A 56,927-nucleotide genomic window follows, 5' to 3' on the forward strand; every position below is an offset into this window, starting at 1 on the left:
GCATCACGCAACAATTGCACATCGGCCACCTTCCACGGCGACCGCAATCCAAGAATCTGGGCGTACAGGTCTATGTCTCTCATGGTTCAACAGGCTAAGCTACCCACTCGATCCGGGGAAGAGCCACTAAAATAATGTGACCGGGCGGGCGCGGCGCACGGCGTTGCAGTGCAGGTGCGCCCATGCGTTTGCAGACAAAATTGCTGACGGTATTTGCGGGAGTATTCCTCAGCCTGTATCTGGCGGTGGAGTACCATCAGTATCGCGAAAATCGTGCAGCTATTGTGGCGCAACTGCTGGCGGAGGCCGAGGTCATTGCCGGTACCCTGCAGGCGGTGCGGCGCGTCTATCAGCATCAATTCATCACTGCCGGCCTGCCGGTCAACGACGAGACCATCGGTTTTCTCCCGGCCCATGCGATGCCACGTATCTCCACGGAGTTTCTTCACTTCGTGCGCACCGGACTGTCGTTCAACAATGTATCGGATCAGGCGCGTAATCCGCAAAACGCAGCGGATGCCGTTGAGCTGGAGGCGATCAACTATTTTCGTGCTGACACCGAAGCAAGTTATCGCATGGTGTCCTTCAATACGCCGGACGGAAGGCACTTCTATCATTATGCCAAGCCACTGCGCATCGAACAGTACTGCCTGAAATGTCACGGCCGCGAGGTGGAGGCGCCTCCTACCATTCGCGCGCAATATGATATCGGCTTTGATTATAAGTTGGGCGATGTGCGCGGCATCCTCAGCATAAAGCTGCCAGCGGATGAACTGGAGCAGCGTGTCTTCGCGCGCCAGACCCGAGAAATGGGTACTCGCCTGGCGGCCTTCGCTGCTGCCTTCATGCTGTTGTTTCTGTTGCTACAAAAAGTGGTGGTGCGGCGCCTGGCACAGTTCAAGGCGCCCATGCAGCGGTTGCGTGACGGGGACTATGCGGCGCGTGTAACGCTTACCGGTGGCGATGAATTGGGTGAAGTGGCGGCATTATTCAACGCCATGGCCGATGCGGTTGCCGTGAGCAATGCGCAGATCGAACACGAGCGCGTGTTTTTGCAAACCGTCATTGACGGCGCCCTGGACCCCATCATGGTAATCGCGTCGGACTATCAGGTATTGATGATGAATCGTGCTGCCCGCCGCTATCTGGACCAAGGTCAGCAGCTCCCCATGCGTTGCCATCAGGTGTCGCATAAGCAGGAACAACCCTGTGGCGGCAACGGCCATCCCTGTCCGCTGGATGAGGTGCGGCGCACCCTGCAGCCTGTAACGATGGTGCATGAGCATGTGTTGGCTGATGGCACGCGCCGGCTTTTCGAACTGGAGGCCACACCGCTGCTGGACAGACAGGGGAGCTTCACCGGTATCATCGAAACATCGCGTGACATTACCGACCGGGTGCGGGCGGAAGAGGGACTGCGGAAGCTGTCACAGGCGGTAGAGCAGAGTCCGGTATCGGTGATCATCACCGATCTCAGTGGCGCCATCGAGTATGTCAACCCGAAGTTTGAGGAGGTCACTGGATATCGCCTCGACGAGGTCCGCGGCAGCAATCCGCGCTTGCTCAAGAGTGGTCATACGCCTCAGGCCGACTACCGGCAGCTCTGGAAGACGATCAAGCACGGTGATATCTGGCGTGGAGAGTTTCTCAACCGGCGCAAGAATGGTGAATTGTTCTGGGAATATGCCTCTATCTCGCCGATACGAAATGCGCGGGGTGAGATTGATCACTTTCTAGCTGTTAAGGAGGACATAACGGTACGTAAGGAATACGAGCAACGTCTACTGCACCAGGAAAGTTACGATGCTCTGACCGAGCTACCCAACCGCGTGTTGGCGGCCGACCGCGTCGCTCAGGCGGTGGTGCGCGCGCGCCGTGAGGGGCGCAGCGTCGGTGTGGTATCGCTGGATGTGGACAATTTCAAGAATATCAATGACAGCCTCGGTCATGGCAGCGGCGATGCGCTGCTGCTGCAATTGGCGCGTCGCCTGGTGGCGGCCATGCGCGAAGGAGATACCGTGGCACGTCTGGGTGGCGACGAGTTCCTGATTGTGCTTGCCGATCTGGCTACGGTGGACGACGTGGAACGCGTGTTGGATAAAGTGCGCAGCATCTTCGAACGCCCATTCAACGTGGAGGACAAGAATATATATATCACCCCCAGCATCGGCGTGACGGTCGCTCCCGAGGATAGCGAGGACGTACATATCCTGCTGCGTAATGCTGATGCGGCCATGCACCGTGCCAAGGAGCTGGGGCGTAATATGACGCAATTCTTTATGCCTGAGATGAACGAGCGGGCTGTCAAACGTCTGGAGCTGGAATCGCAGCTGCGCCATGCGCTGGAACGGGGTGAATTGTCGCTGCATTATCAGCCGCAGGTGATCAGTGCCAGTGGTCGGGTCGTCGGCGCCGAGGCTCTGCTGCGCTGGCAGAGCCCCGCATACGGCATGGTCAGCCCGGAGCGGTTTATCCCACTCGCCGAGGAGACGGGCCTGATCGTGCCCATCGGGCGTTGGGTGCTGGAGTCAGCTTGCCGCGAGGCCGTTGCCTGGCCGCAGCCGCTGCGGGTGAGCGTCAACGTTTCCTCGCGTCAATTTCGCGATGGTATGCTGGTGGAAACCGTTGCCGCGGTGCTGGAGGCGACGGGGCTTGCGGCGGGGCGGTTGGAGCTGGAGGTGACGGAAAGTCTGCTGCTGGAGGATATGGATGGCACGTCGCGTATTCTGGAACGGCTGCAACGGTTAGGAGTGCGCATTGCCCTTGATGATTTCGGTACCGGTTATTCCTCTCTCAGTTATCTCAAGCGTTTTCCCTTCGGCGTGCTGAAGATCGACCGTAGCTTCGTCAACGGCATCATCGATGACCCGGATGATGCGGCCCTGTGTGAGGCCATCATCCAGATGGCCCATGTCCTTAATCTCAAGGTCATTGCCGAAGGCGTGGAAACGGCCGAGCAGCTGGAATATCTGGCGGCACGCGGCGTGGATCTGGTGCAGGGATACTATTACAGCCGGCCGTTACCGACAGAAGAGTTTCTGACCTATCTGGCCAATGGCGCAAAGTGACCACGGGAGCCCCAAGGTCTTGCTGGCCTGCGTCATACCGAACATGCCTTGAAACTTTTTCCCGCCCGGCGTAGCCTGCAATGCAATCGATGAATCGCATTGTAGTGCCATGGGAAAATCACACGACATCCGCAAGCAGGAGATCGTCGAGGCTACCCTGGAGCTGGCGGCTGAACAGGGGCTCAAGAATCTCACCACCCAGGCTATTGCCGAACGGGTAGGGATCGCCCAGCCCACCATTTTCCGTCATTTCAGGAGCCGTGATGCCATCTTCGGTGCGGTAGTCAGCTGGGTGGCGGATCACCTGCTCCAAATCCTGCAACAATTGGAGCAACAGCACGCACCACCGGATGAGCGGTTGCGCTGCCTGTTGCAACGTCAGCTGGCCTTCGTTGGCAAACGGCGCGGGATACCGCGTGTGGTATTTTCCGATCGTCTGCACGTAGAGTCGCCGGCGCTCAAGGCGGCCGTGCGGGACATCTCTCAACACTTGTTGGCACGTATTGCCCGTCTGCTGGAGGAGGGCCGGGACTGTGGCTGTTTCCGCGCCGACCTCGATGCGGAGCAGGGCGCACGTTATATTGGCGCGCTGTTACAGGGCACCATCATGCGTTGGTCGATTCAGGACTTCTCCTATCCGCTGGAGGATGAGGCTGAGAGCCTGTGGGGATTCATCAAGCCGGCGCTGGAACGGCGCTGAACTAGGGAAGGTCTGAATAAGTCCATCCTGGATTTCTCAGCCCACGCGAATCGAAAAGTGTGATTTTCGATTCGCTTCATGTTCCAACGACTTATCGTCGTCGGAAAATGGCGGCACATCCCTGTGCCGCGGAAGCTCTGAACTTATTCAGAGCTTCCCTAGGCGCAGGCCATGCCGGTGGCTAACGTACGGGAGTAAGTATGAAGATCAGTTTTCACGGTGCAGCTGGCGAGGTGACAGGTTCCTGTTATCTGGTGGAAACCGAGCATGTCAAATTCCTGGTGGACTGCGGCATGTTTCAGGGGGCGCCGGAGACCGAGGCGCACAATCGCCGCCCCTTCCCCTTCGACCCGCGTCGTATCGACTTCGTCCTCCTCACCCATGCCCATATCGATCACAGCGGCCTGCTGCCCAAGCTGGTTTTAGCCGGCTTCAAGGGACCCATCTATACCACCAGCGCCACGGCCGATTTGCTCGCCGTGATGCTGCCGGACAGCGGCCATATCCAGGAGATGGAGGCAGAGCGGGCGCAACGGTACATCAAGCGCGGCGGCAAGCCACGCTACCAATCGGCCGCGCCGCTGTATACCGTGCGCGATGCTCAGTACAGCCTCAAGCAGATCGACCCGCAGGCCTATGACCGCGATGTCGAACCGCATGGTTCGGTGCGCTGCCGTTTCCGTGATGCCGGTCATATCCTCGGCTCCGCCATCATTGAGGTATGGGTGAAGGAGGGCTACCGTCGCACCAAGCTGGTTTTTTCCGGCGATCTGGGGCAGCCGCATCGGCCGATACTGTGTGATCCCACGCTCATCGAGCAGGCCGATATACTGCTGGTAGAGTCGACCTATGGCGATCGCCTGCATAAGGACATGGCAAGCACCCTGGATGAGTTTGTCAATGCGGTGAACGACACGCTGCTGCGCAAACAGGGGAATGTCATCATTCCGGCTTTTGCGGTCGGGAGAACCCAGGAATTGCTCTATCAGTTTCACGATCTGACCCGGCAGGGGCGTTTCAAGAATCTGAATATCTTCGTCGACTCGCCCATGGCCACCGAGGTCACGCGCATCACCATGCAGCATATGCAGCTGTTCGATGCGGAGGCCCGTGACTTGGCCGCATGGCGCGCTGCCGGCCGGGGGTTGCCGGTGCTGAAGTTCACCGGTTCGGTGGAGGAGTCGATGGCGCTCAACAATATTCATGGCGGCATCGTGATCATCTCCGCCAGCGGGATGTGCGACGGCGGCCGCATCAAGCATCACCTGCGCCATAATTTGGCGCGGCGAGAGAATAGCATTCTGATTACTGGGTTCCAGGCCGAGGGTACACTGGGACGGCGTCTGGTGGATAAGGCAGAGTCGGTGCGTATCTTCGGGCAGGACGTGCCGGTCCGTGCGGATATCTATACTTTGGGTGGTTTTTCCGCCCACGCCGATCAGGCGGCCCTGTTGCGCTGGTTGCGCGCCTTCCGCAACCCGCCGCACCAGACCTTCGTGGTGCATGGCGAGGCGGCAGCGGCGGCTAGCTTTGCCGATACCATCGGACAAACGCTGGGCTGGCAGGTGCGTGTACCTGCGCGGGGGGAGCATGTAACGGTCTAGCACCGGTTGGCCGGTGGCGACAGTGGGAGAACAAGAATGAATAAACAGGCGATTGCCGTGCGCCATGTGGGGTTCGAGGATGCAGGCAGCTTTGCTGCCGTATTGGCGCAGCACGGTTATACGCTGCGCTATCTGGAGGCCGGCTACGATGACCTGGCCCCTACCGAGGCCGAGGCGCCGGAATTACTGCTGATCCTTGGCGGCCCCATCGGCGCCTATGGGGACGATACCTATCCTTTTCTGCATGATGAACTACGCCTCATTGAGCGGCGCCTGGCGGCGCAACGGCCGGTTGTGGGGATCTGTCTCGGTGCCCAGCTGATGGCGCGGGCGCTGGGTGCGCGGGTATATCCCGGTGCCCAGGGCAAGGAGATTGGTTGGGCGCCGTTGCAACTGACGGCCGCCGGACAGGTTTCCCCGCTACGCCATCTGGCCCCGGAACTGACCCCGGTCCTGCATTGGCACGGGGACACCTTCGATATTCCTGCCGGTGCCGAACGGCTGGCCGGCACGGCACGTTATCCCAATCAGGCCTTTGCCCTTGGTAACTACGCCCTGGCCCTGCAATTCCATCCGGAGGTTACCGCTGCCGGCATGGAAAGATGGTTCATTGGCCACGCCTGCGAGATTGGCGCCAGCACGGGTATTACGGTGCCCCAACTGCGTGCCGACACATCCCGTTATGCCGACGCATTGCAGCAGCAGGGGACGGCCATGCTGGCGGAATGGTTGGAGCGGTTAGCGCGGTAGCGGCGGTCTGCGCCACCCAGAGCTCTGGAGATAGTTGTGTACCTATTCCGGATGCGCCATCTGTTGTTTACCCTGCTGGGGTTAATCACGCTCCTATCCCTGCTGGCGATGGGGTGGGGCGGCAGGTTGGCGTGGCGTGAGTTGAATGAAGCACGCCATCTGTTGCTGGTCAATGATGTTGCTGAACTTACCCTGCGGCTCAACACCAATTCCGCCATGGAGCGTGGTGTCACCACGGCGATGCTGGCGCAACCAGCCAAGATGAGCGACGCCATGCGCGTGGAAATGCTGCGGCTGCGACGGGAGAATGAGGCGCAGGTAATCGAACTGCTCGCGGTTATAGAGGCTTCGCTGGAGCATGACCCGGCCCCGCAGCAGCATCATGCGCTGGAAGTTCTCCGGCGTGAGCGGCAGAGTGTGCTGCGGGCCCGGGGTATTGCTGATGTCATGCTGCAGCGTGGTGAGCACGGTGGTGAGGCCGATTTCTTGGCCGCCATCAATGCATATATCGAAGCTGTCGCCAGGGTACGCAGCATGTCTCTGACCCGTGCCAGCCGTGACAATCTGACCTGGCGCGATCACCTCCCCTTCAAGGAGGCACTCTACATCGCTAGTGAGTATGCCGGTCGTGAGCGGGCCATGCTGGGAGTGGCCATTGCTCAGGCCAGGACACTGAGCACCAGTGAGCGAGATGCCCTGGTGGGCATGCGTCACACCACCCAGGTAGCCCTGGGGCAATTGGAGCTGACACTGAATACCTATGCCGACATACCCGATGTTGTTGCTGCTCATGACGCAATGAATGCAGAGTTTCGTCAGCGCTACCTGTTGTTGCGCGACCGCGTCACTGCCGCGGCAGAGCGCGATGCACGCTATCCGGTGGACGTTGAAACCTGGTATCGGGAGGCAACCCGAGGCATCAACTCTATCATCGACCTCGGTACAGCGGTAAATGCTATCGTGAGCCAGCGGGCGACGCTACGGGTTCGTCAAGAGCGGGATGCGGTGGCCGTGTTTGTGCTGGCCGCCGCCGTGATGTTGACCCTTTCTCTGGTGGCGGCACTGATTATCCGTTCCCGCATCATCCTGCCTCTACGGCAGCTCGAGGTGGCGGCAGCAGCGATAGGGCGTGGTGATTATGCTCAATCGCTGCAATTGCGCCGCGGTGACGAACTTGGTGAGCTTGGCACTGCGCTCGACACGATGCGCACAAATCTACTTGAGCAGTTGCGGGAGCGCGATCGCATAGAAGCGCTGCTGCGCGGCAGTGCCCAACGCTTTCGTAATTTGGTGGAAAGCACCAATGACTGGCTGTGGGAGTTGGATAGTGCGGGCCGATATTCCTATGTCAGTCCCCAGGTAAAGAATATCCTCGGCTATGAGCCGGAAGAGGTGTTGGGACGATCGCCGTTCGACTTCATGCCTGAGGACGAGGCGGCTCGGCTAGAGTCGGTGTTTGCTGGGATGGTGGCGCAGCGCGCTCCGATTCGTGGGATGGAGAATATAAATCGTCACAAGACCGGTCGCCTTGTTGTACTGGAGACCAACGGCGTACCAGTTTTGGGTGAGCATGGTGAGTTCAAGGGTTATCGTGGCATAGATCGCGATATCACCGAGCGGCGAGAGGCTGAACAGGCGCAGCACGAATCTGAACGCCGTTTCCGCGACCTGCTGGAGAATATGCAGCTAATGTCCGTCATGCTCGATGACGCTGGCAACATAATGTTTATCAATGACTTTCTCCTGCGCAGCACAGGGCGGACACGCGATGAGGTGTTGGGGCGCAGCTGGTTTGATATGTTCATTCCGGAAGATATACGCTCCGCTCTACGCGCCGCCCATCTGCGCGCCATGGCCGGTGGGATTCCGGCGTCACATCACGAGCATGAGATCATTGCTGCGAACGGTGATAGGCGCCGCATCGTATGGAATACCATCCTGATTTACGGTCCCGATGGTCGGGCGACAGGCAGTGCCAGTGTCGGTGCCGACGTTACAGAGCAACGCCGCAGTGAGGCCGAGATGCACAAGCTTCTTCGCGTTGTCGAGCAGACGGACGATGCTGTGATGATCACCGACCCGAATGGCGTGATCGAATATGTCAACACGGCATTTGAGCGGGTGACTGGGTATGGTCGCGAGGAAGTGATCGGGACGGATTCGCGACTGCTGTATTCCGAATATCAGGATGAAGAGTTCTACCGGCGCATGTGGGGTACCATCGCATCCGGTCGCCCATTTCAGGCGCTGATGACCAATCGCCGCAAGAGTGGTGAGTTGCTACATGAAGAGAAGACCATTACGCCATTGCGTGACACAGATGGGGTCATTACTCATTATGTTGCGACGTCGAAGGACGTGACGGAACGCCGGCGCATGGACGAGCAGCTGCAACAATCGGAAAAATTGGCCTCCATCGGCCAATTGGCTGCTGGGGTGGCTCATGAGATTAATAACCCGGTCGGATATATCAGCTCGAATATTGCGACTTTGGCGCGATATATCGACGATATGTTTCGCCTGCTGGACGCCTATGAGCAGGCGGAGGGAGAGCTTCCCGCCGGGCAAGTGAGAGATCAGCTGCAAGTCTTGAAGACTGAGGTCGACTTGGCATACGTGCGTAGCGATATCCGGGCATTGCTCGATGAGTCCGGCGAGGGCGTGGCGCGGGTGAAAAAGATTGTGCAGGACCTGAAGGATTTTTCCCGACAGGAGGATGCCGAGTGGCAGCTGGTCGATTTGCATAAGGGTCTGGAAAGCACTCTTAATATAGTTCACAACGAGATTAAGTATAAAGCGGAGGTCGTCAGACAATACGGCGATCTTCCGTTGTTGGAGTGCATGCCATCGCAGCTTAATCAGGTGTTTATGAACCTGTTGGTCAATGCTGCACATGCGATCGATGAGCATGGTGTTATTCACGTGCGCACCGGGGTAGAGAAGGATTGGGTGTGGGCGGAAGTTGAGGATGATGGTAAAGGAATTTCCGCCGAGCACTTGAATAGAATATTCGAACCCTTCTTTACCACCAAGCCGGTAGGCAAGGGAACAGGGTTGGGGTTGTCAATTTCCTACGGCATTGTGCAAAAGCACGGTGGACGTATCGATGTAGAAAGCCAGTTGGGCAAGGGTAGCCGTTTTCGTGTCTGGCTTCCTGTGCGTCAGCCGGTAGGAGCGAGAGCAGCTCAGGGAGAGCAAGTATGACGCAACGGGTCCTGCTGATTGTGGATGATGAAGAGAATATCCTGCGCTCGTTGGGACGGTTGTTGCGGCGGGACGGATATGCCCTGCTGACGGCCGCGAACGGACCGGAGGCGCTGGAGCTTCTCGCCCGGCACCCAGTCGGCGTGATTGTCTCGGATCAACGTATGCCAGGTATGACCGGAAGTGAGTTTCTGGAACGCGCGAAGGATATAAGACCCGATTCGGTACGTATCATGTTGTCAGGCTATACCGATCTTCAGTCCGTGACGGATGCGATTAATCGAGGCGCGATCTATCGATTTCTTACCAAGCCATGGGATGATGAGCTGTTGCGGGAAAATATCCGTCAGGCCTTCGAGCAATATGAGCTGCGCGCGGAACGTGATCGTCTGGCTACGGAGTTGCAGGCGCTGAACGCGAATTTGGCCGAGTCCAACCAGGGGCTGGAACGACGTGTTGCGTACCAGGGGCGGGAGCTTGATCAACATCAACATCTACTGGAATTGTCGCGTGAGGTGCTGGAGCATCTGCCCGTCGGGGTTTTTGGGGTTGACGGAGAGGGGCGCATTGCCATTGCCAATGCCATGGGTAGTCGGCTGGTTGACGCAGTGTCTGGTGAGGTACTGGGAAAATTGGCTGTGCAGGCATTGCCCGTGACGCTGCGTGAAATTTTGGCGGTGGTTGGTCAGGATAGGGCGGTCGAGAGGCATCACGTACGTGTCTCTGATACGAGTCTACCGCTCACGGTACATGCCAAATGTATTGGGACTCAACCTGGGTGTCGAGGTGTCGTCCTGGTACTGCTCCCAGAACAGAACGGGCAGCCATTGAGGTCGCCAGGGGATGCAAATGATTGAGGCAACGGGAGCGGATCCATCCGCAGCAGGTACGCTGCTATTGGTGGACGATGAGGTAAATATCCTGTCCTCCCTGCGCCGGCTGTTTCGGCAGCAGGGTTATACCATACATACCGCCGAGAGCGGCGCGGCAGGCCTGGCCATTCTGGAGGACGAATCCATAGACCTGGTGATCTCCGATATGCGCATGCCGCAGATGAATGGCGCAGAGTTTCTTTCCCAGGTCGCCCAGCGCTGGCCGCAAGTGATCCGCATCCTGCTTACCGGCCATGCCGATCTGGCATCCACTGTCGATGCGATCAATCGGGGCCACATCTATGGCTATTTCAGCAAACCCTGGGAAGACAACGAAATTCGTCTGGCCGTGCAGCATGCCATCGAGCAGAAGCGATTGCGTGAGGAGCGTGACGGCCTGCTTGAGTTGACGCGCCGGCAAAACGAGGAACTCAGGGACCTGAACGCCAGCCTTGAAATAAAGGTTCAGGCGCGCACCGAGGAGTTGCGTCAGACCAACCTGTTTCTTGAGCTGGCTTATCAGCAGTTGCAGGAAAGTTATTATGCAGCCATTCCCGTTTTTGCCAGCATGATTCAGCTGCGCGAGGGGCCTGGCGCCGGACACGGCATGCGTGTGGCCGAGTTGGCGCGTGGTGTCGCCAACCATATGGGGCTGGGCGAGGACGATGTGCGTCATGTCTATTTTGCCGGGCTGTTACATGATATCGGCAAACTGGCGTGGTCAGACGAACTGTTGCACACACCTTATGCTGGCTTGAGTACCGCGCAGCGGAAGGTGGTGGAAAAGCATCCCATTACCGGTCAGGCCATTCTGATGGGATTGGAGCCTCTGCATAAGACAGCCAACTTCATCCGCCACCACCACGAGCATTACGACGGCAAAGGCTTTCCTGATCGTCTGTTCGGTGAACGGATCCCGATGGGCGCCCGCATACTTGCCGTGGTCAATGACTATGACGGCCTGCGTAGCGGCATCTTGCTTGGGGAGGATTTGTCTTCCCCTGATGCCCGTGCCTTCATTCAGAAGCGGAGCGGAACACGCTACGACAGTGATGTGGTCAATGCCTTTGTTGCCGTGCTCGACGCCAAGGAAAAGGGCGAAGGCCTGGTGCGTGAATTGCGCCTGGAGCCACGCCAGCTGGTCCCAGATATGGTGCTGTCACGGGATCTGGTCAGTGCCGATGGGGTGCTGTTGCTGACCAAAGGGTATCGTCTGAACGACGTTTTGGTGCGCAAGCTCAACGCATTTGTGGAAGAAGACAAAAGTATGCTGATGGTGCATATCGTAGATGGGGCGGATGTGAGAGTGGGCCCCGCCGATTGAACTACTATAAGGGTGCTTGTGTTCCGCAGGCAGCTCCATTAGCCTGCGTCGGTTGGGCGACGGGCCCGGGAGGAGAAGGAAAACATGTCGAGTGTGGAAGCTTTGAACAAGCAGTTTGGCATTGATGGCAAGGTGCGGTTCGTTGAACGCGCCAACGGGTTTGTGATGATTGAAGTGCGTACCGCGCAGGGGCAGGCGGACATCGCCCTGCAGGGCGCGCATGTCACTACCTGGCAGCCGGCTGGGCAGTCGGCCGTGGTGTGGGTGAGTGAACAGGCCAAGTATGCCGCAGGGAAATCCATTCGCGGCGGTGTTCCGGTGTGCTGGCCCTGGTTTGGCCCCCATGCCAGCAACCCCAAGCTGCCGGGCCATGGGTATGCCCGTACCGTTGACTGGCGCGTCGTGCAGGTGACCCCGCTGGCTGAAGGCCGCGTTCAGCTCGCCTTCGAATTGGTGGACACGCCGGCCACCCGCGCCCAGGAGCCGCACCCGCTGCGCGTGCGCAACATCGTCACTCTCGGTGCCACCCTGCAGGTGGAACTGCTGACCACCAATTTGGGCACTACGCCCTACGTGCTGGGTGATGCGCTGCATACCTATTTTCATGTGGGCGACGTACGCCGCGCCACGGTGCACGGCCTGGAGGGCTGTGCCTACATCGACAAGGTGGATGGCGGTGCGCGCAAGCAGCAGGGTGGCCCGGTGACCATCGCCGGTGAGGTGGATCGCATCTATCTCGGCACCGGCAACTGCTGCGAGATCCGCGATCCGGTACTGAATCGTCGCATCATCATCCGCAGCCGCAACAGCGCCTCCACCATCGTGTGGAATCCGGGCGTGGAGAAGGCGGAGAAGATGGGTGATTTCGGTACCGATGGCTATCTGCGCATGCTGTGCGTGGAGACGGCCAACGCGGCGGAGGATGTGGTGACGCTGGCGCCGGGGGCGCAGCATTCACTGGTGGCCGAATATTCCTGCGCCGGCATCTAGCGGCCGCCTTGGAGGTGTTGTACCTGTTGGCTGTTACCACGGCGGCTCTGGCAGTATGGAAAATCGGACGGTCTGCGGCGCGTCGGCGCCGCAGCGCCTTCATCGACGGCTATGCCTTCCATCCGGCGGTGCTGAACAAGTTTCGCGAGGTGCGGCCCGGATTTTCGGCGGCACAGGAAGAACGGGTGCTGGAGGCACTGCGAGACTACCTCCATCTGTGCAACGCGGCCGGGCGGCGCATGGTGGCGATGCCGTCGCAGGTGGTGGACGATGCCTGGCATACCTTCATCCTGTTTACCCGCGCCTATGAACAGTTCTGTCGCCAGGCCTTTGGCCGTTTTCTGCATCACACCCCGGCGGAGGCGATGAGCTCGCCCACCCTGGCGCAGGCGGGGATCAGGCGTGCCTGACGTCTGGCCTGCGACCGTGATCGCATCGATCCGCAGACCCCGGCACGGTTGCCGCTGCTATTTTCCATCGACAGCGACCTCAACATACCCAACAGCTTTCGTTACACGCTTATCTGCGCGATGAATGCGGGGACGCAGAATGCCGGCAGCTATTGCACCTCGCACGTCGGTTGCGGCGGCGGGGGCGGCAGTGATGCCAGTGGATGCGGCGGTGACAGCGGTGGCGGAGGGTGTGGTGGGGACCGACGCGGCGGCACTCAGCGCTGTCAGCGCGTGCGGAAAAATCCGGTCAGGCTCATGCGTTCCCGCGTCGCCGGCAACACTTCGTGCCAGCGGCCCTCGGTGATGAAGACGGCAAGGGTGCCGGCGCGGGGCAGCACATCGACAAACGGGCCGTTGCCGGCCTCGTCCAGATACAGGCGCAGTTGGCCGCCTTCCTCTTCCTTCCAGTCCTCGTTCAGGTAGAACACGGCGGTGAAGCTGCGCTCCTCACTGCCGCGGAAGCGGTCCAGGTGCTTCTGGTAGAACTTGCCCGGCGGGTAGACGGCGAAGAAGGCCTCGAACTCGAACAGGCCCAGGTACAGCGTGCGGTTGATGGCCTGGCGCAGGCCTTCCATCACGGCGAAATAGCGTTGCTGTTGCGGCGTGTCGGGTAGGGTGGGATCGAGCCACCGCACATGGTCGCTGCGCACCTCGGGACGGACCTTGAGCTCTGCGCCGCGGCCGACGCCGGCAGGATGGAATTCACCGCCGCGCCAGTGGTGTTCGCACTCGGCGCGCAGTAGCGCAGTGTCTTCCGGGCTGAGGAAATCCTGCTGCACCGCCCAGCCCTGGCGCACCACATCGTCGAGCAGGCACGCGTAGTGCGCGTCATACGCCGTATCGGCTGGCAGGGCGTCGCCGGACATGATCAGGCGGCGGCCGTTTCGCGGCCGTAACGCTGCGGCAGCAGTGAACCGAGCAGCATGCCGGCAAGGGAGAACAGCAGCCCCACCAGCTGTGGCGGCCACATGCTGTCGCCTTCGGGCAGGAAGATCTCCATCAGCAGCCAGGAACCGATGCCGAGCACGATGGCGTAGAGGGCGCCCTGGGTGGTGGCGCGCTTCCAGTAGATACCTGCCACCAGCGGGATGAAGGCCGACACCAGGGTGACCTTGTAGGCGTTCTCCACCATGTGGTGAATGGTGGCGGCCGTGCTGAGGGCGTAGACGGTGACCAGCACGGCGAAGCACACCACCACGATGCGCGTCATGCGGAGGAAGTGGCGGTCGTCCATGGACGGCAGCAGGTTCTTCATCACGTTCTCGGCGATGGTGGCCGAGGGCGCCAGCAGGGTACCGGAGGCGGTACTCATGATCACCGACAGCAGGGCGCCGTAGAAGATTACCTGGGCGTACAGCGGCAGGTGTTGGTAGATCAGGCTGGGCAGGATTTGTTCCGGGTCTTCCTCGATCAGGCTCTCCACCATCTGCGGGTCGATGAGGGTGGCGGAGTAGGCCAGGAACAGCGGTACGGCGGCGAACAGCAGGTAGGCCACGCCGCCGAAGATGGTGCCGTTGGCGGCGGCGTTTTCGGTGCGTGCCGAGTTGACGCGCTGGAACACGTCCTGCTGCGGAATGGAGCCGAAGCCCATGGTGATCCAGGCGGCGACGAAGGCGAGCAGTTCCGGTGCGCTGAAGCTGGGCCAGAAATCAAATTTGTCGTTGGCGGCGGCGTGCTCCACCACGGTGACCACGCCGCCGGCCTGATCGGCCACCATCCAGGTGATGACGAGCAGGCCCACTACGATGATCACCATCTGCACTGCGGTGGTGATGGCCACCGACCACATGCCGCCGAACAGGGTGTAGGCCAGCACCACCGAGGCGCCGATGATCATGCCGGCCTCGCGCGACACATAGCCTTCGGTGAGCACGTTGAATACCACGCCGAGGGCGGTGATCTGTGCCGCCACCCAGCCCAGGTAAGACAGCGCGATGCAGATGGAGGTGACCATTTCCACCGGCCGGTTGTAGCGGCGGCGGTAGAAGTCGCCAATGGTGAGCAGACCCATGCGGTACAGCGGACGGGCGAAAAACAGACCGAACAGGATCAGGCACAGGGCGGCGCCGAATGGGTCGGAAACCAGACCGCCGAGGCCGTCAGTGAGGAAGGTGGCCGAGATGCCGAGTACGGTTTCGGCGCCGAACCAGGTGGCGAACACCATGGCGAATACGATGAAGATGGGCAGATGACGGCCGGCGACGAAGTAGTCGCGCGAGTTGTGCACCTTCATCGCGGCCAGCAGGCCGATACCGATGGAAATCACCAGATAGGCAATCACGAACCAGAGCAGCATGGGCACCTCGTGTCCAGGTTGTTGTTATGTCCATGGATGGACGGTATTGGGCGAGTAGCGGGACGCCGGCAGCCAATATGGCTGGGTCCGAAAGTGCGAAAAATAGCGCGCGCGGGCACTGTCAGGCAACAGGAAAAAACGGCGCAACACGCACCATTTCAGGGCGTTACCAGCCGCCGCCGCCACCCCCGCCGCCGCCGCCGCCGGATGAGCCGCCGCCGCCACCACCGGAGCTGGAACCGGGGGCGGTGGAAGAGGATGAAATGGCGCTGCTCATGGCGCTGCCGAGGCTGCCGGCAAAGCTGCCCAGGTTGCTGAACTGGTTGCCGCGGTACCAGCGCGGGCTGTAGTCCTGCCGCTCGGCGCTGAGGCGGGCGAACACGGCGGCAAAGCGCTCGGCCCAGCGCTGCTCCACATCCAGCGCCATGGCATAGGGCAACAGGCGCTCGAACAGCTGCGGCGTCTTCTCCGGCGGGTGTTTGAGCTGCAGTTCGTCCTTCTCCGCCACATCAAGGTACAGACGCAGACCCTCGACTCTGTCCAGCAGTTTGCGGCCAGCCAGGGTGGGCGCCTTGAGCAGGTGGTAGAAGATGAGATTGAGGGCAATGATGCCCAGCAGTACGGCCACCATGTTCAGGGAGGTGAAGTGGAGCAGCGCCCAGATACCGAACAGTTCGCCGGCGACAAAGGGGAAGGAGAAGGCGGTAAGGCCCAGGGCGGCGAGAAAGCTGCCGCCGGCAAATGCATTGCGCCAGGCGCGCCAGACGCCCAGCAGCAACGCCACCACGCCGATGCTCCAACCGCTCAGCCACACCAGCATGAACACGCCGGCAAAGGCCTCTTCACCCGCCGGCAGCTGCATGGCCGCCAGCACCAGTGTGGCGACGGACAGCAGGATGCCGGGGATCAGCCAGGCGCTGTTGGTGACGAAATACATGCGCTCGTAGTTGCGCTTCAGCGCCTCCTTGTGCGCATCGATGACGCTCTTGATGCGTTGATGGTTGTCCTGTTTGAAGGTGAGGCTGTCGGAGGAGGCGAACATGTGCTTGAGGATCGCCTGCTCCCCCGGTGCCAGATTTGTGGCTGGGGCGCTTTCGCGGTGGGCGCTGTAATGGCCGTTCGCATAATCGATGCGCAGCAATCCTTTTACGGCGAGGCCGACCAAAGCGGCGGCGAAGGCCTTGTGATCGTAGCCCATGCGGCGGATGAAGCGCAGTGAGGCGGGGGAGAACTGCGCCGGCGGTTCGTATTGCGGAATGATCACGCCGGCGGTCGGGTCGCGGCCGATGTTGTGCCATACCAACAGGTAGTACAGGGTGAGCAACAGCAAGCCGCCGCCGGCCACCAGCAGTTCACGGTTGTCGTTGAGCAGATAGCCGATCTGCTCCTGTTGCGTTGGTTCCTGCACATGGCCCTTGGGCCAGCCCACCACGATGGTCAGCCCTTCCTGCGGGGCGAGCGTCCGGGTGGTTTCGAACCAGGCCTGGGCCTCGGTGGTTTGCGCGACGCGGTAGTCGCGCCCTGTACTGCCGGCCGGTCCGGTGTAGGCCTCGGCATCGAGCGCCGCGCTGCCCAGGCTGGGCGGCAGATGCACTGTGGCCGTGGCATGGTCGATGGGGAAGGCCCAGCCGTTACCGGTGACGTTCCAGTACAGTTCGTCGTGTTCGGCGAAGAAGCCGAGCTGGCGGTCGGTGCGATAGCTCAGGCTGTAGGTGTATTCGCCGGGGCGCAGCAGGCGATCGGCGTGACCGACATAGACGCGCACGCCGTTGCCGTGGCGCTCCGTATGGTAGTCCTCGCGGCGGCCGTCGCGCAGCACCTCGACGACGTCGAAGGCGACGCGATAGCGGTTGCCCCGGCTGTCGCGGTAATCAGTGGGGAAGTCGCGGTAGATGCCGCGTTTGATTTGATTGCCCTCGGCACGCACGCGGAGGGTCTCGGTCACGCGCATGCTGCCGTCGCTGTAAACGGCGATATCGCTGTGGTAGTCGAGGATGCGCTCGTCGGCGTGAGCACCGGCGGCAACGAGCAGCAACAGCAAGACCCAGTGACGCATCAGCGCAGCTCCGGGGTGTGGCGCTCCGCCTCCGCGTCGAGCGCGAAATAGTCGTGATGGGTGAAGCCGAACAGGCGCGCCAATAGCAAATCGGGGAAGGAGTCGATACGGGTGTTGAGATTGCGCACCGCGCCGTTGTAGTAGCGGCGGGCGTATTGCAGGTGCTCCTCCACTGCGGTGATGTCACGCTGCAGGGCGAGGAAACTCTGGTTGGCCTTCAGTTCGGGATAGGCCTCCGCCAGCAGCAGCAGCTTGTGCATTCCCGCAGTGAGCGCTGTTTCCAGCCGTCCCTTCTCGGCGATGGCCGCCGTTTGTTCGCTGCGGCTGCGCAGCTCGGTGACGGCATTGAGGGTGGCCTGCTCATAGGCGGCATATTGCTTGACCGCCTCGACCAGCTTGGGCAGCAGGTCGTGACGGCGCTTGAGCTGGACGGCGATGTCGGACCAGGCGGCGAGCACGCGGTTGCGGTCGCGCACCAGGGCGTTGTAGATGAACACGCCCCAGACGAACAGGGCGGCGAGCAGGAGACCAGCGAGTTCCATATCGGCGGGCTTTTGGTGTTGTGATGCCGCCGATAATGCCCAAGCTGCCTTATTGGTGCAGCTTGTCGGCGGCGTCGAGGGTGTTCTGCAGCAGCAGGGCGCGGGTCATGGGACCGACGCCGCCCGGCACCGGGGTGATCCAGCCGGCTACCTGGCTGACGCCCGCGTAATCCACATCGCCCACCAGCTTGCCGTCGGCGGTGCGGTTGATGCCGACGTCGATGACGATGGCGCCGGGTTTGATCCAGTCGGCCTTGACCAGGCCGGGCTTGCCCACCGCCACCACCACGATGTCCGCCTGGCGTGCCAGGGCTGCGCTGTCGCGGGTGAAGCGGTGGCAGGTGCTGACGGTGCAGCCGGCCAGCAGCAGTTCCAGGCCCATGGGGCGACCGACGATGTTGGAGGCGCCGACCACCACCGCGTGCATGCCCTTGAGGGATACGCCCAGGCTCTCCAGCAGCACCATCACACCGCGCGGCGTGCACGGGCGCAGTACCGGCATGCGCAGGGCCAGGCGGCCGATATTGTAGGGATGGAAACCGTCCACGTCCTTGTCCGGGTGGATGCGCTCGATGACCTCTTCGGCGTCGATGTGCGCCGGCAGCGGTAGTTGCACCAGAATGCCGTCGACGCTGGCGTCGTCGTTCAGCTCGTCGATGAGGGCGAGCAGTTTTTCCTGGCTGGTATCGGCGGGGAGGTCGTAGGCGCGGGAGTCGAAGCCGACCTCCTGGCAGTCCTTGCGCTTGTGCGCCACGTAGACTTCAGAGGCCGGGTCGTTGCCCACTAGGATCACGGCCAGGCCGGGGGCGCGCAGGCCACGGGCGACGCGCTCGTCGACGCGTTGATTGACCTGTTGGCGGAGTCGGGATGCGATGGCCTTGCCGTCGATGATCTGCGCGCTCATAACCTTGCCGTGGCTGGGGAGGAAAGCGGCATATGTTCGCACGCCGGGTGCGCTTTCGCCAAGGTTGGTGGGGGAATGACTTGGGGTTTTCCGCTATACTGCCCGCGCTGTACGGGCGGTTCGTCAGGGGACCGGCCGTTGACTCGCCGGCGGGCGGCGCGTATTATCGCGCGCTTCGTGCGTATCGGTCAGTACACCGGCCGCCGGCTCCTGAATTCGGGGTATAGCGCAGTCCGGTAGCGCGCCTGCTTTGGGAGCAGGATGTCGGGGGTTCAAATCCCTCTACCCCGACCAACTCGATTAAGGGACCGTTTTTCGATAGGATACGCGGACTCGGCCATCCGGCGCCCGTAGCTCATCCGGATAGAGCATCGGCCTTCTAAGCCGAGGGTAGCAGGTTCGAGTCCTGCCGGGCGCGCCAATCCCGGCGGCCTTCAGTGGCCACAGTTTCAATGGTGGACGTAGCTCAGTTGGTAGAGTCCCGGATTGTGATTCCGGCCGTCGTGGGTTCGAGTCCCATCGTCCACCCCATCTAAACAGAAAAGCCCGCGTCAGCGGGCTTTTTCGTTTCCGGCGTGCGCACCATCAAGCGAACAGATTCACCCCGCCGACCGCGATGAGCAGCAGGGCGCTGAGGCGTTGCACGCCGTGGCGCCAGTGGCGCAACTGTTCGCGCAGGCGGGCGCCGATATAGGCCACGCCGACGCCGAAGATCAGGGCGGGCAGGGCGATGGCGCCGAGGCCGAAGGACAGGCCAAGGGCCAGTCCGTGGACGGCGCTGGCGCTGAGGGCGGCGGAGAACAGCACCGTGCCGAGGGGGGCGCAGGGGGTGAGCGCCATGCTGACCCCGAGCAGAAACAGGCCGCCGGGCATCAGGGCGCGCGGTGCCGCGGGATCGCGCCGTTGCAGCGGCTGCTCCCCGGCCGCCGCTGCGCTGCATGCGGCAGGCGGTGCGCGGCGCAGCAGCAGGGCCAGGCCGACCATGACGGCGGCGCAGCCCAGTACCCAGCGCACGTTGCCGAGCCCGGCGTCGTCACCGAGATATTGCCCGACGTACCCCGCCACCAGGCCGAGTCCGGCGTAGCTGCTGAGGCGGCCGAGGGAGAAGGGCAACACCGTGCGCCAGGACTGGCGGATACCGCCGTCGCTGGCGAGGAACACCGGGCCGAGGTAGGGCAGGCAACTGATGGTGCAGGCGCTGAAGCCGAATACCAGGCCGAGGGCCAGGGCCAGCGGCAGGGTGACGATGCTCTGTTCGATGGGTTCCATCACGCCTCGGCCAGATACTGACTGCGCGCCAGCATGGCGGCGCCGAAGGCGGTAGTGGTCTGTGGCTCCGCGGGAATGACCAGTTCACGACCCAGTTCGTCCTGCAACGCCGCCACCAGGCCCTTGTTGAGGGCGGGGCCGCCGTCGAAGTAGACGCGGTCCTCGATGCCGACGCGCTTGGCCAGGCGCACGGTGCGGCGGGCGATGGAGTAGTGGATGCCGGCAACGATCTCCTCCTTGCCGTGGCCCTTGGCCAGCAGGCCGATGATCTCCGATTCGGCGAACACCGCACAGGTGCTGTTGATGGTGAGCGGCGTGCCGTGGCCGCCGAAGTGGTAGTCGCCCAGCTCCTCCAGATCGATCTCCAGGTTGCGTGCCGCCACGTCGAGAAAACGCCCGGTGCCGGCGGCGCACTTGTCATTCATGGCGAAGTTGCTGACATTGCCATGGATGTCGATCTGGATCGCCTTGGAGTCCTGGCCACCGATGTTGATGATGGTGCGCACGCCGCCGTAGGCCTTGCCCGCCTCGAAGGCGCCGACGGCGTTGGCGGTGATCTCGCTGATGGAATCGTCCGCCTCCTTGAACAGCTTGCGGCCGTAACCGGTGGCGGTGATGAACTTCACTGCCTCGCGGCCGATGCCGTGCCGGGCCAGCAGTGCCTCGAAGGTCTCCATGGCGTTTTTGTGAAAGGAACTTCCGGTGGGGGCGATGTGCGTACCGATCAGCGCGCCCTCCGCATCGACCACCGCGGCCTTGATGGCGGTGGAGCCGATGTCGATCCCGGCGAAATAACTCATTGCTTGCTCCTCTTGCGGGTCTTGATGGACTCCAGAAAGGCCTCGATGCGGGTGGACAACTGGCCCATGTCGTCGGGGCTGTAGTCGGTCTCCACATACAGCATGGGAATGCCTTGCGCAGCGAGCACATCGGCGATGCTGCGGTATTCCATTTCGTACACCTGGCAGCCGGCAAAGGCCTGGTACACCACGCCGTCCACGTCGAAGTCCGTCGCCAATTGCAGCAGGCGGCGCTGGCGATCATCGTTACGGGTGAAGATGGGGCAGGTGCAGGGCTTGAGATAGCGATCGGCCAGGCCGTCCACCATGTCGTTGAGCAGCCACTCGTCTACCGCCGTCATATCGTACAGCATGCGGTTGGCGGAGCAGGTTTCATCCGCCACTACCACGCCGCCTGCCTCTTCGATGAGCAGGGGCAGCTTTAGATTGGGAAAGATGGGTGGCGAGCCGGTGAACAGGATGCGCGGCGCGCGCTTCTGTGCCGCCTGGAAACCGGCCTCCTTACGTTGCAGCAGTTCGGTATTGAGCTTTTCCACCGCCGCGGTCCAGCGGTCGAGGTCATCAAAAAAATAGGCATTGGTGACCAGGAAGGCGTCCTTGCCGAGGAACAGCGCCGGTGCGGACTTGCGCAACTGGTGCAGGGTGCGGAAGGCGGTCTGGGCGCGGGCGGTGCGGGCCATGGCCTGACGGAGATTGTTGCGCGTCAGTTTGCGTCCGGTCAGCTCGCGCAGGCGCACGGCGAGGCGGCGTACCGAGCGCTGCCAGTAGAGCCGGGCCTCTTCGCTTTCCTTGGCCGGCGGCAGTTCCAGATCATGCACCTTGTAGCCCATGGCCTCGATCATCGCGCTGGCCTTGGTCTTCTGATCGCAGGTGGTGGGGTTGACGATCAACTCCAACGCCTGGGTGTTGGGCACAGCAGCCTTGGCGTGCAGCGACCCCAGAGTGGCCTTGACCAGCGGGCAGGATTTGGCCGGCATGAAGTCGGCGCCGATCTGGTCGTAATGATAGGAGCCGTTGCACAGCCGCACCGGTGTGGCGCCGAAGGCATAGATCAGTTCCTCCGGGGCGTGAATACAGGTGGTGCCCACCAGCGTACCCTCATGCTTTACCGGCTCGCCGTGGCAATAGACGTTGCGGAACAGATCATAGAAATAGCGCATTGCCTGCGGGTTGTCGGGAAAGTCGTCCTGGATGCGGTCGAGCAGGGTCTCCGCCTCCCGGGCCTGGCGCGAGCGGTTGTAGGCGGGGGCCTCACTTTGCGTCGTGTTCATGCTTTTGTCCCTTGGTCATGCGCTTGATGAAGCCGTGTTCGGTGGATTCAAAAATGGGTATGCCGGCGAAGGTGGCCTTGAGGGCGCCCTGCTCGGGGCAGTGGGCCACGCACTTGAGGCACATGATGCAATCGTCCTGCATGATGCGCGGGTCCTTCACCTCGTCGGCGATCTCACGGATTTCCATATCGCACACCCGGTAGCAGTCGCCGCAGCGGGTGCACTTGGCACCATCCTTCTTCAGCTTGAGCAGGGCCGGCTTGGACAACAGGTAGTGCAGGGCGCTCATGGGGCAGAAGAAGCAGAAAAAGCGTTTCTTGAAAAAGGCGCCTGCCAGGAACAGGCCGGTGACCAGCATGCCGAGGGCGGTCATCACCATGGCAGTCTTGGTGGAGAAGTCCACGGTGAACTGGGAGAAATCGCCGGTGAACATGGGGATGATCATGCGGCCGGGGCAGATGTCACAGAACGGGGTGCCCATGTCGTGAGGCAGCAGGGCGCCGCCGATGCCGAGAGGGATCAGGATCATCAGGGCCAGCAGCAGGTACTTGATCAGGCTGAGGCGGCGGAACTGGCCTTCCGTATAACGCGAATAGCGGATACCCAGGCGCGTACGCAGGCTGGTAATCCAGTCCTGGAGGGTGCCCAGCGGGCAGACATAGCCGCACCAGCCCTTGTTGAGCACGAAGAACCACAGGGCGAAGAACAGAAAGCCCTGCAATACCATCAGGCCGGCCCAACTGAACAGCATGCCCCAGGACATGGCAAGCTGATGCTGCAAGGGCAGCAGGTAGCAGATACCGCCGCGCCCCTCCTGATTGAAGCCGCAGGCGAAGGTGGGCAGGTACTGGCCGAGGTTGACCGCCAGATAACCGCCATACACCAACAAGGCAAAGAAAAACAGCTGCAACCAGAAGCGAAAGCGCCGCAGGTCGACGCCGTTGACGGCGTCTCTAATTCTTTTCATCGAAACGGACCTCGTGGAAGCGGCGCTGACGGCGGCGGCGATAGAGATATACAGCGACGCCGGTGAAGGTAAGGGCGAAGGTAGCCAGCAGCAGGCCGTAGGCGTAGGAGCGGTAATCGCGTGCGGAGGGGTAGTAGCTGCCGTTGTACGTTGCTGTATACCGGGTCGGTGTCCCTTCCTCCACAGCGCTGTAGCTGGCGCTGATCATATAGTCCTGGCGGTGGCGGCGATCGAATTCCGCCCACTCCGGGTAATAGTCGCGGACCAGCATGAATCGGGCCCGGCCCGTATCGTCGGTGCGCACCGTCTTGTGCCAGCCCTGTGCAGTGTGAAAAGTGACCTCGGCGCCGGCTAGCGGTTGCCCCAAGCGACGTATCTGGAAGGTGGCGGTATCGCCGTAGCCCAACAGAGAGTGGAAGTTCTCCGATGGCTGGCGCTCACGCACGATCTCCAGTGGCAGGCTATCAAGCGTGCGCGGCGCCATCAGCGGTTTGACGTGGTCGTGGCCTTCGCGGCAACTGTGTTTGAGCACCTCGGATTTTGCAATGCCGACATGGCGCACGCCGTTGGAGATGGATTCGCTGATCAGGTACAGGTTGTAGAAGCCCTCGTCGGGCATGGCGAAGTTGACGCCGTAGGAACCATGCACATTGCCTGCGGCGTACTCCTTTACCTCTCCCTTGACGTCCATCAGTAATACTGTCCCCGCCACTGCCCGATCCAGGTAGGCGGAGTCTGCCGGCCCCTCACCGGAGCGTAACCACAGGTTCTTGTGGTAAACGCCGCGCCGGATCTCCACCGGGCCGCCGTGGGAGTGGCGCGAAGTGCCATGTTCGGCGTGAGGCATGGTCTCCGACCACCAGAGCGGGTCCGCAATGGATGTTCCAGGGACGGTGCAGGCAAGCGAGAGGGGAAGTAGTAGGGCTCTTATTGTTTTCATGCACAGATTCCAGGCAGTCCGGCTCAGGTTTGGGACGGTGTGGCGGCGGGTAAGTTATGCCGCCTATAGCGCTGACATGGTACTCACCCCTGTTATTGACAGCACGTTGCATGCCAACGGCATAAACCATTGATGTGGCGAGCCATGGGCGCAGGTGTGGGGTTCGTGGGGTGCGGCAAATGACGCAACAGCGGGCGATATGGCTCAGCTTGCTCCGATGTTGGCACCTCGCATGAGGCAGTGGGGCGGCAGCATGATTTACGTCATATGCCACAGTGTTGCGGCAATTCGCGTATGGGTGACGGTGCGCGCAATCCTATCTCAGTGATGAAACAGGTACTTAGTGATGGGCATGGATCATGCAATCAAGTGCGTCTGGATGGGTGGGTGGTTTCGTGTTGATTAATATCAAAACATTGACAGACCAAACATGCAACATCCGACACGTTTAAAGCGTGGCAGGACCATAAGACAAAAACAACATTGTACGGGGTGAAGTAATGAAAAACTTTCGCGGCTCGCGTCTTCTGAAAGGTGTGCTATGCGGTCTGTTGGCGGCGTCTCCAGCCATCGCAGCCGATAGTCTGGGTGTCATCTACGTGGAATCGACCACCATCGACGATCGTTTTGAACAGAAACGCGACGAGCCTTCCAATACGCGGACCATATCCGGAGAGAAGGTGGATGAGTCTCATGTGGAGAATCTGCAACAAGTCTTGCAATCCATTCCGGGTATTACCTCGGAATTCACCAGCGGCGGCAACCTGAAGATCCATATCCGTGGCGTGGAGAATCAGCGCTACATGGGTGAGAAGCCCGGCGTCGCCGTGGTCATTGATGGCGTCCCGGTATTCGAGCGCACCGGCGCAGTGAATATCGACTTGGACAATATCGAATCCATCAAGGTCGTCAAGGGTGGGGCGTCTTACCTGTTCGGTGATGACGCCCTGGCCGGTGCCGTGATCATCACTACCAAACGTGGCGCCAAACTGGCTGGCTACCGCCTGGAGGCGGAGCGCGGCAGCTTCAATTTTCAGAAATACCTGGTGCGCGCCGGTTACGCCGGAGATCATATGAATGCCCATATCCAGGTATCGCGGCGTGAAAGCGACGGTTACTGGTTTGACTCGGAATATCGGGCTGACTACGTGGATGGTAAGTTGCAGTGGTACGTCGACGACAGCAGCGACCTCACCTTCGGTTTTGAAGCATCCAACCGGAAGAAGGACAGCCATGGTTCCGTGGAGGGGGTGACGCAGGCACGTCTGGATCCGCAAAGTTACGAGGGGCGTGACTATGCCCGCATGTACGATGTCGATCTGGGAAAGTATTACCTCACCTATGCCAAGGATCTGTCTGGTGGCAGCAATCTGCTGTTGAACGCCTATCAATATAATGATCATACCCGCTTCTCCTCGGCGCCACAGAATTACACGGCGGACACGCCACCACAGTTGGTGACGGACGTTGATGCCTATACCACCGGCAACGACTACAAGCAGGTGCAGCGAGGGATCAAGAGCGAGTATCGCAGTGCCGGTCAAGGCCTGGCCTGGATGGCGGCCCTGGACCTGCGTGATAATACCTATCGCAACTACACCAAGTATCTTGTGGACTTCAAGTCCAGCCCAAGTCTGTCGCCGCTCAATCCCATCCGTTATGCCGGTACTGTCGTCGGCGATGACTTCACGCGCGAACAGGTGCAGGCAGCCTACGGCGAGATCAAATTCCAGCCGGCGCAGAGGCTCACCTTCACCATCAACGGCCGTTACGACCACATTGCGCTGGATTATGAGGACTATCTCGCGGCACTCAAGCTGGACAAGAGTTTTGATGTCACCTCCTGGCGCCTGGGCGGAAACTATGCCCTGGCGGAGTCAGCCGACATCTATGGCAACGTGTCGACCGGCTTCCGCGCCCCCTCCATCAGTCAGTTGTTCGCCGGAACCATCGCGCCGACCGGCAAGACCGCCAGCAACCCGGGGCTGCATCCCGAGCAGTCGCTCAATATGGAGATAGGATTGCGTGGCAGGACGAACTGGGGCGAGGTGGACTGGGAGTTCGATGCGGCCATCTTCCAGCTGGAACGCGATGACTACATTATGTCGACGGCGGGACAGTACAGTCTGCCAGTGGGCGGTGAGCTGGAGCAGTACCAGAATATCGGCGGCATGCGCTCGCGCGGCTTCGAGCTGGCGCTGAATAGCGATCCGGCGCGCACGGTTGCGCTGAATGTCGCCTACACCTATCTGCTCTCGGAGTTTACCCGCTACGACAATTTCAATCTGTTGCTGGGCAACCGCTATGGCACCTATGTGGCAGATTGTACCGGACTCAATCCGGCGACACAGTACTGTCTGCAGGCCATGAACCTTACCGGAAATGTGATTCCGCGTACGCCGGAACATCATCTGAATATGTCTGTGGATTACCGACCGGCAAGAGGCTGGATGTTCACCGGTGAAATGGATGCCTATTCGAGCTATTATGCCGATGAACCGAATACCATCAAAATCGGCGCGCGCACGGTGTTCAATGCGCTAGTGCGTTATGACACCCGGTTCGGCACATCCAATAAGGCATCCTTCTTCCTGCGTGTTGATAATGTCTTTGAAGAGAAGTATTTCAATACGGCCCGCGGCAGCAGCGATGGCAACAAGGACGGGGTGTTCAACGCCGAGGATATATCCATCGTCGTCAATCCGGGTCGGGTCTGGACGGCCGGACTGTCCGTGCAGTTCTAACAGCATAACGGCTGTCATTCAGCCAAGCGCCATAAATTGGAACAACGATGACCATTGAAGAGATTTTGGCCAAGGGCGGCGTGGTGGTTTGGGTCCTGTTGGCCTACTCCATCATCGCGGTGGCGTTTCTCGTCGAGCGTTTCCTCAGCTTCGCCCTGCTGGGACGGCCACCGCGGGACTTTGAAGGCCGTCTGTTGCAGGCGTTGCGCCGCAACGAGGCGATGGCCTTGTTGCAGCCCTTGCGCGGCCCTGAAGCGACTATCGTCCGCGGCATGCTGGAGGCCGCTGCCGCGGGGGTGAAGGACCTGGGGCGGGTGGCCTCGCGCATCGGTTCCGAGGAGTTGCAGCGTATGGAGCGCGGCTTCCGTACCCTCGGCGTGCTCGGCAACACCGCCCCGCTGCTGGGGCTGTTCGGTACCATCATCGGCATGATCAAGGCCTTCATGGTGATCGAGCAGGCGGGGGGCCGCGTGGACGCCCAGGCACTGGCCGGTGGTATCTGGGAGGCCATGCTGACCACCGGCGTCGGCCTGGCCGTCGCGATCCCGATTCTGCTGATGCTGCATGTACTGGAAGGCATGGCGGATCGCCGTGCCCAGGCCATGCGTAGTTGCGCCTCGGTGGTGCTGGAACAGATGCCCGGCTGCGATATCGTAGAGACTTCCGAGCCGGTGCATCACCGCGAGGGTGTCGTCCATGCAGTTTGAAGGCCGGCGCCGGCTGAGTCACGTTCCCAATCTGACACCGCTCATCGACATCGTCTTTCTGCTGTTGGTGTTCTTTATGCTTACCTCGCACTTTGTGCGCGAGGAGAACATCAAGGTGGACCTGCCGGTGGCGCAGACGGGCGTGCCCGATGACAACGAATATGTGCAGGTGACTCTGGATGCGCAGGGGCGCATCCTGATACGTGATCACTTTATCGATCTGGCCGAACTCGATGTCCGGTTGCAGGATGAGTTGGCCGGCCGTTCTGAAAAGGTGGTGCGTATACGCGGTGATCGTACCGCCACGTTGGGATTGGCCGTAGGTGTGCTGGATGCCGCGCGCAAGGCGGGAGCCGAAGGCGTGGATATCGTGACTGTGGAACAATGACCTTGCGCGAAGGCATAGTCTGGTCCGGTGCCGTCTTGGTTTCGCTGGGTCTGCATCTGGCGCTGTTTTGGCCGGGGGCGTTCGTTCTGAGTGCGGAAGATGGCAAGGCGCGGCAGCAGGCCGGAGTGACGCGGCTCAGTTTCCGCGTTGCAGCCACCCCGCAGCCACCGGCGCCGGTGCCTGAAGTGAAGCCACAGCCAAAGCCGCCCGAACCCCCCAAGCCACGGCCGCCGGAACCCAAACCTGTAGAACCCAAGGTGGTGAAAAAGGCTGTCCCGGAGGAGGTGGTCCGCCCCAGCGAACCGGAGCCTGTCCTGGATTCTGCCCCTGCGCCGGTGGAGGTGGCCGGTGATCCGCGGCAGCAGGAGCAGGCGCGGGGGCATTATCTGGGACAGTTGCTGGCCCATATCGAAGAGCACAAATTCTATCCCCACGCAGCACGTCGGCGCGGGTTGCAGGGCGTGATTCAGGTATCATTCGTGCTGCACGACAACGGCCAGATCAGCGATGTTCTGGTGGCGGATGGTCAGGAGGTCTTGCGCAAGGCGGCAGAGGACGCGGTACGCGCGGCGTTGCCGTTGCCGCTGCCACCACCCGGTGTTGTCTGTCCCATGCGGGTGAGTTTCGGGATGGAGTTCAAGTTGAATTAGCCGAACGATTTTATAACGCGGAGGAACACGGTAATGGTGAAGATGGTGCGGATGATGGTGCTGACGCTGGCGGGCATGTATGCGTCTCTGGCGAGCGCGGCCGGTGCGATGGTGGACAATCCCTGGATACGGGAGGCGCCGCCGATGGCGCCGGCGCTCGGGGCATTCATGGTTTTGCACAACCATACCGCCGAGCCGCTGGTTCTGGTCGGCGCCGACAGCGCGGTGGCCGCCGAGGTGCAGTTGCACCGCACGGTAATGGAAGGCGGTATGGCGCGGATGGTGCACCAGCCCAGCATCGAGATCCCGGCCCATGGCAGCCTGGAGTTCAAGCCTGGTGACTACCACTTGATGCTGATGCAGCCCAAGCGTGCGCTCAAGGCAGGCGAGAAGGTGGAGATCACGCTGAAGTTCAAGAACGGCAGCACCCTGCCCGCAACCTTTGAAGTCCGCGCCGGCATGGGGATGCCCATGAACGATGGCAAGATGATGCATCACCACTGATAACGAGTGGTAGAAACGACAAGGGCGGCGCAGAGCCGCCCTTGTCGTTTCTGGCCGGAGCCCTCTACTCGATGGCGTATTTCTTCAACCGGTAGAGCAGGGTGTCGCGGGTCAGGCCGAGCAGGCGGGCGGCATGGCTGCGGTTGCCGCGGGTCTTGTACAGCGCTTGACGAATCATCTGCTGCTCCAACTCTTCCAGACGAATGCCGCTGTCGGGTAGGGTGAACAAGGTCGGCTCATCGATTTGCGGGATGCGGATTTCATGCGGCAGGTTCTCGAAGTCGATCTCGCCGCCGGGGAACAGCACCACCATGCGTTCGGCAAAGTTGCGCAGTTCGCGGATATTGCCGGGCCAGCGGTACTGCTCCAATGCCTTCAGGGCACGCGGGCGGTAAGTCGGCGCCTGCAGACCATGCTGGGTGGCGATGCGCGTAGTAAGGGTATCGAGCAGCAGGCGGATATCACCCGGGCGGGTGCGCAGTGCCGGCAACTCCAGCGGTACCACGTTGAGACGGTAATAGAGATCGGCGCGGAACAGCCCCTGTTTTACCCGCTGGTGCAGATCGTGGTGAGTGGCGGCAATGACGCGCACGTCGACACGCTCCACCTCGGTATCGCCCACCGGCTGCAATTCGCTGGATTCAAGGAAGCGCAGCAACTTGGCCTGCACGGCCAGCGGCAGCTCACCGATCTCATCCAGGAACAGGGTGCCGCCATGAGCGGCACGGATGCGACCCGAATGTTCCCGTACGGCACCTGTAAAGGCGCCCTTGCGGTGGCCGAACAGTTCCGATTCGGCCAGCCCTTCGGGCAGGGCGGCGCAGTTGATGGCGACAAAGGGACCGTGAGCGCGGCGACTTTCCTGGTGGATGGCGGAGGCGAACAACTCCTTGCCGGTGCCGCTTTCACCCAGCAGCAGCGCCGTGACATCAGTCGCTGCGACCACTTTGGCCGAGCGGATGAGGGCGCAGAACTCCGGTGCCTGACCAGTCAGCAGTTGTTCGAATGCATTCATGCGCGGCATGGTTGCTGCTCCTGTCCCGAAGGTTATTGTTGCGGGTGCCCGCTATCTCATAGCGGCACCCTTATCTTCACATGGGCGAAGAATAGCGCCCGGTTCGGTCTACGGTAAAGCCCTTGTGGCAAATATGGCCATGGTGTGCGTCTTTTGCCTTGATGGAGATCAAACGGGGGCTGGCCGCTTCGGGCGGCAAATGAAAATTTCCCCTTGATCAGCGCAAATGAATTTGGTTTAATCTGCGCCCTCTTCAGGGCCGTTAGCTCAGCTGGTAGAGCAGGAGACTCTTAATCTCTTGGTCGTAGGTTCGAATCCTACACGGCCCACCACCTTCCCCCTCGTAGTTTTTCCCTTTCCGACGCGACCTTACTGCATTTATGCCCACTGCTGGGGCTATGTCGTGCCGGTAGGAATCGTTATAATCCCGTGATTCGCGAAAGTGGCGGAATTGGTAGACGCACTGGATTTAGGTTCCAGCGGAGCAATCCGTGAGAGTTCGAGTCTCTCCTTTCGCACCAGCACGCCTGGTAGGTTCCGACCTTGCGAGTTAGCGCACATGCCGAGCCCGTTTGGCGGGCGGCCGAATTTCCCGATCACGATAAATTGCTATTGGAATTAAGGAGTTGCAATGCAGGTTTCAGTTGAGACTACCGCCGGCCTCGAGCGCCGCATGACTGTCCAGGTTCCCGAAGAGCGCATCGCATCGGAAGTGGACAACCGCCTGCGCCAGTTGGCCCGCACCACCAGCATCAAGGGTTTCCGCCCGGGCAAGGTGCCGTTCAAGATGGTGCAGCAGCGCTATGCCGACCAGGTACGCCAGGAAGTGCTGGGTGATGTGATCCAGTCCACCTACTTCGAGGCCGTCACCCAGGAAAAGCTGCGCCCGGCCGGCTATCCGTCCTTTGAACCCAAGAGCCTGGAGCAGGGCAAGGGCATCGAATACATCGCCACCTTCGAGGTCATGCCGGAGATCCATCTGGCCGGATTTGACGGGGTAGCCATCGAAAAGCCGGTGGCCCAGGTGAACGATGCGGACGTGGATACCATGCTGGAGACCCTGCGCACGCAGAATGCAGGCTGGCAGGCGGTCGAGCGCGGTGCCGCCAACGGCGATCGCGTCACCATCGATTTCAAGGGCACCATCGACGGCGCCGAGTTCCAGGGCAACAAGGGCGAAAACGTCCCCGTCACCCTGGGCGGCAAGCGCATGATTGCGGGCTTCGAAGAGGGGCTGGTGGGCGCCAAGGCAGGGGAGGAGCGTACCCTCGACCTGCAGTTCCCCGACAACTATGGTTATAAGGAAGTGGCCGGCAAACCGGTGCAGTTCAAGGTCAGCGTCAAGCAGGTGGAAGAGCCGCAGCTGCCGGAACTGGATGATGCCTTTGCCGCCAAGTTTGGTGTGGAAGGTGGCATTGCCGCCCTGCGTGGTGAGGTTCGCGCCAATATGGAGCGTGAACTGGAACAGCGTCTGAACAGCCTGGTAAAGCAGCAGGTGATGGATAAGTTGTTGGAAATCAACAATATTACTGTGCCGCAGGCGTTGGTGATGCAGGAGTCGCAGGCCTTGGCACAACAAATGCGTGAGAATATGCAGTTGCCGGCCGACAAGACCGGTTCCATTTCCCCGGCAATGTTTGAGGAGCAGGCGAAAAAGCGCGTGACCCTGGGGCTGCTCCTTGCGGAACTGGTGCAACGCCACAATCTCAAGGTCGATGCCGATGCCCTGCGCCGCAAGGTGGAGCAGATGGCTGCCGGTTATGACCAGCCGGAAGAGGTGGTGAAGTGGTTCTACGCCGACAAGCGCCGCCTGGGCGAAGTGGAGTCCCTGGCATTGGAAGAGCGTGTGGTCGAGTGGGTGCTGGGGCAGGTGCAGGTGACCGAGAAGCCGCAGGGCTTCAGTGAACTGATGAACCGTGCGTAATAACGCACCAGCTATAAAGGTATATGCATGATTACCGATAAGGGGCCTATGGCCGGAATGCAGGAAATCCGTAACCTGGGACTGGTGCCCATGGTGATTGAGCAGACGGGGCGCGGTGAGCGCGCCTTCGATATCTATTCACGTCTGCTCAAGGAGCGGGTGATCTTTGTGGTCGGCCCCATCGAAGACCATATGGCCAACCTCATCGTGGCCCAGTTGCTGTTCCTTGAATCGGATAATCCGGACAAGGACATCCACCTGTACATCAATTCCCCCGGTGGCTCGGTGACCGCCGGCATGGCGATCTATGACACCATGCAGTTCATCAAGCCCCATGTGACCACCATGTGCATCGGCCAGGCAGCCAGCATGGGGGCGGTACTACTGGCGGCGGGCGAACCGGGCAAGCGTTACTGCCTGCCCAACTCGCGCGTCATGATCCACCAGCCGCTGGGCGGGTTCTCCGGCCAGGCCTCCGATGTGGAGATCCATGCCCGGGAACTCCTATATATACGTGAGCGCCTGAACGGCATTCTGGCCCACCACACCGGCCAGCCGCTGGAACGTATCCAGCAGGACACCGAGCGTGACAATTTCATGAGCGCCGCGGTGTCCCAGGAGTACGGTCTGGTGGACAAGGTTCTGGACAAGCGCGTCTGACATACGCGGCCCTGCGCCCCGGAGGGGCATGGGGATGAGCAGCAACCCGGCAGGCAGTCGGCTTGAAAATCGGGCCGAAACGCTGCAAGGTGTAAACAAGTAACCGAAAGACGCGAGGACAGCCCATGAGCGAGGGTTCCAACAGCACGGGCGACAACGACAAGCTGCTTTACTGCTCCTTCTGCGGCAAGAGTCAGCATGAGGTGCGTAAGCTCATTGCCGGGCCGTCGGTCTTCATCTGCGATGAGTGTGTCGAGCTGTGCAACGACATCATTCGCGAAGAGGTACAGGAAGAGCAGACATCAGGTGGCCGCAGCAAACTGCCGGCGCCGCGTGAAATCAAGGCCATACTGGACGAGTATGTCATCGGCCAGGAGCGCGCCAAGAAGGTGCTGTCGGTGGCGGTGTACAACCACTACAAGCGCCTGGACGCTGGCCACAAGAAGGACGATGTGGAGATTGCCAAGAGCAACATCCTGCTCATCGGCCCCACCGGCAGCGGCAAGACCCTGCTGGCGGAGACACTGGCGCGCCTGCTCAATGTGCCGTTCACCATCGCTGATGCCACCACGCTGACCGAGGCCGGCTATGTGGGCGAGGATGTGGAAAACATCATCCAGAAGCTGTTGCAGAAGTGCGACTACGACGTGGAGAAGGCGCAGACCGGTATCGTCTACATCGACGAAATCGACAAAATCTCGCGCAAGTCCGACAACCCCTCCATTACCCGCGACGTTTCCGGCGAGGGTGTGCAGCAGGCACTGCTCAAGCTCATCGAGGGCACGGTGGCCTCGGTGCCGCCGCAGGGCGGCCGCAAGCATCCGCAGCAGGAATTCCTGCAGGTGGATACGCGCAATATTCTGTTCGTCTGCGGTGGTGCCTTTGCCGGTCTGGAAAAGGTGATCCGCAGCCGCTCCGAGAAGGGCGGCATTGGCTTCTCCGCTGAGGTGAAGAGCAAGGACGACAAGCGCAACGTTGGTGAGGTGCTGTATGACGTCGAGCCGGAGGATTTGATCAAGTATGGTCTGATCCCGGAGTTTGTCGGTCGTCTACCGGTGGTGGCCACCCTGGAGGAACTGGACGAGGCCGCCCTGGTGCAGATCCTTACCGAACCGCGTAACGCTCTTACCAAGCAGTATGCCCGCCTGTTCGATATGGAGGGGGTGGAACTAGAGTTTACCAGTGAGGCTCTTTCCGCGGTGGCGCGCAAGGCCATGGAGCGCAAGACCGGTGCACGCGGTTTGCGCTCCATACTCGAAGCCATTCTGCTTGATGTCATGTACGACCTGCCCTCGCTGGAGAATGTCAGCAAGGCGGTGATCGATGAAGGCGTGATCAAGGGTGAGGCTGAACCCTTGTTGTTATACGAAGGCGGAGAGCAACGCTCGGCGGCGGCCAGCGAGTGAGCCAACACACGGCCGCCCACGGGCGGCCGTGACGTTTCTGGCTCCGCTTGAAAACCCTGTGCGTCATCCGCATATCTTTTCTCGATGCATGGGGTTTGCATGCCCACACACGGCCAGGGCCTGTGGTTGACAGTTACGGGACACAGGCCGGGCGACGAGGTAACCGAGAATGACAGATCAGGACAAGACTTCCGAACTGACCGACCAGCTGCAGGTGATGCCGGTACTACCCCTGCGCGATGTGGTGGTCTACCCCCATATGGTCATTCCCCTGTTCGTGGGCCGCGAGAAATCCATTCTTGCCCTGGAAGAGGCGATGGCGGGCAACAAACACATCCTGCTGGTGGCGCAGAAGAGCGCGGCCCAGGATGATCCGGAACAGGACGATGTGTACCGCATCGGCACCCTGGCCAACATCCTGCAACTGCTCAAGCTTCCCGACGGCACCGTCAAGGTCCTGGTCGAGGGCACCAAGCGGGCGAAGATCATTCACTTCCTGCCCAACGACAAGTTCTTCTCCGCCCAGATCAGCCTGCTGGAAACGCCGCGGCTGGATGAGCGCGAGGCCGAGGTGTTGTCACGTTCGGTGCTCAACCAGTTCGACCAGTACGTCAAGCTGAACAAGAAGGTGCCGCCGGAGGTACTGACCTCGCTGGCCGGTATCGAGGACAGCAATCGTCTGGCCGATACCATCGCGGCGCACATGGCGCTCAAGATTGACGAGAAGCAGAGGATCCTCGAAATCGTCGAACTGCGCGAGCGCTTCGAACATATCATCGCCGCCCTGGAGTCAGAGCTCGATCTGTTGCAGGTGGAAAAGCGCATCCGTACCCGCGTCAAGCGGCAGATGGAGAAGAGTCAGCGCGAGTACTACCTGAACGAGCAGATGAAGGCGATCCAGAAGGAGTTGGGTGACCTGGAAGAGGCGCCCAACGAGATGGAGGAATTGGAGCGCAAGATTCAGAAGGCTGGTATGAGCAAGGAGGCCAAGACCAAGGCTACCACCGAACTCAACAAGCTGAAGATGATGTCGCCCATGTCGGCCGAGGCCACCGTGGTGCGCAACTACATCGATTGGCTGGTCAATGTGCCGTGGAAGAAGCGCAGCAAGGTGCGTAACGACCTGGCCCTGGCGGAACAGGTGCTGGAAGAGGATCACTACGGCCTGGAGAAGGTCAAGGAGCGCATCCTCGAGTATCTCGCCGTGCAGCAGCGCGTGAACAAGTTGAAGGGACCGGTGTTGTGCCTGGTCGGCCCCCCGGGCGTGGGCAAGACCTCGTTGGGCAAGTCCATTGCGCGCGCCACCAATCGCAAGTTCGTCCGCATGTCCTTGGGCGGTGTGCGTGACGAGGCTGAAATCCGCGGCCATCGCCGTACCTATATCGGCTCGATGCCGGGCAAGATCGTGCAGAATTTGTCTAAAATTGGCACGCGCAATCCGTTGTTCCTGCTCGACGAAATCGACAAGATGGCAATGGATTTCCGTGGCGATCCCGCCTCTGCGTTGCTGGAGGTGCTGGACCCGGAGCAGAACAACACCTTCAACGACCATTACCTGGAAGTGGATTACGACCTATCCGATGTGATGTTCGTGGCCACCGCCAACTCCATGAACATACCGGCGCCGCTGCTGGACCGTATGGAGGTCATCCGTATCCCCGGCTACACCGAGCACGAGAAGCTCAATATCGCCCAGCGTTATCTGCTGCCCAAGCAGGTCAAGGCCAATGGCCTCAAGGAAAGTGAATTGGAGATCGGCGACGAAGGCTTGCGGGCGATTGTGCGCTATTACACCCGTGAGGCCGGCGTGCGTAATCTGGAGCGGGAGATCTCCAAGATTTGCCGCAAGGTGGTCAAAGACCTGCTGCTGCATCCGGAGCAGGGCAAGGCTGTCGTCACTGAACAGAACATTGAAAAGTATCTGGGTGTACGCCGCTTCCGTTTCGGCCGCGCCGAAGAGAAGGATCAGGTCGGTCAGGTGACCGGTCTGGCCTGGACCGAGGTGGGGGGGGAACTGCTCAGCATCGAGACCGCGGTGGTGCCTGGCAAGGGCAAGCATACCATCACCGGCCAGTTGGGTGATGTGATGAAGGAGTCGATACAAGCGGCGATGAGCGTGGTGCGCAGTCGTTCGCGCAAGCTCGGCATCGATCCGGAGTTCTACGAAAAGAAGGACATCCATATCCACGTCCCCGAGGGCGCCATTCCCAAGGACGGTCCCAGCGCGGGCGTCGGCATGTGTACGGCGCTGGTATCGGCACTGACGGGTATTGCCGTGCGTGCCGATGTGGCGATGACCGGTGAGATCACCTTGCGCGGCGAAGTGCTGCCCATCGGTGGTCTGAAGGAAAAATTGCTGGCGGCGCAACGTGGTGGTATCAAGACGGTGGTGATTCCGGATGACAACCGGCGCGATCTGGCCGATATCCCCGACGCAATCAAGGAAAACCTGGAGATTCATCCAGTCAAATGGATCGATGAAGTGCTGCAGCTTGCCTTGGTGCACATGCCGGAGCCACTGCCGGAGACCGTCGAGGTGGTCGAGCCCGCCAAACCGGCGGAAGCGGAAAATCAGGGCACTATTAGGCCGCACTGATACATGGTTCACATCCCGCTGCTAACACGGCGGGGTGTTTTTCCTGCAAAATCAATTCACAATCGAGCCAAGAAAAATCCTTGCTTGACAGTGTCTCGAGGCAGTTGGTATAAAACGCCCCTCGAATCGCCGGCCGCCCAGTAATGAGGCGGTGTTTTTTTTGAACAGCGGAATATAGGAGATTACCTGGTGAATAAGTCCGAGTTGATCGATGCGGTTGCTGCAGGCGCCGATATTTCCAAGGCTGCCGCCGGCCGTGCATTGGACGCCATGATCGAGGCTGTGACCAGTGCGCTGAAGAATGGCGAGCAGGTGAACCTGGTGGGCTTTGGTACCTTCGTGGTCCGTGAGCGTGCTGCACGCAGCGGCCGCAATCCGCGTACCGGTGAAACCATCGATATCAAGGCTGCAAAAAATCCCAGCTTTAAGGCTGGCAAAGCCTTGAAGGATGCAGTAAACTAGCGCGCCTTTAGGACAGGGTGCTTAGCTCAGTTGGTAGAGCGTCGCCCTTACAAGGCGAGGGTCGGGGGTTCAAGTCCCTCAGCACCCACCATGCAATGCAGTTGTTTTTTGGAGTGGTAGTTCAGTCGGTTAGAATACCGGCCTGTCACGCCGGGGGTCGCGGGTTCGAGTCCCGTCCACTCCGCCACTAGCAAAAGGGCGCACCGCAATGTGCGCCCTTTTCTTTTTTCGGTAGAAGAAAAACATCAGCGTAGGGGCTAGAACGCCATGCTGCAATTCATCCGTGAACGCGCCCAGAGTTGGATCGCCTGGGTCATCGTAATCCTGATCATCATTCCCTTCGCGCTTTGGGGTATCAACCAATACTTCGACGGCGGCAAGGAGATTCCCGCAGCCAAGGTCAACGACACCGAAATTTCGTCGCAGCGGTTGCAGCAGGTGTTGTTCCAGCAGCAGCAGCGCCTGCGGCAGATGCTGGGTGCCAATTATCGCCCCGAGATGTTTCCCGAGGAGCAGATGCGCCAGCAGGTGCTGGATGGGCTGATCGAGCAGGAACTGCTGGTGCAGACCGCCACCGACAGCGGCATGCGTATCGGCAATGCGTTGCTGGCGGCTACCATCTACAGCGTGCCGGGGTTCCAGATCGGAGGTCAGTTTTCGCAGCAGGCCTACGAGAGCGCGCTGCGCAATAGTGGCATCGGCGATTCCATGCAGTTCGAGGCCGATCTGCGCCGTGACATGCTGACGCAGCAGTTGTATGCGGGCATCGCGCGCAGCGATTTTGCTACGCCGGCGGAGCAGCGCGCCATGCAGCAACTGTTCGGCCAGCAGCGCGATATCGGCTTCCTGCAGTTGCCGTTGGCCGATTTCATCGCCAAGGCCCAGGTCAGCGCGGAGGAAGTGCAGGCCTTTTACGAGGCACAGGGGGCGCTGTTCATACAGCCGGAGCAGGTGAGTGTTGCCTATCTGGAGTTGTCGGCCGAACAGATCGCCCAAGGTATCAAGGTGGGCGAGGATGAATTGCGTGCACGCTATCAGGCGCAACTGGCCAGTTTCTCCACGCCGGAGGAACGCCACGCCCGCCATATTCTGATTTTGGTCGAGCCGGGCGCTGATGCAGCGGCAGACGCGGCGGCGCGTGCCGAGGCAGAGAAGTTGCTGGCGCAGGTGCGCGGCGGTGCTGCCTTTGCCGACGTGGCGCGCAAGTCGTCCCAGGATCCGGTGTCAGCCGCCGAGGGCGGTGATCTCGGCTTCTTCGGTCGTGGCGTGATGGACAAGGTGTTCGAGGAGGCCGCCTTTGCCTTGAAACCGGGCCAGGTGAGCGAACCGGTGCGCAGTGCCTTCGGTTACCACATCATCCGCTTGGAGGCCGTGCGCGGCGGTAACACCAAACCGTTTGCCGAAGTGCGTGAGCAACTGTTGGCCGAGATACGCAATGAGCGTGCCGAGCAGCAGTTCTATGATCAGGCCGAGCAGTTGGCCAATCTTACCTATGAGCACCCGGACACCCTGGAAGAGGCGGCGCGTCAGCTCGAGTTGTCTGTCAAGCAGAGCGAGCCCTTCAGCCGCCGCGGTGGCACCGGTATTCTGGCCAATCCGCGCCTGTTGACGGCAGCCTTCAGTGAGGATGTGTTGGTGCGGGGCAATAATAGCGAGGCCATTGAGGTGGGGCGCAATCATCTGGTGGTGTTGCGCGTCGTGCAGCATCAGCCTGAGCAGCGCCGCCCCCTGGAGCAGGTGCGTGATGACATCGTGAACCGCCTGCGCCGTGACAAGGCCGCTGCCGCCGCGCGTGAGGCCGCTGCGGCATTGCAGCAGCAATTGCAGCAGGGCGGAGACCCCGCCCTGATTGCCAAGGGGGCACGGGCCAAGTGGCAGCGCAAGGAAGGTGTGGCGCGGGAAGACGGCAGTGTGGATGCCGCTATTCTGCGCAGTGCCTTTGCCATGCCGCGTCCGCAGGGGACTCGGCCGCGTTGGGAGACCACCGTGACCGCAGGCGGTGACATCGCTGTGTTGGGCCTGTACGCGGTGCGGGATGGCGAAGTGGTCGAGGGCGAGACTGGTGCGGCGGGTGACCTGGAGCGTGCGGCGGGCGAAGCTGCCTTTGCCGCCGTGTTGGGCAGTATCCGTGCCGCCGCCAAGGTCAGTCGTCCAGCCCGGCAGCCCTAGCGCGGAGGCCAGACGATGAGGCTGCTGCGGCTCAAACTGCACTGGCAGATCCTCATCGCGCTGGCGCTCGCCGTTCCGGCCGGCCTGCTGGCCGGCCGCGACGGCGGTGTATTCGGTATCACCTTCTACGCGGTGTTCGACTTTGTCGGCACCCTGTTCCTCAATGCGCTGAAGATGCTGATCGTGCCGCTGATCATGGCCTCGATCATCAGCGGCATTGCCGGTATCGGTTCCTCTTCCGCCCTCGGCCGCCTCGGCGGCCGCACCCTGCTGTATTACATGACGACCAGCCTGTTGGCGATCCTGGTCGGTCTGTTGCTGGTCAATATGGTGGCGCCCGGCATCATCGACGGCGAGCCGGCCCAGCAGCGGCTGGGTCTGGTGACGGAAAATCACGCCGTCTTGGACAAGGTGGCGGGGCGCGACGCCGGTGATGTGGTGGATGTGTTCCTGCGCATGGTGCCGGTGAACATCGTCGCAGCGGCGGCCGAAGGGCAGATGCTGGGGCTGATCTTTTTCAGCCTGCTGTACGGCTATTTCATGACGCGCATCGGTGCCGCCTATGCGGAGGTGCAGTACAACTTCTGGCACGGCCTGTTCAAGGTGATGATGTTGATCACCGAGTGGGTGATTCGTTTCGCGCCGCTTGGCGTGTTCGCCCTGGTGGCGCGGGTGGTGGCCGACACGGGGTTCTCCGCTTTCGCGCCGCTGGCCTGGTTCTTCATCACCGTCCTCGCGGCACTTGCCGTACACTTTCTCATCATCCTGCCGCTGCTGCTGCGTTTCATCGGACGGGTCAATCCGTTGCGCCACTATCAGGCCATGGCGCCGGCGCTGCTCACGGCGTTTTCCACCGCTTCCTCGTCGGCCACCCTGCCGCTCACCCTGGAGTGCGTGGAGAAGAACGCCGGGGTGTCCAATCGCACCAGCAGCTTCGTGTTGCCACTGGGAGCGACGGTGAACATGGACGGCACGGCGCTGTACGAGTGTGTGGCGGCGATGTTCATCGCCCAGGCCTACGGCCTGGAGTTGAGCTTCGGCGTGCAGTTCACCATCGTGCTGGTGGCCCTGCTCACCTCCATCGGCGTGGCCGGTATTCCGGCGGCGAGTCTGGTGGCCATCGCCATCATTCTCGGCAGCATCGGCCTGCCACTGGAGGGCATCGCGCTAATTCTTGCAGTGGACCGCGTGCTCGACATGTGCCGCACGGCGGTGAATGTCTACAGCGATTCCTGTGGCGCGGTGATCATCGCGCGCCTGGAAGGGGAGGAAGGGATCCTGCCGGAGAAGGCGCCGGGTTGATTCAATCACCGTCCGGCAGGGCCATGGCCTGCACGTGGTAGCCGGCATCGACATAGAGCACGTCGCCGCTGATGCCGGAGGCGAGGTCGGAGCAGAGAAAGGCCGCGGCATTGCCCACCTCGTCCAGGGTTACATTGCGGCGCAGCGGCGCGTTGCGTGCGCCATAATCTAGCATCTGGTTGAAGTCGCTGATCCCCTTGGCGGCTGCGGTCTTGATGGGGCCGGCGGAGATGGCATTGACCCGCACCTGCTCCGGGCCGAGCGCCGCGGCCATGTAGCGCACATTGGCCTCCAGGCTGGCCTTGGCCAGGCCCATCACGTTGTAGTGCGGCACGGCGCGGACTGCGCCGAGGTAGCTGACGGTGAGCAGGGCGCTGCCGGGCCGCAGCATGGACCGCGCCGCCTTGGCCAGGGCGACGAAGCTGTAGGAGCTGATGTCATGGGCGATGCGGAACCCTTCGCGGGTGACGTCGTCTATGTAATTGCCCTCCAGCTGGCCGGCCGGGGCGTAGGCCACGGAATGGACGATGATGTCGAGATGATTCCAATAGTCGTCGAGCTGGTTGAACACCTGTTCGATATCGGCGTCGCGGCCGACGTCGCAGTGCAGCGTGATGTCCGAGTCCAGGCCAGCCGCCAGGGTGGCGATGCGTCCCGCCAGCTTTTCGCTTTGATAGGTAAAGGCCAGCTCGGCACCTTCGCGCCGCATTGCCCTGGCGATGCCCCAGGCGATGGAATGGTCGTTGGCCAGGCCGACGATGAGCGCGCGTTTGCCCTGCAGAAAACCCATGGCGAACTCCAGTTGTTAAGGCAGGGAGGCTCGTACTACCATGCGGCCGTTGCCCTGCAACTTGTGGGTTCATCATACAACCGAACCATAACAATGAACCACCGGCGCTCCTCCATGTCGCGGACCCTGTTGCAACAAGTATGACCATGTATCGCCTTGCCTTGCTCCTGTGGTTGCTGTGCGTTGCCGCGCCGGTGCTGGCGGCCCCGGCCCAGGCGCTTGGTTACACACCGGCCTATGCGCCGGGCTTCGCCCACTTTCACTATGTCGACCCCGAGGCGCCCAAAGGCGGCAGCATCAATCTGTCGTCCGTCAGTGGTTTCGACAGCCTCAATCCCTTCACCCTCAAGGGACAGTCCGCGGCCGGCCTCAGCGATCTGATGTTCGAGACCTTGATGGAGGGCAGCCTGGACGAGCCGTTCAGCCAGTACGGCCTACTGGCGGAGGATGTCCAATTGGCGCCGGATCGCCGTTCAGTGACCTATCGTCTCAATCCGCAGGCGCGTTTCTACGACGGCAGTCTGGTGACCGCCGCCGATGTGAAGTTCTCCTTCGAGACCCTGCGTGACAAGGGCCACCCGCAGTATCGCTTCTACTGGGGCGACATCGAGCGGGCGGTGGTGGTGGACGAGCGTACCGTGCGCTTCGATTTCGCGCGCGTCAATCCCGAACTGCACATGATCGCCGGCCAGATACCCATCTTCTCCCGTGCCTGGGTGGGCGAGCGCGACTTCGACCGCATGGCCCTGGTCGAGCCAATCACCAGCGGCCCCTACCGTGTCGAAAGATACGAACTGGGCAAGTACATCACCTTCGTGCGTAACCCCGATTACTGGGCGCGTGATCTCAACGTGCGCCGCGGCATGTACAACTTCGACCGGGTTACCTTCAAGTTCTACCGCGACTTCACCGTGGCGCTGGAGGCGTTCAAGGCTGGCGAATTCGACTTCATCGCCGAATACAACTCCAAGACCTGGGCGCGCGATTACGTCGGCAGCAAGTTCCGTGATGGCCGCATCGTCAAGACTGAGTTGGAGCACCACAATAACGCCGGCATGCAGGGCTTTGTATTCAATCTGCGCCGGCCGTTGTTTCAGGACATCCGCGTGCGCCGCGCCCTGACCCTGGCGCTGGACTTCGAATGGTCCAACCGCCAACTGTTCTATAACCAGTACGCGCGTTGTGACAGTTATTTCAGCAACAGCGAGCTGGCCGCGCGCGGCGTACCCAGCGGTGCCGAATTGGCCCTGCTGGAGCCATTCCGTGAACAGTTGCCGGCGGAGCTGTTCCAGCGGCCCTGGTTGCCGCCCAGCACCGAGCCACCGCATAGCCTGCGCGACAATCTGCGCCAGGCCAAGGCCCTGCTGCTGGAGGCGGGCTGGAGCTATCGCAACGGCGCGCTGCGCAATGCCGCCGGCGAGCCGTTCCACTTCGACATCATGCTGGTGCAGAAGGGCTTCGAGCGCATCGTTGCCCCCTATGCGCGCAATCTGGGCAGGCTGGGCATCACGGTGAGTTACCGCACGGTGGACCCGGCGCTGTACCAGCGGCGCATGGATACCTACGACTACGACATGGTGGTGGCCGGTTTCGGCCAGTCGCAGTCGCCGGGCAACGAACTGCTGGGCATGTTCCATTCCTCGGCGGCGACGCAGGAGGGCACGCGCAACCTGATCGGTATTCAGGACCCGGTGGTGGATGCGCTGGTAGAGCAGGTGATCTATGCCCGCGATCGTGCGGCGCTGGTGAGTGCGGTGCATGCACTGGATCGGGTACTGCTGTGGGGTGAATATCTGGTGCCGCACTGGTATATCGGCACCCATCGTGTCGCCTACTGGGATCGCTTTGGCATGCCGCAGCAATTGCCGCTTTATTACAACGCATCGAGCTGGATGCTGAGCACCTGGTGGAGCAAGGAGGGGCAGCGCTGATGGCCGCCTACATACTCAAACGCCTGTTGCTGATGATCCCCACCCTCATCGGGGTGTTGCTGATCACCTTCATCGTCATTCAGTTTGTGCCCGGCGGGCCGGTGGAGCAACTGGTGGCGCAGCTCAAGGGGCAGGGCATGCAGGGCGAGGCCAGCGCCGGTATCCAAGGCCTGTACCGCGGCGCGCAGGGGCTGGACAGCGAGCGGCTGGCGGAGTTGAAGGCCTATTACGGCTTCGACAAGCCGGCTTGGCAGCGCTTCGTGGAGATGCTGGGCAATTACGTCACCTTCAACCTGGGCGACAGCTATTTTCATCACCAGTCGGTACTAGACCTAGTGCTGTCCAAGCTGCCGGTGTCCATCAGTCTCGGCATGTGGACCTTCTTCCTCACCTATCTCATCTCTGTGCCGCTCGGCGTGGCCAAAGCGGTGCGCGACGGCACGCCGTTTGATATGGCCACCAGCACCTTGATTCTCATCGGCTACTCCATCCCCGGCTTCGTGCTTGGCATCACCCTGCTGGTGCTGTTCGGCGGTGGCAGCTTCTGGGATGTGTTTCCGCTACGTGGCCTTACCTCCGACAACTGGGAGGAGTTGTCGACGGGCGGCAAGGTGCTGGACTATCTCTGGCACATGGTGCTGCCGGTCACCGCCGCGGTGGTGGGCAGCTTTGCGGTGATGACCATGCTGACCAAGAACAGCTTTCTGGAGGAGATCCGCAAGCAATATGTGCTGACCGCGCGCGCCAAGGGCCTGAGTGAGAACGCCGTGCTGTACCGCCATGTGTTCCGCAACGCCATCATTCCACTGATCACCGGCTTCCCCGGCGCCTTCCTGGCGGCCTTCTTCACCGGCAGTCTGCTCATCGAAACTATCTTCTCTCTCGACGGCATCGGCCTGCTGTCCTACGACGCGGTGATGAAGCGCGACTATCCGGTAGTGATGGGTACGCTGTATCTGTTCACCCTGATCGGCCTGGTGGGCAAGCTGCTCACCGACATCTGCTACGTGCTGGTCGACCCACGCATCCAGTTCGAGTCGGTGAAACAATGAGTCAGCTACAGGGCAGCGCAGTGCTCCAGCTCGATGCTGAGTCACGGCCGCCGCGGGTCACCGCCGCGCAGCGTGCTTGGCAGCGCTTCAAGGCCAACCGCCGCGGCTACGTAAGTCTGTGGCTGTTCAGCATTCTGTTCGTGCTCAGCCTGGGCGCCGAGCTGCTGTCCAACGACAAGCCGATCATCGTGAACTACGAGGGTGCCTATTACTTTCCCCTGTTCGTCACCTATCCTGAGACCACCTTCGGCGGCGATTTCGTCACCGAGACCGATTACCTCGATCCGTTCATCCGCGACCAGCTGAGCGCGGGTGACAACTGGGCGCTGTATCCGCCCAATCCCTATCGTTACGACACCATCAATTATTTCGCCCAGGCGCCCAACCCGGCGCCACCGTCGGCGGACAACCTGCTCGGCACCGATGATCGCGGCCGCGACGTGTTGGCCCGCCTGATCTATGGCTTCCGCATTTCGGTGCTGTTCGGCCTGGCGCTGACCGCCATCGGCGTCGCCATCGGCATCCTGGCCGGCGCCATCCAGGGTTACTTCGGTGGCCGCATCGACCTGTTCGCGCAGCGCTTCATGGAGGTTTGGGGCTCGATGCCGGAGCTGTATCTGCTCATCATCTTCGCTTCCATCTTCCAGCCCAGCCTGCTGCTGCTCATCGTGTTGCTCAGCCTGTTCGGCTGGATGGGCCTGGCCGATTATGTGCGTGCCGAATTTCTGCGCGGCCGCAACATGGACTACGTGCGCGCGGCGCGCGCCCTGGGTGTGTCCAACCGCACCATCATGTGGCGCCACCTGTTGCCCAATGCCATGACCCCGGTGATCACCTTCCTGCCGTTTCGTGTCAGCGGCGCGGTGCTGGCGCTGACCAGCCTGGACTTCCTCGGTCTCGGTGTGCCGCCGACCACACCCAGCCTGGGCGAGCTGCTGGCGCAGGGCAAGGACAGTATCGATGCCTGGTGGCTGTCGATGACCACCTTCGTGGTGCTGGTGGGTACCTTGATGCTGCTGATCTTCATCGGAGAGGCGCTGCGTTCGGCGCTGGATACGCGACAGGGCTGATATGGAACCGTTGCTGCAGGTTGACAAGCTCAGCGTCGCCTTCGGCCCTGCCGCGGCGCGGCAGGCCGTGGTGGAGGAGGTGAGCTTCGCCATCCAGCCGGGCGAGAAGCTGGCTCTGGTGGGCGAGTCGGGTTCGGGCAAATCGGTGACGGCGCTGTCTATCCTGCGCCTGCACGAGGCGCCGCGCACCGGCTACGGCGGCAGCATTCGCTTCGCCGGCCGCGAGCTGCTGGGGTTGTCAGAGGCACAGATGCGCCACATCCGCGGCCGCGATATCGCCATGATCTTCCAGGAGCCGATGATCGCCCTCAATCCGCTGCATACCATCGGCCGGCAGATCATCGAGCCCTTGTTGCTGCATGAGGGGCTGGACGGCAGGGCGGCGCGGCAGCGCGCCATCGATTTGCTCGGCCGCGTCGGCATTCCCGATCCGGCACAGCGGCTGGAATCCTTCCCGCACCAGTTGTCCGGTGGCCAGCGCCAGCGCGCCATGATTGCCATGGCCTTGGCCTGCAAGCCGAAACTGCTCATCGCCGATGAGCCGACCACCGCACTGGATGTGACCATCCAGCGTCAGATACTCGATCTGCTGGACGAATTGCAGGGCGAATTCGGCATGGCGGTGCTGCTCATCACCCACGACCTCAATATGGTGCGTCATTTTGCGCGGCGCGTGTGTGTGATGCAGCGCGGCCGTCTGGTCGAACAGGGCGCAGTGGCCGAGCTGTTCGCTGCGCCGCAGCATCCCTATACGCGGCAACTGCTGGCCAGCGAACCGGACGTGCTGCCGGCGGCGGCGGAGCGTGCGGCGCTGGCCGGGCAGGCGCCGCTATTGGCTGCACGTGATCTGTCCTGCCACTTTCCCATCAAGGCCGGTTTCTTCCGCCGCCAGGTGGGGGCCGTGCGGGCGGTGGACGAGGTGCAGCTCGAACTGCGTCCCGGCGAGACGCTGGGCGTGGTGGGTGAATCGGGCTCGGGCAAGTCGACGCTGGGCATGTGCCTGCTGCGTCTGCAGGACTGTCAGGGTGAAATCAGCTTCGAGGCGCAACGGCTGGATAGCTTGCAGCAACGCGCCCTGCGTCCGCTGCGGCGCCAGTTCCAGGTGGTGTTTCAGGATCCGTATTCGTCGTTGTCGCCACGCATGACGGTGGAACAGATCATCGGTGAGGGACTGGCGCTGCACTTCCCCGAGCTGGATGTAGCGGCGCGGCGCGCGCGCATCGTGCAGGTGTTGGAGGAGGTGGGGCTGTCCGCGGACATGCTGCCGCGCTATCCGCACGAGTTTTCCGGTGGCCAGCGCCAGCGCATCGCCATCGCCCGCGCCGTGGTGCTGGAGCCGAAGCTGATCTTGCTGGACGAACCCACCAGCGCGCTGGATGTGTCGGTGCAGAAACAGGTGTTGTCGCTGTTGCGTGATTTGCAGCGCAGGCACCGTATGAGCTATCTGTTCATCTCCCATGACCTTAAGGTGATCCGCGCCATTGCCCATCGCGTCATGGTGATGCGCGACGGCAAGGTGGTGGAGACGGGAGAGACGGAACGGGTGTTCGATGCGCCGCAGCACGAATATACCCAGCGGCTGCTGGCAGCGGCGTTGTTTAAATGACAGCTACGGGTTTCGAGTGTGAAGTTTCACAATCCGAAACCCGTAACTTTTCTTACATATTACCCGACTGGCGGATCACATCCACATACAGGGTCAGCCGCTGGCCCGGGCGCAGTACTTTCTTGCCGTCCAGGTTGTTCCAGCTGATCAGGTTGTCGACGCTGACGCGGAAGCGCTGCGAGATGGCGTGCAGCGAGTCGCCGCTGCGCACGGTATAGCCGATGCGTTGGCGCGTACTGCTGCTGAAGGGGTGGGTGAAGCTGGCGGGGTTGTTGGCGGCCACCACTTCGTCCTTGGCGCCGGCACCGGTCCAGATCACCAACTTGCGGCCCGGCAGCAGTGGGTCACGCGGCGCCATGCCGTTCCAACGCGCCAGTTCGTGCACGCCGACGTCGTGGCGGCGGGCGATACTCCACAGTGAATCGCCGCTCTTGACCTGGTATTCCACGCGGCGGCCTTCACGCGGCTGGTTTTGCGTGGCGATGAGGCGTTGCTCCTCGCTCAGACGGTAGCTGGCCAGGCTCTGGCGTGCCACCGGGATGGTGAGGGTGTCGCCGACGCGGATGGTGTTGCCGCGCAGCTTGTTGACGCTGCGCAGCAGTTCCACCGTGGTGCGGTAGTTCTGGGCGATCTGCAGCAGATTCTCGCCATTTTTGACCTGGTGGCGCTCCCAGCGCACGCGGCGCTGCGGTGGATGGGCGGCGAGACGTTCCTGGAAGCCGGCCACGCGCTCGATGGGCAGCAGCAGGTCGTGTGGCCCGTCCGGATCGGTGGCCCAGCGGTTGAAGCCGGGGTTGTAGAGATAGATTTCTTCCAGCGAAATCTCCGCCAGTTCGGCCGCCAGGGCCAGGTCGATCTGTGAATCCACTGCAACCGTGGTCAGCACCGGCTCATTGGCCACCGGCTCCAGGCTGACGCCGTGGGCATCGGGGTCCAGCACCAGGCGTGAGATGGCGAGTAGCTTGGGCACATAGCCGCGGGTCTCACGCGGCAGGTCCAGCGACCAGAAGTCGGTGGGTTTGCCCTGGGCCTTGTTGCGCGCCACGGCGCGACGTACGGTGCCCTCGCCGGAGTTGTAGGCGGCGATGGCCAGCAGCCACTCGCCGTCGAAGTGATCGCGCAGGTACTCCAGGTAGTCGAGGGCGGCGCGGGTGGAGGCGGCGACATCGCGGCGGCCGTCGTACCACCAGTTCTGCTTCAGGTCGAAGCGCTTGCCGGTACCGGGGATGAATTGCCACAGGCCGGCAGCGCGGCCGTGGGAGTAGGCGAAGGGCTGGAAGGCGCTCTCCACCACCGGCAGCAGTACCAGTTCCATGGGCAGATTGCGTTCCTCTACCGCCTCGACGATGAGGTGCAGATAAGGGGTGGCACGGGTGACGACGCGGTCCAGGTAGCCCTGGTGGCTGGCATACCACTCCAGATCGGCACGGATACCCGGGTGGTCGTGATCAGGCAGGGTCATGCCGGCGCGGATGCGCTCCCAGATGTCCTGCGGCGGTTCGCACAGAGCGCCGGGCAGATCGGGCAGGGACCAGAGTGAGGCCACTACAGTCGGCGCGGATTCCTTCACTGTGGGATTGGCGACCACCGTACCCTGTTCGTTCAGGGGATCGGCGGGGCGGGCCTGCTGTTGCAGACAGCCGGCCAGGACCAGCGGGAGCAGGGAAAGGGACAGAATACGGAGCATTGTTGTTCTCATCCAGGGCGTTGGGTGCAATGGTAGGCCGTGGCCCGGGGTGGGTTCAAGGATTAATCGAGGCTGTCTTTCCACTGCCGTACCGTGGCGAACACGCTGGCGCCGTCGGGCAGGGCATGGCCGGCATGGCGCTCGGCGGCGGCGATGACCTCCGGCATGGCGCTGCGCAGAAAGGGATTGGTCTTCAACTCCTGCAACAGCGGGGCGGGCACGGTGGCCTCGTGGCGGGCGCGGCGGCGCGCCACCTCGTCGATGCGGGCGAGGATATCGGCGTTGTCCGGCTCCACCACCTGGGCGAAGCGCAGGTTGGCCGCAGTGTATTCGTGGGCACAATAGATCAGGGTGGTCTCGGGCAGGGCGGCGATGCGGCTCAGGGAGGCGTGCATCTGCTGCGCTGTGCCCTCGAACAGGCGGCCGCAGCCGGCGGTGAACAGGGTGTCGCCGCAGAACAGGGCGCCGTGGCCGTGATAGCAGACATGGCCACGGGTATGGCCGGGGGTCTCCAGCACGGTGAACTCCAGCCCCAGCGCATCGAGTGTCACGCGGTCGCCATCGGTCACCGGATGGGTCAGGCCGGGGATGCGCTCGCGCGCCGGGCCGTAGACCGGTATGTCATAGCGGGCGGTGAGGTCGCAGACGCCGCCGGTATGGTCGCCGTGATGGTGGGTGACCAGGATGGCGACGGGCTCCAGCCCCTCCTGTATCAGGCGGGCCAGCACCGGCTCGGCGTCGCCCGGGTCGACGATGGCGACGCGGCGGCTGCCGGGCAGTGCGGGCAGCCAGATATAATTGTCGTCAAAGGCGGGAACGTAACGGACATCAAGCATAATGGGCGCATGGTGACAGGAGGGGGGTATCGGGTCAATGTGGGCTAGCCTGAAGCGGCTGTTGCAATCCTATCGCTGCGCCTCCGGCCGCGAGGCGCGCGCTGGCCTGCGGCAGTGGTATGCCACGCCGCTGGGGCGCACCCTGGCCGCCTGCGAACAATCCCGCCTGGATGAAAGCCTCGGCAATCTGTTCGGCTATCACCTGTTGCAGGTGGGCACGCCGCAGGGCGGCGATCTGACCGCGGCCTCCCGGATTTCCCACCGCATGCTCCTCGCCGACCGTGCCACGGACCTGCCGTCGCAGGGCGACAGCGAGGGGTGTATCGGTCTGCCCGAGGCATTGCCGGTCGCCGGCGACAGCATCGATCTGCTGCTGCTGCCCCATGTGCTGGCCTTTGCCGATGACCCGCACCAGGTATTGCGCGAGGCGGAGCGGGTGGTGATCCCCGAGGGGCATGTGGCGGTGCTGGGCTTCAATCCATGGAGTCTGTGGGGCCTGTGCCGGCTGGTGCTGGGCTGGCGGCGCCAAGCGCCGTGGTGCGGGCGCTTCCTGAGTCCCTGGCGGGTCAAGGACTGGCTGTCGCTGCTGGGCTTTGATACGGTGCTGCTGCACCACATGTACTATCGCCCGCCGCTGCGTCATCCGGGACTGCTGGAGCGCCTGTCGTTTCTGGAGCGCTGGGGGCGGCGCGGGTGGCCGATCCTGGGTGGTGGCTACCTGCTGCTGGCGAGGAAACGCGTCGCCACCCTGACACCCATCCGCCCGCGCTGGCGCCCGCGCCGTGCCCTGGTGGCCACCGGCCTGGCCGGACCTACTGTACGAAAGCAGAAACATGACGGAAAGCTGTAACGACACGGTGGAAATCTATACTGACGGCGCCTGCCGCGGTAATCCCGGCCCCGGCGGCTGGGGGGCGCTGTTGCGCTTCAAGGGCAAGGAAAAGCACCTGTACGGCGCCGAAGCGCTGACCACCAACAACCGCATGGAACTGATGGCAGCCATCATGGGGCTGGAGGAGCTGACGCGTGGCTGCAAGGTACGCGTGACCACCGACTCGCAGTACGTGATGAAGGGCATCACCGAGTGGCTGGCCAACTGGCGCCGCCGCGGCTGGAAGACTGCGGACAAGAAGCCGGTGAAGAATGCCGATCTGTGGCAGCGGCTGGACGAGGCCTGCCGGCGCCATCAGGTGGAGTGGGCCTGGGTGCGCGGCCATAACGGCCATCCGGAAAATGAGCTGGCCGACGAGCTGGCCAATCGTGCCATCGATGAAATGCAGGAAAAAGTCTGATGCGACAGATCGTACTGGATACCGAAACCACCGGTCTGGAGCCGGGTGACGGCCACCGTATCATCGAGATCGGCTGTGTCGAACTGATCAACCGCCGCCTCACCGGCAACACCTTTCATCGGTACCTGCAGCCGGACCGCGAGATCGACCCCGGCGCCATCGAGGTACACGGCATCACCAATGAAATGCTGGCCGACAAGCCGCGTTTCGCCGACGTGGCGCGCGCCTTTCTCGACTTCGTCAGCGGCGCCGAACTGATCATCCACAACGCCCCCTTCGACGTGGGGTTTCTCAACCACGAACTGAAGCGGCTGGAGGGGGCGTGGGGGCGTATCGACGAGCACTGCCGTGTGCTCGATACCCTGGCGATGGCACGCCAGCTGCACCCGGGGCAGAAGAACAACCTGGATGCGTTGTGCAAGCGCTACGGCATCGACAACACCCACCGCGAGCTGCACGGCGCGCTGCTCGACGCCGAGATCCTGGCCGATGTCTATCTGGCCATGACCGGCGGCCAGACCACGCTGTCGTTGGGGGGCAGCCAGGCTGGCGGTACCGCGGCGGCCCCGGAGGCCATCCGCCGCCTCAGTGGCCGGCCGGCGTTGCGCGTGGTGCGCGCCAGTGCGGAGGAACTCGCCGCCCATGAGCAACGGCTGCAGGCCATCGACAAGGCCAGCGGCGGCAAGTGCCTGTGGCGTGCGCTCGATGCGCCGGCGCTGGCGGTTCCGGGCGAGTCAGAGTAATCTGCTAGGCAATGGTCGGGCGTAGGTAGAATTCTTAAGAATAAAATGGAGGAGTAACCTCATGGCGCAGGAAATGAAGTCGCGTAGTGATGCAGTATCGCGCTGGGTCAGCTTCCGTCTGGGTAGCGAGACCTACGGTATCGATGTCATGCAGGTGCGGGAAGTGCTGCGTGGCACGGAGATTTCGCCGGTGCCCGGTGCTCCCAGTTATGTGCTTGGCATCATCAACCTGCGCGGCAATGTGGTCAGCATCATCGATACCCGCAGCCGCTTCGGTCTGCCGCCCCATGACATGGATGATGCCTCCCGTATCCTGATCCTGGAGGCGGGCGATCATGCGGTCGGTTTCCTGGTCGACAGCGTGTGTGAGGTGGCGGAACTGCGTGCCTCCGAGATCGAGTCCGCCCCCGATACCGGGGCGGGCGATTCCGCCCGTTTCATCTCCGGTCTGTCCAACCGCAAGGAAGGCCTGCTGATCCTGGTGGATGCCAGCAAATTGCTGTCCGACGAGGAAATGTCCGAGCTGGCGAGCTTCTGATCCGAGCAGCGCGGTAAAAGGGGGCAGCATGACTAAGCATTCCCATTCGGATGATCGCCTGGAGCTGTTGCTGTTCGACCTGAGCGGCAGGCAGCGTTTTGGCATCAATGTGCTCAAGGTCAAGGAGATCATCCCCTGTCCCAGCCTGACCCATTTGCCCCAGGCCCATGCCGCAGTGAAGGGTGTGGCGCATTTGCGCGGGGCGCCGGTGACGGTGATCGAACTGGCCCGCGCCATCGGCCGCGGTCAGGTGCAGAAGGACGGGGCATGTGACGGCTCCATCATCATCACTGAATTCAATCGCAGCATGCAGGGCTTTCTGGTGCACAAGGTCGACCGTATCGTGCACTGCGACTGGAAGAAGGTATTGCCGCCGCCAGTGGGTACCGGTGTCGGCAGCTACATTACCGGTGTTACCGATGTGGACGGTGAGCTGGTGCAGATACTGGATGTCGAGAAGGTCATCGGCGAGGTCATCGAGCCGGTGGAGGCATCGGGTGATGTGCAACTGGCGGAAGGGGAGCGCGCACGTCTGCAAGGCCGCCGCGTGATGGTCGTCGATGACTCGGTGGTGGCGCGCCACCAGACGGCAAACACCCTGGAACCGCTCGGTATGGAATGCCTGATGGTGCGCGACGGCAAGGAGGCCTTGGATGCGCTGAAGGCGCTGGCCCGTGATGGCACCCTGGTGGATATAGTGCTGTCCGATATCGAAATGCCGGAGATGGACGGCTATACGCTGACGCGTGAAATACGCAACGATCCTACGTTGCAACATCTGTACGTGCTTTTGCACACCTCGCTCAACGGTGCCATCAATACGGAGAAGGCGCAGAAGGCCGGCGCCAATGATGTGCTCACCAAATTCGTTCCCATCGATCTCGCCCACGCCGTGGCGCGCGCCTTGTGCGCGTGAGGATTTGCAGTATGCTCATGCGGTCACTTTATGTGCCGGTACTGCTGCTGTTGTTGCTACTGGCTGGCTGCTCACGTCCCGCACTGTATGAGGCCAAGGTCTATGTGTTCGGCACCCTGGCCGATATTTCGGTGTGGGGGGCGGACGAGAAAGCCGCTCGTGCTGCCGTCGATGCCGTGGCGGCAGACTTCCAGCGCATGCATCACGAGTGGCATGCCTGGGAACCGGGGCCGCTGGTCGAGCTGAATGCCGCTATCGCTGCCGGCCAGTCCGCGCCGGTGCCATCTTCCATCGTTCCCCTGATCGAGCGTTCGCAGGAGATCTACCTCCGCAGCGAAGGTTTGTTCAATGCCGGCATCGGCCGGCTGCTCAATCTGTGGGGCTTCCAGAGCAGCGAGCGCCCCAGTGGTCCGCCGCCGTCGCGCGAGGCCATTGCCGCCTTGCTGGCAGAGAATCCGGCCATGACCGATCTGGAATTGAAAGACGGTGTGCTGCGCTCGACGAATCCTGCCGTGCAACTGGATTTTGGCGGCATAGCCAAGGGCTATGCGGTGGAACTGGCGCTGGCGCGCCTGCGCAGTTTTGGCATCGACAACGCCATCGTCAATGCGGGCGGCGGTCTGGGCGTCATCGGTCGCCATGGTGATCGTCCGTGGCGTGTCGGCGTGCGTCATCCGCAGGGGCAGGGGGTGTTGGCCTCACTGGAGGTGCGTGACGGCGAACATGTACATACCTCGGGCAACTACGAGCGCTTCCGCGAGCATGAGGGCCTGCGCTATGCCCACATCCTCGACCCGCGTACCGGTTGGCCGGTGGACAGCATTACCTCCTGTACCGTGATTAGTCGGGATGGCACCCTGGCCGATGCCGCCGCCACCGCGCTAGTCATCGCCGGCCGTGACGACTGGCACCGCCTGGCCGTGAAGATGGGGATCAAGTACGTGATGCTGGTGGGTGAGGACGGTACGATCTACATGAATCCAGCCATGGCCGCACGTGTGCAGTTTGGCGAGGCCACGCCGCCCATCGTGCTCAGTGCGGAGTTGTAGTGCTTACGGGCTGATACTGAGCACATAGCTGGCGATGGTGGCCAGCGGCAGGACGTAAAAGTAGGCCTGCATCAAGCGGCGGATGAGGGGATGGGCGTTTTTCAGCTCCATGAAGTGATCGATGACCACCCTTCCCTTAATCGCCATGGTGATGACCACCACGGTCAGCAGCAGATAACCCGGTTCGGCGGTTTCCCCCAGTAACGATCCACCCAGCGTCAGCGCAACCAGCAGCAACCAGAGTGCGGTGACGGTCTGTTTATGTGTCATCGCCGTTCGCCCTCAGCGCAACAAGTACAACAGCGGGAAAATGATCAGCCACACCAGATCGGTTGCATGCCAGTAGGATGCAAACGATTCCAGTCCCTCGTGGCTGGCCGGGGTGTACGTACCGCCATGGGTACGGAAGATCACCCAGCACAGACCGATCATGCCCCAACCCACATGCACCATGTGGGTCAGGGTCAGATAGTAGTAAACGGTAAAGAAGGCTCCGTTTCCGACGCTGACACCGTGCGCCATGTTCCAGCCAAACTCGAAATACTTGGTCACCATATAGCCGGCGGCCGCCAGCATCACCAGATATAGCCAGCGCACACTGAGGGCAGGACGGTTCTGCCGGATGGCTATAACAGCGTTCACTACGAAGTAACTGCCGGAAATCATCAGCAGGGTGTTCAGGGTGCCGGCGTGGAGGTTGAGTTGTTGCGGGCCGGTGCTGAACTCTTGGGGAAAGACGACACGGGCGGTGAAATATACCGCGAACAACACCGCAAACTCAGTCATTTCGCACAATATTCCTGCCCACATCCCCTTGTTGCCGGGAATATGCCCTGCGGCGGGAAGTTGCTCGCTGCTGGCTAGGCTCATGGGCGGAACGCAATCCAGGTCATCATGGGGCCGGAGCCTACAGCAACGGCGGCGGGTATGCCTTGTGCTGCATCAAGCCGCCGGGCTCATCCACAAAGAGCCAATGGATTTGCCGCGGAGGGACCGGAGACGGGGGCCCGTAGAACGGGCCTGGCTGTTCTCCGTGTCCGCCGTGGTGGGAGTTGGCGTTAGCGGCGCTTGGACCAGAATTGGGCAGCGAGCTGCTGCAGGCTCTGGGCGAGGTGGGCCACATTCTGTGCTGCTTGCTCGCTCTGTGCGCCGGTGTCGGCGTTGGCGTCGGAGATCTGACGGATGGAGATGACGTTGCGATTGATCTCCTCACCCACGGCGCTTTGCTCCTCCACAGCGGTGGCGATCTGCGTGCTCATGTCGGTGATCACGCTGACGCTGCGGGTGATGCTCTCCAGCGAGGCCGCGGCATGGCGCGCCTGTTCGACACTGCTGTCGGCCTGTTCACGGCTCAGGTTCATCACCTTCACCGCCGAGCGGGCGCCTTCCTGCAGTTTTTCGATCATCGACTGGATTTCCTGCGTCGACTGCTGCGTGCGTGAGGCGAGGGTGCGTACCTCGTCGGCGACCACGGCGAAACCGCGGCCCTGCTCGCCGGCGCGTGCGGCCTCGATGGCGGCATTGAGCGCCAGCAGGTTGGTCTGTTCGGCGATGCCGCGGATCACATCCAGCACCGAGGTGATCTCGCTGCTGCGCGCCTCCAGCTGCTGGATCACGCCGGAGGCCTTCTCCACTTCCGCCGCCAGACGGCCAATGGCATTGCTGGTATCGGCCACCACCTGCCGTCCCTGACGTGCCTCACCATCGGCCTTGTCGGCCGCATCGGCGGTATTTTGCGCGTTGCGCGCCACTTCCTGCACGCTGGCCGACATCTCGGTGATGGCGGTGGCCACCTGATCGGTCTCGCTCTGCTGCTGACGGATGCCGGCGCTGCTTTGCTCCACGGCCGCCACCAGATCGTCGGCCGTGCCGGACAGCTGGCGCGAGGCATCGGCGATGCGGCCCACCACGGCGCCGGCCTCGGCCTCCAGCATCTTCATGGCGAACATGATTTCGCCGGCCTCATCCATGCGATCGGTATAGAGCAATTGACCCACCGGATTTCTGGCGATGGTGCGGGCATGGGCCACCACATTGCACATGGGGGAAAGGGCGATCATGCCCAGCAGGCCGCCGACGGCGAGCGTCACGCCGCCGACGATGGCGGCACTGAGCAGGGACAAATCGCCGAAGGCCGCCGCCGCGGCGATGCCGGTGCCGACGCCCAGGGCGACGGCGCCGACGGCCTTGGTCTTGATCCCCAGGCGCGGCATACGCAGCGCCAGCGGCGTGCGGCCGGCATTCAATTCGGCATAAAGCTTCTCGGCCTTCTGCACCAGCTCGCGTTTAGGCTTGGTGCGCACCGACTGATACTCCACCACCTGGCCGTTGTGCAGGATCGGTGTGACATAGGCGCTGACCCAGTAGTGGTCGCCGTTCTTGCAGCGGTTCTTCACCATGCCCATCCAGGAGCGACCGGCCTTGATGGTGTTCCACAGATCCTCGAAGGCGGCCGGTGGCATCTCCGGGTGGCGCACGATGTTATGGTTCTTGTGCATCAGCTCATCGACGGTGAAACCGCTGATGGCGATGAAGTCGTCATTGACGTAGGTGATGGCGCCTTTCAGATCCGTGGTGGAGAGGATGTTGGCGCTCTCGGCGTAATTCACTTCATTGCCGGTGATGGGAAAGTTTTTCTTCATACGTAAGTACCTATGGGAAAATGGTCCGCGTCCTTGAGGGCAGTGGTGTTAACGCAAGTACCTAATTAGTGGTATCGGCTGAAATGGGTCTAAGTGTATAGTTTCTTATAAAAAATTGTCAGAAAAATACCCACTATCGATTAGTGGGTATTTTTGGTGCAAACCACTTCCGCAAGGGTGGTTTTGGTGCAGGGAAGGCGCAAACGAAAAAGCCGGCACAAGGCCGGCTTTACTTGGAG

General features: G+C 61.7%; 47 protein-coding genes, 7 tRNA genes and 1 pseudogene. 38 read left to right on the forward strand and 17 right to left on the reverse strand.

The genetic code is table 11. The features are described from left to right. The first annotated feature begins 182 nt into the window (after positions 1-182). The 9 genes and pseudogenes from ACMV8A_RS10750 to ACMV8A_RS10790 all read left to right on the forward strand — a co-directional run. Entirely contained in the window at positions 183-3,068 is a 2,886-nt protein-coding gene (locus ACMV8A_RS10750) for an EAL domain-containing protein (RefSeq protein WP_495325784.1), read from the forward strand. Positions 3,069-3,177: 109 nt separating this feature from the next. Then, positions 3,178-3,768 carry a TetR/AcrR family transcriptional regulator gene (locus ACMV8A_RS10755; RefSeq protein ID WP_495325785.1) on the forward strand — a complete coding sequence of 197 codons (591 nt, stop codon included), beginning with the start codon at positions 3,178-3,180 and terminating at the stop codon, positions 3,766-3,768. 200 nt (positions 3,769-3,968) lie between these two features. Next, positions 3,969-5,372, forward strand: a complete 1,404-nt coding sequence (locus tag ACMV8A_RS10760) for an MBL fold metallo-hydrolase RNA specificity domain-containing protein (RefSeq protein ID WP_495325786.1) — start codon at positions 3,969-3,971, stop codon at positions 5,370-5,372. 36 nt (positions 5,373-5,408) lie between these two features. Continuing rightward, positions 5,409-6,122: a glutamine amidotransferase gene (locus ACMV8A_RS10765; RefSeq protein ID WP_495325787.1), complete on the forward strand. Its 714-nt coding sequence runs from the start codon at positions 5,409-5,411 to the stop codon at positions 6,120-6,122. A 63-nt stretch (positions 6,123-6,185) separates the two neighbouring features. Then, positions 6,186-9,326: a PAS domain S-box protein gene (locus tag ACMV8A_RS10770; RefSeq protein WP_495325788.1), complete on the forward strand. Its 3,141-nt coding sequence runs from the start codon at positions 6,186-6,188 to the stop codon at positions 9,324-9,326. Further along, positions 9,323-10,183: a response regulator gene (locus ACMV8A_RS10775; RefSeq protein ID WP_495325789.1), complete on the forward strand. Its 861-nt coding sequence runs from the start codon at positions 9,323-9,325 to the stop codon at positions 10,181-10,183. The genes ACMV8A_RS10770 and ACMV8A_RS10775 overlap by 4 nt, the downstream gene beginning before the upstream one ends. Then, positions 10,176-11,522, forward strand: a complete 1,347-nt coding sequence (nosR, locus tag ACMV8A_RS10780; protein ID WP_495325790.1) for a response regulator c-di-GMP phosphodiesterase, NosR family — start codon at positions 10,176-10,178, stop codon at positions 11,520-11,522. The genes ACMV8A_RS10775 and nosR overlap by 8 nt, the downstream gene beginning before the upstream one ends. An 84-nt stretch (positions 11,523-11,606) precedes the next feature. Beyond that, positions 11,607-12,512, forward strand: a complete 906-nt coding sequence (locus ACMV8A_RS10785; RefSeq protein ID WP_495325791.1) for a D-hexose-6-phosphate mutarotase — start codon at positions 11,607-11,609, stop codon at positions 12,510-12,512. 17 nt (positions 12,513-12,529) lie between these two features. Beyond that, a pseudogene (locus ACMV8A_RS10790) lies at positions 12,530-13,177 on the forward strand (glycine-rich domain-containing protein); the annotation flags it as partial. A gap of 11 nt (positions 13,178-13,188) precedes the next feature. Here ACMV8A_RS10790 and ACMV8A_RS10795 read toward each other — a convergent pair. The 5 genes from ACMV8A_RS10795 to folD form a co-directional block, all read right to left on the reverse strand. After that, positions 13,189-13,830 (reverse strand): 2OG-Fe(II) oxygenase, encoded by a 642-nt coding sequence (locus ACMV8A_RS10795; RefSeq protein WP_495325792.1) that lies wholly within the window; start codon positions 13,828-13,830, stop codon positions 13,189-13,191. Positions 13,831-13,832: 2 nt separating this feature from the next. Continuing rightward, complete coding sequence (locus tag ACMV8A_RS10800) at positions 13,833-15,260, reverse strand: high affinity choline transporter 1 (RefSeq protein WP_495325793.1); 1,428 nt, start codon at positions 15,258-15,260, stop codon at positions 13,833-13,835. Positions 15,261-15,426: 166 nt separating this feature from the next. Further along, positions 15,427-17,316: a DUF2207 domain-containing protein gene (locus ACMV8A_RS10805; RefSeq protein WP_495325795.1), complete on the reverse strand. Its 1,890-nt coding sequence runs from the start codon at positions 17,314-17,316 to the stop codon at positions 15,427-15,429. Beyond that, positions 17,316-17,858 carry a LemA family protein gene (locus tag ACMV8A_RS10810; RefSeq protein WP_495325796.1) on the reverse strand — a complete coding sequence of 181 codons (543 nt, stop codon included), beginning with the start codon at positions 17,856-17,858 and terminating at the stop codon, positions 17,316-17,318. The genes ACMV8A_RS10805 and ACMV8A_RS10810 overlap by 1 nt, the downstream gene beginning before the upstream one ends. A gap of 49 nt (positions 17,859-17,907) precedes the next feature. Continuing rightward, positions 17,908-18,762, reverse strand: coding sequence for a bifunctional methylenetetrahydrofolate dehydrogenase/methenyltetrahydrofolate cyclohydrolase FolD (gene folD / locus ACMV8A_RS10815; RefSeq protein WP_495325798.1), 855 nt, complete (start codon positions 18,760-18,762; stop codon positions 17,908-17,910). 217 nt (positions 18,763-18,979) lie between these two features. Between folD and ACMV8A_RS10820 the strand changes: the two genes are divergently transcribed. The 3 genes from ACMV8A_RS10820 to ACMV8A_RS10830 all read left to right on the forward strand — a co-directional run bounded on the left by ACMV8A_RS10820 (position 18,980) and on the right by ACMV8A_RS10830 (position 19,293). After that, positions 18,980-19,056 (forward strand) — tRNA-Pro (locus ACMV8A_RS10820). Positions 19,057-19,106: 50 nt separating this feature from the next. Next, a tRNA-Arg gene (locus tag ACMV8A_RS10825) sits at positions 19,107-19,183 on the forward strand. Positions 19,184-19,217: 34 nt separating this feature from the next. Beyond that, positions 19,218-19,293, forward strand: a tRNA-His gene (locus ACMV8A_RS10830). Between the two features lie 54 nt (positions 19,294-19,347). On the opposite strand, the gene ACMV8A_RS10835 is transcribed toward ACMV8A_RS10830, so the two are convergent. From ACMV8A_RS10835 to ACMV8A_RS10855, 5 genes are read right to left on the reverse strand one after another with little or no spacing between them, the layout of a single operon-like run. Beyond that, a complete protein-coding gene (locus tag ACMV8A_RS10835) occupies positions 19,348-20,031 on the reverse strand; it encodes a sulfite exporter TauE/SafE family protein (RefSeq protein ID WP_495325799.1) in 684 nt (227 codons plus the stop codon). Next, positions 20,031-20,831, reverse strand: a complete 801-nt coding sequence (locus tag ACMV8A_RS10840) for an acyl-CoA dehydratase activase (RefSeq protein WP_495325801.1) — start codon at positions 20,829-20,831, stop codon at positions 20,031-20,033. The genes ACMV8A_RS10835 and ACMV8A_RS10840 overlap by 1 nt, the downstream gene beginning before the upstream one ends. Next, on the reverse strand, positions 20,828-22,102 hold the full coding sequence (locus tag ACMV8A_RS10845) for a double-cubane-cluster-containing anaerobic reductase (RefSeq protein WP_495325802.1): 1,275 nt from the start codon (positions 22,100-22,102) through the stop codon (positions 20,828-20,830). Before ACMV8A_RS10845 ends, ACMV8A_RS10840 begins: the two co-directional genes overlap by 4 nt. After that, entirely contained in the window at positions 22,083-23,069 is a 987-nt protein-coding gene (locus ACMV8A_RS10850) for a 4Fe-4S binding protein (protein WP_495325803.1), read from the reverse strand. Before ACMV8A_RS10850 ends, ACMV8A_RS10845 begins: the two co-directional genes overlap by 20 nt. Beyond that, on the reverse strand, positions 23,056-23,916 hold the full coding sequence (locus ACMV8A_RS10855; RefSeq protein ID WP_495325804.1) for a hypothetical protein: 861 nt from the start codon (positions 23,914-23,916) through the stop codon (positions 23,056-23,058). Before ACMV8A_RS10855 ends, ACMV8A_RS10850 begins: the two co-directional genes overlap by 14 nt. 593 nt (positions 23,917-24,509) lie before the next feature. Here ACMV8A_RS10855 and ACMV8A_RS10860 point away from each other — a divergent pair. From ACMV8A_RS10860 to ACMV8A_RS10880, 5 genes are read left to right on the forward strand one after another with little or no spacing between them, the layout of a single operon-like run. Continuing rightward, positions 24,510-26,753: a TonB-dependent receptor gene (locus ACMV8A_RS10860; protein ID WP_495325805.1), complete on the forward strand. Its 2,244-nt coding sequence runs from the start codon at positions 24,510-24,512 to the stop codon at positions 26,751-26,753. 47 nt (positions 26,754-26,800) lie between these two features. Beyond that, positions 26,801-27,460: a MotA/TolQ/ExbB proton channel family protein gene (locus tag ACMV8A_RS10865; protein ID WP_495325806.1), complete on the forward strand. Its 660-nt coding sequence runs from the start codon at positions 26,801-26,803 to the stop codon at positions 27,458-27,460. Beyond that, positions 27,450-27,848 carry an ExbD/TolR family protein gene (locus tag ACMV8A_RS10870; RefSeq protein WP_495325807.1) on the forward strand — a complete coding sequence of 133 codons (399 nt, stop codon included), beginning with the start codon at positions 27,450-27,452 and terminating at the stop codon, positions 27,846-27,848. The genes ACMV8A_RS10865 and ACMV8A_RS10870 overlap by 11 nt, the downstream gene beginning before the upstream one ends. Before the next feature lie 2 nt (positions 27,849-27,850). Continuing rightward, the gene (locus tag ACMV8A_RS10875; RefSeq protein WP_495325808.1) at positions 27,851-28,498 is read left to right on the forward strand and encodes an energy transducer TonB; all 648 of its coding nucleotides are present in this window, start codon (positions 27,851-27,853) and stop codon (positions 28,496-28,498) included. 33 nt (positions 28,499-28,531) lie between these two features. Then, on the forward strand, positions 28,532-29,002 hold the full coding sequence (locus ACMV8A_RS10880) for a copper chaperone PCu(A)C (protein WP_495325810.1): 471 nt from the start codon (positions 28,532-28,534) through the stop codon (positions 29,000-29,002). Between the two features lie 64 nt (positions 29,003-29,066). Here ACMV8A_RS10880 and ACMV8A_RS10885 read toward each other — a convergent pair whose 3' ends face one another. Beyond that, positions 29,067-30,017, reverse strand: a complete 951-nt coding sequence (locus ACMV8A_RS10885) for a sigma-54 interaction domain-containing protein (protein WP_495325863.1) — start codon at positions 30,015-30,017, stop codon at positions 29,067-29,069. Between the two features lie 256 nt (positions 30,018-30,273). Here ACMV8A_RS10885 and ACMV8A_RS10890 point away from each other — a divergent pair. The 11 genes from ACMV8A_RS10890 to ACMV8A_RS10940 all read left to right on the forward strand — a co-directional run bounded on the left by ACMV8A_RS10890 (position 30,274) and on the right by ACMV8A_RS10940 (position 40,536). Then, positions 30,274-30,349, forward strand: a tRNA-Lys gene (locus tag ACMV8A_RS10890). 104 nt (positions 30,350-30,453) lie between these two features. Further along, a tRNA-Leu gene (locus ACMV8A_RS10895) sits at positions 30,454-30,538 on the forward strand. A 110-nt stretch (positions 30,539-30,648) separates the two neighbouring features. After that, positions 30,649-31,941 carry a trigger factor gene (tig, locus tag ACMV8A_RS10900; RefSeq protein WP_495325812.1) on the forward strand — a complete coding sequence of 431 codons (1,293 nt, stop codon included), beginning with the start codon at positions 30,649-30,651 and terminating at the stop codon, positions 31,939-31,941. 27 nt (positions 31,942-31,968) lie between these two features. After that, on the forward strand, positions 31,969-32,601 hold the full coding sequence (gene clpP / locus ACMV8A_RS10905) for an ATP-dependent Clp endopeptidase proteolytic subunit ClpP (RefSeq protein ID WP_495325813.1): 633 nt from the start codon (positions 31,969-31,971) through the stop codon (positions 32,599-32,601). A gap of 125 nt (positions 32,602-32,726) precedes the next feature. Beyond that, positions 32,727-34,007 carry an ATP-dependent Clp protease ATP-binding subunit ClpX gene (gene clpX / locus ACMV8A_RS10910; protein WP_495325814.1) on the forward strand — a complete coding sequence of 427 codons (1,281 nt, stop codon included), beginning with the start codon at positions 32,727-32,729 and terminating at the stop codon, positions 34,005-34,007. Between the two features lie 169 nt (positions 34,008-34,176). Continuing rightward, positions 34,177-36,603, forward strand: coding sequence for an endopeptidase La (lon, locus tag ACMV8A_RS10915; RefSeq protein ID WP_495325815.1), 2,427 nt, complete (start codon positions 34,177-34,179; stop codon positions 36,601-36,603). A gap of 189 nt (positions 36,604-36,792) precedes the next feature. After that, complete coding sequence (locus ACMV8A_RS10920; RefSeq protein ID WP_495325817.1) at positions 36,793-37,065, forward strand: HU family DNA-binding protein; 273 nt, start codon at positions 36,793-36,795, stop codon at positions 37,063-37,065. Positions 37,066-37,080: 15 nt separating this feature from the next. Continuing rightward, positions 37,081-37,156 (forward strand) — tRNA-Val (locus tag ACMV8A_RS10925). Positions 37,157-37,175: 19 nt separating this feature from the next. Then, positions 37,176-37,252, forward strand: a tRNA-Asp gene (locus ACMV8A_RS10930). A gap of 80 nt (positions 37,253-37,332) precedes the next feature. After that, on the forward strand, positions 37,333-39,234 hold the full coding sequence (locus ACMV8A_RS10935) for a SurA N-terminal domain-containing protein (protein ID WP_495325818.1): 1,902 nt from the start codon (positions 37,333-37,335) through the stop codon (positions 39,232-39,234). Between the two features lie 15 nt (positions 39,235-39,249). Further along, positions 39,250-40,536: a dicarboxylate/amino acid:cation symporter gene (locus tag ACMV8A_RS10940; RefSeq protein ID WP_495325819.1), complete on the forward strand. Its 1,287-nt coding sequence runs from the start codon at positions 39,250-39,252 to the stop codon at positions 40,534-40,536. A 1-nt stretch (position 40,537) separates the two neighbouring features. Here the strand turns inward: ACMV8A_RS10940 and ACMV8A_RS10945 are convergent, their stop codons facing one another. After that, on the reverse strand, positions 40,538-41,326 hold the full coding sequence (locus ACMV8A_RS10945; protein ID WP_495325820.1) for an enoyl-ACP reductase FabI: 789 nt from the start codon (positions 41,324-41,326) through the stop codon (positions 40,538-40,540). Between the two features lie 140 nt (positions 41,327-41,466). Between ACMV8A_RS10945 and ACMV8A_RS10950 the strand changes: the two genes are divergently transcribed. From ACMV8A_RS10950 to ACMV8A_RS10965, 4 genes are read left to right on the forward strand one after another with little or no spacing between them, the layout of a single operon-like run. Further along, positions 41,467-43,257, forward strand: coding sequence for an extracellular solute-binding protein (locus ACMV8A_RS10950; RefSeq protein ID WP_495325821.1), 1,791 nt, complete (start codon positions 41,467-41,469; stop codon positions 43,255-43,257). Continuing rightward, positions 43,257-44,309 (forward strand): microcin C ABC transporter permease YejB, encoded by a 1,053-nt coding sequence (locus ACMV8A_RS10955; RefSeq protein ID WP_495325822.1) that lies wholly within the window; start codon positions 43,257-43,259, stop codon positions 44,307-44,309. Before ACMV8A_RS10950 ends, ACMV8A_RS10955 begins: the two co-directional genes overlap by 1 nt. After that, positions 44,306-45,379, forward strand: coding sequence for an ABC transporter permease (locus ACMV8A_RS10960; protein ID WP_495325823.1), 1,074 nt, complete (start codon positions 44,306-44,308; stop codon positions 45,377-45,379). The genes ACMV8A_RS10955 and ACMV8A_RS10960 overlap by 4 nt, the downstream gene beginning before the upstream one ends. 1 nt (position 45,380) lies before the next feature. Beyond that, positions 45,381-46,985 carry an ABC transporter ATP-binding protein gene (locus ACMV8A_RS10965; RefSeq protein ID WP_495325824.1) on the forward strand — a complete coding sequence of 535 codons (1,605 nt, stop codon included), beginning with the start codon at positions 45,381-45,383 and terminating at the stop codon, positions 46,983-46,985. A gap of 52 nt (positions 46,986-47,037) precedes the next feature. Here ACMV8A_RS10965 and ACMV8A_RS10970 read toward each other — a convergent pair whose 3' ends face one another. Further along, positions 47,038-48,672: a lytic transglycosylase gene (locus ACMV8A_RS10970; protein ID WP_495325825.1), complete on the reverse strand. Its 1,635-nt coding sequence runs from the start codon at positions 48,670-48,672 to the stop codon at positions 47,038-47,040. Between the two features lie 62 nt (positions 48,673-48,734). Beyond that, the gene (gene gloB, locus ACMV8A_RS10975) at positions 48,735-49,508 is read right to left on the reverse strand and encodes a hydroxyacylglutathione hydrolase (protein WP_495325827.1); all 774 of its coding nucleotides are present in this window, start codon (positions 49,506-49,508) and stop codon (positions 48,735-48,737) included. Positions 49,509-49,545: 37 nt separating this feature from the next. Between gloB and ACMV8A_RS10980 the strand changes: the two genes are divergently transcribed. From ACMV8A_RS10980 to ACMV8A_RS11005, 6 genes are all read left to right on the forward strand, one after another. After that, positions 49,546-50,358 (forward strand): methyltransferase domain-containing protein, encoded by an 813-nt coding sequence (locus ACMV8A_RS10980; protein WP_495325829.1) that lies wholly within the window; start codon positions 49,546-49,548, stop codon positions 50,356-50,358. Beyond that, a complete protein-coding gene (gene rnhA, locus ACMV8A_RS10985) occupies positions 50,342-50,800 on the forward strand; it encodes a ribonuclease HI (RefSeq protein ID WP_495325830.1) in 459 nt (152 codons plus the stop codon). Before ACMV8A_RS10980 ends, rnhA begins: the two co-directional genes overlap by 17 nt. Next, a complete protein-coding gene (gene dnaQ, locus ACMV8A_RS10990) occupies positions 50,800-51,543 on the forward strand; it encodes a DNA polymerase III subunit epsilon (RefSeq protein ID WP_495325831.1) in 744 nt (247 codons plus the stop codon). The genes rnhA and dnaQ overlap by 1 nt, the downstream gene beginning before the upstream one ends. Positions 51,544-51,604: 61 nt before the next feature. Then, complete coding sequence (locus tag ACMV8A_RS10995) at positions 51,605-52,081, forward strand: chemotaxis protein CheW (RefSeq protein WP_495325832.1); 477 nt, start codon at positions 51,605-51,607, stop codon at positions 52,079-52,081. Positions 52,082-52,109: 28 nt separating this feature from the next. Then, positions 52,110-52,997, forward strand: a complete 888-nt coding sequence (locus tag ACMV8A_RS11000; RefSeq protein WP_495325834.1) for a chemotaxis protein — start codon at positions 52,110-52,112, stop codon at positions 52,995-52,997. Between the two features lie 17 nt (positions 52,998-53,014). After that, entirely contained in the window at positions 53,015-54,046 is a 1,032-nt protein-coding gene (locus ACMV8A_RS11005; RefSeq protein ID WP_495325836.1) for an FAD:protein FMN transferase, read from the forward strand. Positions 54,047-54,049: 3 nt separating this feature from the next. Here the strand turns inward: ACMV8A_RS11005 and ACMV8A_RS11010 are convergent, their stop codons facing one another. The 3 genes from ACMV8A_RS11010 to ACMV8A_RS11020 all read right to left on the reverse strand — a co-directional run bounded on the left by ACMV8A_RS11010 (position 54,050) and on the right by ACMV8A_RS11020 (position 56,688). After that, positions 54,050-54,316 (reverse strand): cytochrome C oxidase subunit IV family protein, encoded by a 267-nt coding sequence (locus tag ACMV8A_RS11010; protein WP_495325838.1) that lies wholly within the window; start codon positions 54,314-54,316, stop codon positions 54,050-54,052. A 12-nt stretch (positions 54,317-54,328) separates the two neighbouring features. Continuing rightward, entirely contained in the window at positions 54,329-54,916 is a 588-nt protein-coding gene (locus tag ACMV8A_RS11015) for a cytochrome c oxidase subunit 3 family protein (protein WP_495325839.1), read from the reverse strand. Between the two features lie 188 nt (positions 54,917-55,104). Further along, a complete protein-coding gene (locus tag ACMV8A_RS11020; RefSeq protein WP_495325840.1) occupies positions 55,105-56,688 on the reverse strand; it encodes a methyl-accepting chemotaxis protein in 1,584 nt (527 codons plus the stop codon). Positions 56,689-56,927 lie beyond the last annotated feature (239 nt).

This window comes from Sulfurivermis sp. (assembly GCF_059410345.1).

Bases quoted from the DNA above. Each gene is read 5' to 3' on its own strand.
- ACMV8A_RS10935 (WP_495325818.1), top strand. From the start codon at position 37,333: ATGCTGCAATTCATCCGTGAACGCGCCCAGAGTTGGATCGCCTGGGTC.
- gloB (WP_495325827.1), bottom strand. From the start codon at position 49,508: ATGCTTGATGTCCGTTACGTTCCCGCCTTTGACGACAATTATATCTGG.
- ACMV8A_RS10795 (WP_495325792.1), bottom strand. From the start codon at position 13,830: ATGTCCGGCGACGCCCTGCCAGCCGATACGGCGTATGACGCGCACTAC.
- ACMV8A_RS11010 (WP_495325838.1), bottom strand. From the start codon at position 54,316: ATGACACATAAACAGACCGTCACCGCACTCTGGTTGCTGCTGGTTGCG.
- ACMV8A_RS10840 (WP_495325801.1), bottom strand. From the start codon at position 20,831: ATGAGTTATTTCGCCGGGATCGACATCGGCTCCACCGCCATCAAGGCC.
- ACMV8A_RS10775 (WP_495325789.1), top strand. From the start codon at position 9,323: ATGACGCAACGGGTCCTGCTGATTGTGGATGATGAAGAGAATATCCTG.
- ACMV8A_RS10960 (WP_495325823.1), top strand. From the start codon at position 44,306: ATGAGTCAGCTACAGGGCAGCGCAGTGCTCCAGCTCGATGCTGAGTCA.
- ACMV8A_RS10855 (WP_495325804.1), bottom strand. From the start codon at position 23,916: ATGCCTCACGCCGAACATGGCACTTCGCGCCACTCCCACGGCGGCCCG.
- ACMV8A_RS10940 (WP_495325819.1), top strand. From the start codon at position 39,250: ATGAGGCTGCTGCGGCTCAAACTGCACTGGCAGATCCTCATCGCGCTG.
- ACMV8A_RS10870 (WP_495325807.1), top strand. From the start codon at position 27,450: ATGCAGTTTGAAGGCCGGCGCCGGCTGAGTCACGTTCCCAATCTGACA.
- ACMV8A_RS10765 (WP_495325787.1), top strand. From the start codon at position 5,409: ATGAATAAACAGGCGATTGCCGTGCGCCATGTGGGGTTCGAGGATGCA.
- folD (WP_495325798.1), bottom strand. From the start codon at position 18,762: ATGAGCGCGCAGATCATCGACGGCAAGGCCATCGCATCCCGACTCCGC.
- ACMV8A_RS11020 (WP_495325840.1), bottom strand. From the start codon at position 56,688: ATGAAGAAAAACTTTCCCATCACCGGCAATGAAGTGAATTACGCCGAG.
- ACMV8A_RS10755 (WP_495325785.1), top strand. From the start codon at position 3,178: ATGGGAAAATCACACGACATCCGCAAGCAGGAGATCGTCGAGGCTACC.
- ACMV8A_RS10850 (WP_495325803.1), bottom strand. From the start codon at position 23,069: ATGAAAAGAATTAGAGACGCCGTCAACGGCGTCGACCTGCGGCGCTTT.
- ACMV8A_RS10955 (WP_495325822.1), top strand. From the start codon at position 43,257: ATGGCCGCCTACATACTCAAACGCCTGTTGCTGATGATCCCCACCCTC.
- clpP (WP_495325813.1), top strand. From the start codon at position 31,969: ATGATTACCGATAAGGGGCCTATGGCCGGAATGCAGGAAATCCGTAAC.
- ACMV8A_RS10945 (WP_495325820.1), bottom strand. From the start codon at position 41,326: ATGGGTTTTCTGCAGGGCAAACGCGCGCTCATCGTCGGCCTGGCCAAC.
- ACMV8A_RS10965 (WP_495325824.1), top strand. From the start codon at position 45,381: ATGGAACCGTTGCTGCAGGTTGACAAGCTCAGCGTCGCCTTCGGCCCT.
- ACMV8A_RS10845 (WP_495325802.1), bottom strand. From the start codon at position 22,102: ATGAACACGACGCAAAGTGAGGCCCCCGCCTACAACCGCTCGCGCCAG.
- ACMV8A_RS10750 (WP_495325784.1), top strand. From the start codon at position 183: ATGCGTTTGCAGACAAAATTGCTGACGGTATTTGCGGGAGTATTCCTC.
- lon (WP_495325815.1), top strand. From the start codon at position 34,177: ATGACAGATCAGGACAAGACTTCCGAACTGACCGACCAGCTGCAGGTG.
- ACMV8A_RS10785 (WP_495325791.1), top strand. From the start codon at position 11,607: ATGTCGAGTGTGGAAGCTTTGAACAAGCAGTTTGGCATTGATGGCAAG.
- ACMV8A_RS11015 (WP_495325839.1), bottom strand. From the start codon at position 54,916: ATGAGCCTAGCCAGCAGCGAGCAACTTCCCGCCGCAGGGCATATTCCC.
- ACMV8A_RS10885 (WP_495325863.1), bottom strand. From the start codon at position 30,017: ATGAATGCATTCGAACAACTGCTGACTGGTCAGGCACCGGAGTTCTGC.
- dnaQ (WP_495325831.1), top strand. From the start codon at position 50,800: ATGCGACAGATCGTACTGGATACCGAAACCACCGGTCTGGAGCCGGGT.
- ACMV8A_RS10810 (WP_495325796.1), bottom strand. From the start codon at position 17,858: ATGGAACTCGCTGGTCTCCTGCTCGCCGCCCTGTTCGTCTGGGGCGTG.
- ACMV8A_RS10760 (WP_495325786.1), top strand. From the start codon at position 3,969: ATGAAGATCAGTTTTCACGGTGCAGCTGGCGAGGTGACAGGTTCCTGT.
- ACMV8A_RS10800 (WP_495325793.1), bottom strand. From the start codon at position 15,260: ATGCTGCTCTGGTTCGTGATTGCCTATCTGGTGATTTCCATCGGTATC.
- nosR (WP_495325790.1), top strand. From the start codon at position 10,176: ATGATTGAGGCAACGGGAGCGGATCCATCCGCAGCAGGTACGCTGCTA.
- ACMV8A_RS10865 (WP_495325806.1), top strand. From the start codon at position 26,801: ATGACCATTGAAGAGATTTTGGCCAAGGGCGGCGTGGTGGTTTGGGTC.
- ACMV8A_RS11000 (WP_495325834.1), top strand. From the start codon at position 52,110: ATGACTAAGCATTCCCATTCGGATGATCGCCTGGAGCTGTTGCTGTTC.
- ACMV8A_RS10835 (WP_495325799.1), bottom strand. From the start codon at position 20,031: ATGGAACCCATCGAACAGAGCATCGTCACCCTGCCGCTGGCCCTGGCC.
- tig (WP_495325812.1), top strand. From the start codon at position 30,649: ATGCAGGTTTCAGTTGAGACTACCGCCGGCCTCGAGCGCCGCATGACT.
- rnhA (WP_495325830.1), top strand. From the start codon at position 50,342: ATGACGGAAAGCTGTAACGACACGGTGGAAATCTATACTGACGGCGCC.
- ACMV8A_RS10880 (WP_495325810.1), top strand. From the start codon at position 28,532: ATGGTGAAGATGGTGCGGATGATGGTGCTGACGCTGGCGGGCATGTAT.
- ACMV8A_RS10970 (WP_495325825.1), bottom strand. From the start codon at position 48,672: ATGCTCCGTATTCTGTCCCTTTCCCTGCTCCCGCTGGTCCTGGCCGGC.
- ACMV8A_RS10860 (WP_495325805.1), top strand. From the start codon at position 24,510: ATGAAAAACTTTCGCGGCTCGCGTCTTCTGAAAGGTGTGCTATGCGGT.
- ACMV8A_RS11005 (WP_495325836.1), top strand. From the start codon at position 53,015: ATGCGGTCACTTTATGTGCCGGTACTGCTGCTGTTGTTGCTACTGGCT.
- clpX (WP_495325814.1), top strand. From the start codon at position 32,727: ATGAGCGAGGGTTCCAACAGCACGGGCGACAACGACAAGCTGCTTTAC.
- ACMV8A_RS10995 (WP_495325832.1), top strand. From the start codon at position 51,605: ATGGCGCAGGAAATGAAGTCGCGTAGTGATGCAGTATCGCGCTGGGTC.
- ACMV8A_RS10950 (WP_495325821.1), top strand. From the start codon at position 41,467: ATGACCATGTATCGCCTTGCCTTGCTCCTGTGGTTGCTGTGCGTTGCC.
- ACMV8A_RS10980 (WP_495325829.1), top strand. From the start codon at position 49,546: ATGTGGGCTAGCCTGAAGCGGCTGTTGCAATCCTATCGCTGCGCCTCC.
- ACMV8A_RS10805 (WP_495325795.1), bottom strand. From the start codon at position 17,316: ATGCGTCACTGGGTCTTGCTGTTGCTGCTCGTTGCCGCCGGTGCTCAC.